The organism is Nostoc paludosum FACHB-159 (assembly GCF_014698835.1).
Taxonomy (GTDB): domain Bacteria; phylum Cyanobacteriota; class Cyanobacteriia; order Cyanobacteriales; family Nostocaceae; genus Nostoc; species Nostoc paludosum.
This window is the reverse complement of record NZ_JACJTU010000018.1, coordinates 115343-157552: the sequence shown is the minus strand read 5'-3', so window position 1 is coordinate 157552 and position 42210 is coordinate 115343. Positions and strand designations below refer to the sequence as shown.

The 42210-nt window shown below is 41.3% G+C and carries 35 protein-coding genes, 1 other RNA gene and 1 pseudogene (1 of these 37 running past the window's edge); 18 read left to right on the top strand and 19 right to left on the bottom strand.

What is annotated here, in order from left to right; all coding sequences use genetic code 11:
* Positions 1 to 495: 495 nt before the first annotated feature.
* Positions 496 to 870, top strand: coding sequence for a hypothetical protein (locus tag H6H03_RS19655; RefSeq protein WP_190956763.1), 375 nt, complete (start codon positions 496 to 498; stop codon positions 868 to 870).
* 269 nt (positions 871 to 1139) lie between these two features.
* Here H6H03_RS19655 and H6H03_RS19650 read toward each other — a convergent pair whose 3' ends face one another.
* Positions 1140 to 1304 (bottom strand): CopG family transcriptional regulator, encoded by a 165-nt coding sequence (locus H6H03_RS19650; protein WP_199338993.1) that lies wholly within the window; start codon positions 1302 to 1304, stop codon positions 1140 to 1142.
* Between the two features lie 351 nt (positions 1305 to 1655).
* A complete protein-coding gene (locus H6H03_RS19645; protein ID WP_190956762.1) occupies positions 1656 to 2609 on the bottom strand; it encodes a phosphatase PAP2 family protein in 954 nt (317 codons plus the stop codon).
* Positions 2610 to 2898: 289 nt separating this feature from the next.
* Here H6H03_RS19645 and cysC point away from each other — a divergent pair, with 289 nt between their 5' ends.
* Both cysC and H6H03_RS19635 read left to right on the top strand, forming a co-directional pair.
* Positions 2899 to 3516, top strand: a complete 618-nt coding sequence (gene cysC / locus H6H03_RS19640; RefSeq protein ID WP_242057921.1) for an adenylyl-sulfate kinase — start codon at positions 2899 to 2901, stop codon at positions 3514 to 3516.
* Between the two features lie 357 nt (positions 3517 to 3873).
* The gene (locus H6H03_RS19635; RefSeq protein WP_190956761.1) at positions 3874 to 5802 is read left to right on the top strand and encodes a GTPase family protein; all 1929 of its coding nucleotides are present in this window, start codon (positions 3874 to 3876) and stop codon (positions 5800 to 5802) included.
* 121 nt (positions 5803 to 5923) lie between these two features.
* Here the strand turns inward: H6H03_RS19635 and H6H03_RS19630 are convergent, their stop codons facing one another.
* From H6H03_RS19630 to purE, 3 genes are all read right to left on the bottom strand, one after another.
* Positions 5924 to 7486, bottom strand: coding sequence for an ammonium transporter (locus tag H6H03_RS19630; protein ID WP_190956760.1), 1563 nt, complete (start codon positions 7484 to 7486; stop codon positions 5924 to 5926).
* Positions 7487 to 8251: 765 nt separating this feature from the next.
* Positions 8252 to 9736, bottom strand: coding sequence for an ammonium transporter (locus H6H03_RS19625; protein WP_190956759.1), 1485 nt, complete (start codon positions 9734 to 9736; stop codon positions 8252 to 8254).
* Between the two features lie 340 nt (positions 9737 to 10076).
* Positions 10077 to 10598: a 5-(carboxyamino)imidazole ribonucleotide mutase gene (gene purE, locus H6H03_RS19620; protein ID WP_190956758.1), complete on the bottom strand. Its 522-nt coding sequence runs from the start codon at positions 10596 to 10598 to the stop codon at positions 10077 to 10079.
* A 226-nt stretch (positions 10599 to 10824) separates the two neighbouring features.
* On the opposite strand from purE, the gene nagA reads away from it, so the two are divergent.
* Positions 10825 to 11994 carry an N-acetylglucosamine-6-phosphate deacetylase gene (gene nagA, locus H6H03_RS19615; protein ID WP_190956757.1) on the top strand — a complete coding sequence of 390 codons (1170 nt, stop codon included), beginning with the start codon at positions 10825 to 10827 and terminating at the stop codon, positions 11992 to 11994.
* Positions 11995 to 12258: 264 nt separating this feature from the next.
* On the opposite strand, the gene H6H03_RS19610 is transcribed toward nagA, so the two are convergent.
* Together H6H03_RS19610 and H6H03_RS19605 are read right to left on the bottom strand one after the other, a co-directional pair.
* Positions 12259 to 13971 (bottom strand): diflavin flavoprotein, encoded by a 1713-nt coding sequence (locus H6H03_RS19610; protein WP_190956773.1) that lies wholly within the window; start codon positions 13969 to 13971, stop codon positions 12259 to 12261.
* A 157-nt stretch (positions 13972 to 14128) separates the two neighbouring features.
* Positions 14129 to 15847, bottom strand: coding sequence for a diflavin flavoprotein (locus H6H03_RS19605; protein ID WP_190956756.1), 1719 nt, complete (start codon positions 15845 to 15847; stop codon positions 14129 to 14131).
* 1274 nt (positions 15848 to 17121) lie between these two features.
* Here H6H03_RS19605 and H6H03_RS19600 point away from each other — a divergent pair.
* From H6H03_RS19600 to H6H03_RS19570, 7 genes are all read left to right on the top strand, one after another.
* Positions 17122 to 17565, top strand: a complete 444-nt coding sequence (locus tag H6H03_RS19600) for a helix-turn-helix domain-containing protein (RefSeq protein WP_190956755.1) — start codon at positions 17122 to 17124, stop codon at positions 17563 to 17565.
* Between the two features lie 170 nt (positions 17566 to 17735).
* Positions 17736 to 18833, top strand: coding sequence for a TIGR03032 family protein (locus tag H6H03_RS19595; protein ID WP_190956754.1), 1098 nt, complete (start codon positions 17736 to 17738; stop codon positions 18831 to 18833).
* Between the two features lie 470 nt (positions 18834 to 19303).
* Positions 19304 to 19843, top strand: a complete 540-nt coding sequence (locus H6H03_RS19590; RefSeq protein WP_190956753.1) for a phage tail protein — start codon at positions 19304 to 19306, stop codon at positions 19841 to 19843.
* A gap of 31 nt (positions 19844 to 19874) precedes the next feature.
* Positions 19875 to 20384: a GNAT family N-acetyltransferase gene (locus tag H6H03_RS19585; protein WP_190956752.1), complete on the top strand. Its 510-nt coding sequence runs from the start codon at positions 19875 to 19877 to the stop codon at positions 20382 to 20384.
* A 22-nt stretch (positions 20385 to 20406) separates the two neighbouring features.
* On the top strand, positions 20407 to 20922 hold the full coding sequence (locus tag H6H03_RS19580; protein WP_190956751.1) for a phage tail protein: 516 nt from the start codon (positions 20407 to 20409) through the stop codon (positions 20920 to 20922).
* A 94-nt stretch (positions 20923 to 21016) separates the two neighbouring features.
* Positions 21017 to 21520 (top strand): phage tail protein, encoded by a 504-nt coding sequence (locus H6H03_RS19575; RefSeq protein WP_190956750.1) that lies wholly within the window; start codon positions 21017 to 21019, stop codon positions 21518 to 21520.
* A gap of 1234 nt (positions 21521 to 22754) precedes the next feature.
* Positions 22755 to 25244: a hypothetical protein gene (locus H6H03_RS19570; protein WP_190956749.1), complete on the top strand. Its 2490-nt coding sequence runs from the start codon at positions 22755 to 22757 to the stop codon at positions 25242 to 25244.
* Between the two features lie 238 nt (positions 25245 to 25482).
* On the opposite strand, the gene ssrA is transcribed toward H6H03_RS19570, so the two are convergent.
* Positions 25483 to 25872, bottom strand: a transfer-messenger RNA (tmRNA) gene (ssrA, locus tag H6H03_RS19565).
* Between the two features lie 93 nt (positions 25873 to 25965).
* On the opposite strand from ssrA, the gene H6H03_RS40410 reads away from it, so the two are divergent.
* The gene (locus H6H03_RS40410; RefSeq protein ID WP_242057925.1) at positions 25966 to 26184 is read left to right on the top strand and encodes a Uma2 family endonuclease; all 219 of its coding nucleotides are present in this window, start codon (positions 25966 to 25968) and stop codon (positions 26182 to 26184) included.
* On the top strand, positions 26109 to 26300 hold the full coding sequence (locus H6H03_RS19555) for a Txe/YoeB family addiction module toxin (protein WP_190956748.1): 192 nt from the start codon (positions 26109 to 26111) through the stop codon (positions 26298 to 26300). The genes H6H03_RS40410 and H6H03_RS19555 overlap by 76 nt, the downstream gene beginning before the upstream one ends.
* Before the next feature lie 91 nt (positions 26301 to 26391).
* Here the strand turns inward: H6H03_RS19555 and H6H03_RS19550 are convergent, their stop codons facing one another.
* From H6H03_RS19550 to H6H03_RS19510, 9 genes are all read right to left on the bottom strand, one after another.
* Positions 26392 to 27339, bottom strand: a complete 948-nt coding sequence (locus H6H03_RS19550; protein ID WP_190956747.1) for a F0F1 ATP synthase subunit gamma — start codon at positions 27337 to 27339, stop codon at positions 26392 to 26394.
* A 139-nt stretch (positions 27340 to 27478) separates the two neighbouring features.
* Positions 27479 to 28999 carry a F0F1 ATP synthase subunit alpha gene (gene atpA, locus H6H03_RS19545; RefSeq protein ID WP_190956746.1) on the bottom strand — a complete coding sequence of 507 codons (1521 nt, stop codon included), beginning with the start codon at positions 28997 to 28999 and terminating at the stop codon, positions 27479 to 27481.
* A 133-nt stretch (positions 29000 to 29132) separates the two neighbouring features.
* Positions 29133 to 29687, bottom strand: coding sequence for an ATP synthase F1 subunit delta (gene atpH, locus H6H03_RS19540; RefSeq protein ID WP_190956745.1), 555 nt, complete (start codon positions 29685 to 29687; stop codon positions 29133 to 29135).
* On the bottom strand, positions 29684 to 30256 hold the full coding sequence (locus tag H6H03_RS19535; protein WP_190956744.1) for a F0F1 ATP synthase subunit B: 573 nt from the start codon (positions 30254 to 30256) through the stop codon (positions 29684 to 29686). Before H6H03_RS19535 ends, atpH begins: the two co-directional genes overlap by 4 nt.
* 238 nt (positions 30257 to 30494) lie before the next feature.
* Positions 30495 to 30926, bottom strand: a complete 432-nt coding sequence (locus H6H03_RS19530; protein WP_190956743.1) for a F0F1 ATP synthase subunit B' — start codon at positions 30924 to 30926, stop codon at positions 30495 to 30497.
* Positions 30927 to 31261: 335 nt separating this feature from the next.
* Positions 31262 to 31507 (bottom strand): ATP synthase F0 subunit C, encoded by a 246-nt coding sequence (gene atpE, locus H6H03_RS19525; protein WP_009457001.1) that lies wholly within the window; start codon positions 31505 to 31507, stop codon positions 31262 to 31264.
* 173 nt (positions 31508 to 31680) lie between these two features.
* A complete protein-coding gene (gene atpB, locus H6H03_RS19520) occupies positions 31681 to 32445 on the bottom strand; it encodes a F0F1 ATP synthase subunit A (RefSeq protein WP_190956742.1) in 765 nt (254 codons plus the stop codon).
* 61 nt (positions 32446 to 32506) lie between these two features.
* Entirely contained in the window at positions 32507 to 32947 is a 441-nt protein-coding gene (locus tag H6H03_RS19515) for an ATP synthase subunit I (RefSeq protein ID WP_190956772.1), read from the bottom strand.
* A 502-nt stretch (positions 32948 to 33449) separates the two neighbouring features.
* Positions 33450 to 34640, bottom strand: a complete 1191-nt coding sequence (locus H6H03_RS19510; RefSeq protein WP_190956771.1) for a class I SAM-dependent methyltransferase — start codon at positions 34638 to 34640, stop codon at positions 33450 to 33452.
* A 259-nt stretch (positions 34641 to 34899) separates the two neighbouring features.
* Here H6H03_RS19510 and H6H03_RS19505 point away from each other — a divergent pair, with 259 nt between their 5' ends.
* The 4 genes from H6H03_RS19505 to H6H03_RS19490 all read left to right on the top strand — a co-directional run bounded on the left by H6H03_RS19505 (position 34900) and on the right by H6H03_RS19490 (position 38943).
* Entirely contained in the window at positions 34900 to 35973 is a 1074-nt protein-coding gene (locus tag H6H03_RS19505) for a restriction endonuclease (protein ID WP_242057920.1), read from the top strand.
* Positions 35974 to 36025: 52 nt separating this feature from the next.
* Entirely contained in the window at positions 36026 to 37594 is a 1569-nt protein-coding gene (locus H6H03_RS19500; protein ID WP_190956741.1) for an LlaJI family restriction endonuclease, read from the top strand.
* Positions 37591 to 38118: a hypothetical protein gene (locus tag H6H03_RS19495; RefSeq protein WP_190956740.1), complete on the top strand. Its 528-nt coding sequence runs from the start codon at positions 37591 to 37593 to the stop codon at positions 38116 to 38118. The genes H6H03_RS19500 and H6H03_RS19495 overlap by 4 nt, the downstream gene beginning before the upstream one ends.
* Positions 38119 to 38208: 90 nt before the next feature.
* Entirely contained in the window at positions 38209 to 38943 is a 735-nt protein-coding gene (locus tag H6H03_RS19490; RefSeq protein ID WP_190956739.1) for a 2-phosphosulfolactate phosphatase, read from the top strand.
* On the opposite strand, the gene H6H03_RS19485 is transcribed toward H6H03_RS19490, so the two are convergent.
* Together H6H03_RS19485 and H6H03_RS19480 are read right to left on the bottom strand one after the other, a co-directional pair.
* The gene (locus H6H03_RS19485) at positions 38944 to 39486 is read right to left on the bottom strand and encodes a hypothetical protein (protein ID WP_190956738.1); all 543 of its coding nucleotides are present in this window, start codon (positions 39484 to 39486) and stop codon (positions 38944 to 38946) included.
* A gap of 79 nt (positions 39487 to 39565) precedes the next feature.
* On the bottom strand, positions 39566 to 40096 hold the full coding sequence (locus H6H03_RS19480) for a hypothetical protein (protein ID WP_190956737.1): 531 nt from the start codon (positions 40094 to 40096) through the stop codon (positions 39566 to 39568).
* Positions 40097 to 40597: 501 nt separating this feature from the next.
* Here H6H03_RS19480 and H6H03_RS19475 point away from each other — a divergent pair.
* A pseudogene (locus tag H6H03_RS19475) lies at positions 40598 to 42210 on the top strand (phycobilisome rod-core linker polypeptide); its annotated part runs 1690 nt beyond the window's last position; the annotation flags it as partial.

Below are 42210 nucleotides of genomic sequence, written 5' to 3'. Positions count from 1 at the left end.
GAATGATTTTTACTTGGGGTCATGCTTTAAGCTGCTGGAATTCTTTTGCAACATACATTTTGGCAGTTTTTGACCCCTCTTCTTTCAATCTTGGTGAGAAATCCGGGGTAAGTATAAACCCATTTACTTCATTGCTCTGAGCAATTAATACTGCCTAACCTATGTGACCAAAGCATATAAGTCCTAAAGAATACACAACCGACCAATTTCGCTCTTTGGGGTAAATTTTGCCTCACTAAAAATTACTGCTTCAGTTAAACGAATATGCACATATCTATTGCAAAATCGGCTATGGTAATCTGATTTGATTTTCCCGTCAGAGAATAGGGAGTTGGTACGCGATTAATTGTGTATCTACAGGTAGGGAATCAGCTTTTTCCAATTGACGGCGAGTTTTTTCACCCAATCAAATTAGGATTCCTATGTGAAGGCTGAATTTTTCTGCAATATTTGTGCAAAGAATCATTGTCGTACTTTGCCACTGGCTAAAGTTTTATGAATAAATCTTGTCTACCTCCAGATGATTTGCCTTCAAATCAAACAATAAGAGTGAGTGAAATATTATTCAGACAACTTGAAGAAGCAACTAAAAAAAGCTTTTTCTTGGCGTGTGACAATATGACACGCATGTTGTTATCTAGTTGTCATTGGTATTTCCAAATCAATAGTGGCATTCTCATATTAATTATGATTTGTCACGATATGCAAAGTTATCGCAACATTATGAAAACTGTTCCCGATTTTGCTGAGAAGTTAAAACAGTTTAGCAACAGAGCTAGAATTACTGTTAGTTCTCCAATTGACAAAGGTATACCTTGGGTACTTAGTATAGATAATATTTTACCTGAAGGAGACTTGCCTACTACGTAATAGATAAACTTTGTGGCGTAGAGGCGGAGCGTCTTGTCGTCAGACATCGCTTTTGATGTACAAATTAGAGCGATACTATTGGCTTGACAGTTCTATCTACCTTTGGCATCGCTGCAACAAATCATGGGATCTCCTCTAAATATCAGGCCGGTTGAAGATTTATAAGTTCTGCAAAACCTCTGTCTAAGCCTCTCTCCTAATAGGGGAGAGGCTTGAAATTTTGAAATTAATCTTTCCTATTGCCTATTGCTTAGCTCAACAAATACGCTCTATTTTTGAGATAATTTTTCCTCACTAGTAGAAAGAGAGCGAATTAACTCTCGAATGACATCGGTTGCTGGTCTGCCTGTAGTTGAGCAGTATTGCTCAAGCTTCTGTGCCTCTTCTGATGCCAGATTGATTGTAAATCGTTTAACAGCCCATTTTTTATTCATGATTCAACAAACTATGTTTTTACAACTACTTTTCTAATATCAGTTTTTTATGCTGTTACTACAATGGTAGAATCCATGAAATTGCATTTAAGAAATAATGAAGATAAATGCTATATTTCTCGATTAACCGTGAAGAAGTAAATTTTACTCTAAAATGTGAAGTTTAGCTAATTAAAATGCAATAATTATAAACATAATGTTAAAGTCGCAATAAAATATACATATAAACAAGGAAAATTACTGATGTGGGTAGAGGGAAATAGCCAAAGTAAGAATAAATTGGGATTAATTTTTCCTTTTAACCTAATTAATAAATGATTAGCGATCGCGGTGAATTCATTAGTAACAAATTTACTCATAAGCAAGATATTTTTGTTCTAATTCTAAGGTAATTATGCAGGCGACTAAGCATAATAAACCTACGGCATAACCAACAAAGACATCTGTCGGCCAATGAACGCCTAGATAAAGCCGACTAAAACCGATGGCAATAATTAAAATAGCAGCCAACGTGAAAATTTGCTTTTGCCTTTGAGGATATTGTTTAGCGAAAATGTAGGCTATGAGACCGTAAACGACTAAAGACAGCATGGCGTGACCACTGGGAAAGCTGGGGTGACCGACATTAATAATCCACTTCCACAGCGTTGGACGCGCCCTACCAAAAAGTACTTTTAGCAATGCCATTAAAACCATTGCACCACTGGTAGCTATACCCAAAGTAGTTGCTTGCCAGCGACGGTTATTAGATAACCAATTAATTTCTACTCCTAAACTAATTAATAGTAAAACCAGTGGTTCACCAAAAAAAGTGATACCAACAATGAGCCGATCGACAAGTGGAGTATGCAGCTTTTGGATTGCTAGCAAAATACTGCGATCGAGACCATATCTGTGCAACAATGCACTACAAAGAGCTAGGGAAAAAATAGCCCCAGATAATTGAATAAGCTGATTGTTTACTGTAAATATAGGTAAAGTTTTAGGCTTTTCATTAATATCAACTTTTGGTACAAGTAGTTTATTGAATTTTTTTGTGTAATCTAAAACAATATTTTGGAGAATTAAGGCGATCGCATTTGGACTCAAATCTTGATTAAAAATTACAAGAACATTTCCTGTCAAATCATTAACCTGGAATTGGGCAATTATTTTCTCCTGTGATAATCTTGATACTATGTATTTTTTGAGACTATCAGAATGCTTCAGTCCACTGACTTTATATCTAGCTCTGCCTTTGACGGCAGTATGTATAGCTTGAATCAAAATATTTCGATCGTAGCGATGACTCGAATCAGCGTTCATTATTCTAACTAATCAGTTTTCGTAAAAGGATATTTTACAGTGATTTTGTGGGAAATAAACCACATTATTTTTATTTGACGCCAAACAAGAAACAAGATTGTGGTCAAAATAGGTGAAAACTACTGTAATTATAAAACAATAGACTTGGTGTTAGAGACAAAAACCTGAAGTTGCGTAGGCTGGTTGAAGAAGCTACACCCAGAGAAGTTGGCTTCAGGTAGGGTAACTGAATATTTTGGGATAGAGCAAGTATTCCGGAAACAGTTGTTAAGGTAGTGGCGATCGCGGCTTGAATTATGTTAAACAGAGGGTTGGCGATCGCACCTCAAACCAAATGGAATATTCCGATTGTAATAATACTTTCCAAAATATGAATAACTTGAAATCACCGGGTTTCACTTGCTGGTTAACTGGATTATCTGGGGCAGGAAAGTCAACTTTAGGAATAGAAATAATTAAAGCACTAGAGCAATTATCAGTTCCGTGTGAATATTTAGATGGTGATATCATCCGCACTAATCTTTCTAAAGGCTTAGGTTTTTCTCGTGAAGATAGAAATACCAATGTTGCTAGAGTTGGTTTTGTTTGTGGACTTTTAAATAAACATGGAATTAATACTGTTGTGGCTTTAATTTCTCCTTATCGAGATAGCCGCGAAGAACTCAAATTTGAAATCCCCAATTTTATCGAAATTTTTGTTGATACTCCTTTGGAAGTTTGTATTACAAGAGATATTAAAGGTTTGTATAAAAAAGCTTTAGCTGGAGAGATTGCTGAATTTACAGGAATTTCTTCTCCATACGAACCGCCTTTAAACCCAGATATAACTCTCAAAACCCATAAAGAAACTGTAGCTCAGTGTGTAGAAAAAGTTTTAAATTATCTTCGGGCACAGGGAAAAATATAATTACAAAGAAGGGCAGAAGGCAGAAGGTTTTAAGACGTTTTGTTATCCAAGCGTGGGACTTGTGACCAAGACGGGCGATCGTAAGAAGGCTTTTTTGTGATGCAGATGTTCTATAATCCTTGCACTGGTTCGATTGTGGGAATTTTTCTTTCCTCCTTCCTTCTGCCGTCTGCCTTCTGCCTTGCCTCAACCAAGCTCGCCAAAAGTTGCCAAGAACCCATAAATTGGTATTATTCATAACTCTCTTGCCAGCTTCAGCAACTATGCCAATAGAGCGATCGCTTTATCTTGCCCAAATTGAAAACGATAAACTTTTTACAAGAGAGACTTTTGCAAAAACTCAAAAGGTATAGGGCAATGGTGCGATTAAAGCTGTGGCAATGGGTTGTGTTGGCAATACCAATGGCTTTCATTATCATTTTCTTGCTGGTATCTGCCGGTTTGCAAATCCATACTTGGGGGATTAATTGGATTTGGGCTGTGTTTACTCTTTTATTTGTTGGCTGGCGTTGGCTGTTAGTCAAATGGACTCAACCCGCCTTACAACAGGTAGAAGCTGTATTAGCCGAATTTCACCAAGAATTAGAATCGGCGGCAGAAGATACGGTAGTCTCAGCAGGAGGTGACACGACTAAGCAAGCCCAAGCAGCCCTGCAAGAGATTTTGCAAGTTGCACAAAGCGATCGCCCGATTTGGGAAGATTGGCAAACTTTTTGGACGCGATGTCAGGATTTAGTTGTAGCGATCGCTCATATTTACAATCCTCAAGTTCAGTATCCGCTACTGAATATTTACGTACCCCAAGCTTACGGCTTGATTCGGGGAACAGTGGATGACGTGGATTTGTGGATGCAAAATTTATCCCCGGTACTCAATCAGGTAACAGTCGGACAAGCATACCAAGCCTATGAAGTCTACCGCAAGTTAGAACCATCTGCCCGGAAATTCTGGAAAGCTTGGAACTGGGCACAGTGGCTATTAAATCCAGTAGCGGCGGTAGCAAAACAAGTTAGCCAAGGTTCAAGTAACCGCGCAACTGAGCAATTATTGGTGAATTTGAGCCAATTATTCCGGGAAGTTGCCCTGAGGAATTTATGCAAGCAAGCGATCGCCCTTTACGGGGGTAGCACGCTACCGATTTCAGTATCTTCAACTACGCCAACCCTACCCAAAGCAAAAACCCAAACACTCAAAGAAATCCTCACTCAAGCGCAACCAGCCGAGGTGGTTGAACAAAAACCCGCCAATATTCTGCTGGTAGGACGCACGGGTTCGGGAAAAAGCAGCTTAATTAACACCCTATTTCAAGCAGATCTCGCAGCCGTTGATGTTTTGCCTAGTACGGATCGCATTCAAAATTACCAATGGCAGTCTCAAACTGGGGAAACCTTGACGCTTTTAGATACACCTGGTTACGAACAAGTCAACCGTACAGATTTCCGAAATTTAGTGCTTGATTATGCGGTCAACGCAGATTTATTGTTGTTAGCGACCCCAGCGCTAGATCCTGCCTTGCAAATGGATGTAGACTTTCTCCAAGACATGAGAGCAGAAATTACAGATTTACCAGCGATCGCAGTTGTGACTCAGGTAGATCGTCTGCGTCCGATCCGCGAATGGCAACCGCCTTATGATTGGGAATGGGGCGATCGTCCCAAGGAAATTGCGATTCGTGAAGCTACTGAATATCGCGCTAAACTACTGGGTGAATATTGCAATTTAGTTTTCCCGATAGTTACGGCTGATAGTAAAACAAATCGAGTTGCTTGGGGAGTGGAAGCGTTATCGTTGGGATTAGTAAATGCCATCGCCCCTGCAAAACAACTCCGTCTCGCCCGGTTTTTGCGTAACCTCGAAGCCCGCACCGTTGCTGCTGCGAAAATCATCGACCAGTACACTTTTCAAATGGCGACAACCAAGGGATTAGCATCACTGCTTAAAAGTCCAGTTCTTCAGTTTATTTCTACCTTATCAACTGGATCTCCAACTTTAGCTTATGTGTTGGCAGAACAAATTCCCGTGGAACAGCTACCAATTGTAATTGGTAAACTCCAAATGGCCTATGAGCTTTTCTCGCTGTTGAATACAGGTAGCTCTAACCTGCTGAATTTTGATTTACTATCTTTGTGGCCGTTGCTGTTAGAAAACTCCGGTTCAGCCGAACAAAATGCCTGGGCATTTGGTCACGCCTTAGTGGAATATTGGACTCAAAATTTGACTGTGGAACAACTTGGCGATCGCTTTAAGAAGTATTTATCTACCTTAAATCAAATTCGTAATTCGTAATTCGTAATTTGTAATGACGCTCGTTCCTCGCTACCCCCACCATAAAAAACTACGAGGTACACATCTATGCCGCACCTCGTAGCAACAATTTAGAATCCTTGGACTTTAGTCAGGGGAAAGTTCAAAATTTTCCAATTGAAGTTTCTCCTTCAGAAAACGCAGTTGCCTCAGCTTCTTTTAAGAATCCGCTGTAAGCTTCCATGCCGTGTTCGCCGATATCCAGGCCTTCTAATTCCTCTTGTTTGGATACTCTGATACCTAAAGTAGCTTTGAGAACTAACCAAAAAATACTACTGAGTAAAACAGTGATGCCACCTACTGAGATAATACCCAGTAATTGAACGCCCAACTGTCCAAAGCCACCACCTGCAAATAAACCTTTTGCTGGGCCAAGTGTTTCACTATACCAGGAGTAAACACCAGGGCCAACAGACCATAGACCGACTGCTAGAGTTCCCCAGATCCCGCAAACTAAGTGAACTGAGGTAGCTCCCACTGGGTCATCAATGCCAAGTTTGTCAAAGAATGTGACAGAGAAAACTACGATTACTCCAGCAATTAAACCGATAATGAAAGCACTACCAATGCTGACGAAGGCACAAGCCGCTGTAATCCCAACTAAGCCAGCCAAAATACCATTGATAATCATTGACAGGTCTGGCTTACCTAAGTAAAGCCAAGCTGTAATTGTGGCAGCAATACCACCAGTAGCAGCAGCCATGTTAGTTGTTAAAGCAATGTGAGTAATTGCACTAGGATCGGCAGCCATTGTTGAGCCGGGGTTAAAACCAAACCAGCCCAACCAAAGAATTAAACAACCCAAGGTGGCAATACTCATGTTGTGGCCGGGTAGGGCAACAACTTGCTTGTCTTGATATTTACCAATGCGGGGCCCCAGAAATGCTGCTCCCATCAAAGCTGCCCAGCCACCGACGGAGTGAACAACTGTAGAACCAGCAAAATCCCAAAAACCTTTATCTGCTAGCCAACCAGTTCCCCAAATCCAATGTCCGGTGATGGGGTAGGCAATACCTACGAGTAAGAGGCTGAAAATGAGGAAGTCAATAAACTTAATTCTTTCAGCAACTGCACCCGAAACAATTGTTGCTGCTGTCCCAGCAAATACTAGCTGGAATAAAAATTTGGCTGCTAGAGGTACGCCAGCCCAACTAATGGCACTGAAAATACCTTTATAAGCATCTCCTGTGGCGGGACTGTTATCTTCTCCTGCTAAGAAAAACCCATTCAAACCAATGAAATCGTTACCATCACCGAACATTAAGCCAAAGCCAATTGCCCAAAAAGCAACGGTGGCTAGAGCAAATACAATCAAGTTTTTGGCAAGAACGTTGACTGCATTTTTCTGGCGACAGAAGCCGGTTTCTAACATACAAAAACCAGCATTCATGAAGAATACTAAAAATGCCGCGATCGCAACCCACAAAGTATCGAGAGCAACTTTGAGTTCTGCTGTGGTTGGACCGGCGGCTGGAGTTTGGGCAACTGCGGCATAACCCCAGCCCAATACAATCAGAAAGGCTAAAGGTAAGCAGGCTTGCCAACTGGGAGTTAGTCGCTTAAGTGCTAAATAAAATCTCTTGACTTTTGAGTTTGATTGTGCAAATTCTCTGTAATTTCTTACAGACATATGCCTTCTTTTTGGGTTCGATTTTTGTTTGTACATGAATTTGAACATCATTCTTCAAAACATCGTTCAAAATAGGAAAAACTCAACAGAAAGTTAAATCCACTAACTTTTGATATTTTTCCTTGAGACCACTTGTTTCCAAACCAGAAAATCAAATAACCTTAGTAGAAGTTTAAAAAAATATTAGTACATTTGTAAATCTTTTTTTAATATCTTTTTCATAAATTCAGATATACTTTATCCAAGAATCAAATCTACTTTACTTAATCTTTATTCTCTGAAAAATATATTTTTACAGGTATAGCAGTGAATAGGTAATAAGCAATAGATGAAAAAGAGGGGGAAACCAGGATTTCTCACCACATCTCTCAAAACCTTGAGCAGGGGAGCAGGGGAGCACGGGAGCAGGGGACAGTTCAATGTGCCTTGTTCTTTTCCCTCTACCCCTTTGCCCCTCTACATTTCAAACTTGTGAGAAATGCGGGGAAAGGGGAAAGGAACCAGCAATTTCAAAACAGGGGTTTCAAGGCATGGAGTCGGCAATTTTTATCGCACTATGTATCTCCTCAATCTTCTTTTTTGTTCTCCATTTTTCAAAACAGGGGCTTTATACCTTGTGGGCAAAAGTTTTTTCTTCTTCCCTTACCCCTTACCCTTTCCCCTTCTTGGTAACAAGTATGAGAGCTTGTTAGTGTCAGTATTTTACGGTTCCTAAACTATGCTTCAACTGCTATAAATAGCTCAAATCAAAAATATGTTAATAGTGGGCAAAATATCTAATTAATTAGCAATAACTATTTTTCACCCATCAGCATCATTACTTGCTCTATCGCTCTCAAAAGTGTTGATTTCAGGAGTTTGAGTGTGATTTTTTTCTGCTTCTACGATGGCGTAAACATCTGGCCATACTGAGACACCGTGTTCGTAAGCATCGATACCGATGCGATCGGCTTCAGGATTTACACGTAAGCGTCCTATTGCTTTGAGACTACCATACATTAAAAAGGCGAAGGCGACGGTAAAAACTGCGATCGCTACTAAGCCTAAAAGTTGTATAGCCAGCAAATCAAAGCCACCACCTAAAAATAAACCTGCCTTTTTGTTCAGTGTCAGTTCTGCTTGACCGAAGAAGCCTACTGAGAGAGTACCCATCATGCCATTGATACCGTGTACGGAAAATGCCCCCACCGGATCGTCAATGTGGAGTGACTCGATCAAATCAACTCCAAGTACAACCAAAACACCAGCCGTTAAGCCAATCAAAACCGCTGCCCAAGGAGCAACGAAAGCGCAAGGTGCTGTAATTGCTACTAATCCAGCCAGAGAACCATTGAGACAATAAACCAAATCCCATTTCCCTGTGCGGGTGTATTGGAAAACGATCGTTGCCAGTGCCGCTGCTCCAGCTGATAATGTAGTATTAATTGTTACTAAGCCCATTAATCCTGGATTCGCCGTGCTAAGAGTTGAGCCAGGGTTGAACCCGTACCAGCCAAACCATAAAATCATTGTTCCCAGAGTTGCTAAGCCCAAATTGTGCGCTGGTGGTAGTGTGCCCCAAGCCGGACGACCAGGACGAGGGCCAAGTAAATAAGCACCTATTAGTGCTGTCCAGCCACCCACAGTGTGAACAACGGAACTACCAGCAAAATCATGATAGTACAGCTTGGTTAACCAGCCATTGGAGTTCCAAGCCCAATGAACTACGAGTGGGTAGCTAATTGCACCCATAATGCCACTGTAAATTAAATCACCAATAAAATCGGTTCTTCCAGCCATTGAACCGGTGGTGATGGTACTGGCAGTAGCAGCAAAAGCAAATTGGAAGAAAAACAGAGTATAGGTATTGATAGCGGCTGTAGAACCAGGTGCGCCCAATGGATAGCTACCATCAGCAGCTGGTAGCTGACTGAGGAAGAAGGTATCTATGCCAAACAAACCGCCAGCACTCGTACCAAAAGCGATACCAAAGCCGATCGCCCACCATGCCAAAATGGTTACAGCGGCATCAATGAAGTTTTCCAATAAGGCATTAACTACACTTCTTTGCCGGAGCAAACCTGCTTCTAACATCGCAAAGCCAGTTTGCATAAAGAATACTAAAAAACCAGATAGTAGTACCCAGGTAGTATCAATCGAAATTTGCAGCTTTGTCGTCGTTTCCGATAAAGATTGCACAGTAGGAGGATCTGCCGCCTGGACAACTGTCGGCGCTAGAACTGCAAATACCATTGAACCGATACCTAGCGCCATTAGGCGATGCCAGGGTCGAATACGGTTATTCATTGCTCACTTTTTGCTGCTGGAAAAGCGATCGCCGATGTTGGTAATAGGCTCAACAACATCTTGCTGCACTTTGGTAAATTTATACGTTTGAGGTATAAATTTGATTGATTGTCTATTTACTTTAACCAAAAAACTGTATTTTTTAATACATTTTTTTGATTATGAGATAACAACATAACTCCTGATACAACAAAATAAAGCAACTATATCCTTTGCGACTGATTATTTTTCGGTATGAAAATCAGATAATTTTGTGTATTATTAATTTTTTATACGAAAATTTAACTATTTGTTACTTTTAAGCTGTGTTTCACGTGAATTAAGATGTAAAATTAACAACTTAGAATTCAGCGCTTTTTAAATATTGCTCATAACCGAGTTTTTCTAGTTGGGCTTGCTTGGCGAGTACTGATTCAGATAGAGTTTGGCGATATTTTTGGACTTTTTCTAGTAATTCTGGTTGTGCTGTTGCGAGTATTTGTACTGCTAAAAGTCCAGCATTTTTGGCATTACCGATCGCCACTGTTGCTACGGGAATACCACCAGGCATCTGTACTATTGAATACAACGAATCCAAGCCTTGTAAGTTACGAGTAGCCACAGGAACACCGATGACAGGAAGGGGAGTTAAAGAGGCTACCATTCCAGGTAGATGAGCAGCACCACCCGCACCAGCAATAATTACTTTAATGCCGCGTTGGTGTGCGAGTTTAGCATATTCCACCATGCGTTCTGGGGTACGATGAGCCGAGACGATCGCCACTTCATTTTCAACGCCAAATTCGTTACAAACTGCGATCGCGTCTTTCATGGTGGGCAAATCAGAATCGCTGCCCATGATAATACCAACTAAAGGAGCCATAGAATTTTAGATTTTGGATTTTCGATTAATGCCCAATTGTTCAATTTAACTGGTAGCGACGTTAGTGCAGCTAAGCTGAGGAACGCCGTTGGTTGGGAAAAAGTTTTTTAAAATTTGGTGGTTGGTCATTACCCACTACCATAATTTTTCGATTTTACACCCAGTCCCCAATCCCTAATCCCCAGTCCCTTTTACAATCAGATTTAGCTATATTCTCGCGAATGTGATGACTCAAGCAACACAAAGTGCCCTACAAATTATCAATGCTAGAGTACCTGGCTACAAAGATTTGCAAATGCTCTTGATTAATCAACAGGGAATAATTGAGCAAATCTTACCAATGAGTGCATTAGGGGCGCACAGTGATACAGCCCTACTAAATGTAGCAGGTGACTGGATTTCTCTAGGCGGCGTTGATTTGCAAATTAACGGTGCATTGGGATTGGCATTTCCTGATTTGAAGGCTGAAAACGCTCATCTCCTTGAGAAAATAACCCAATATTTGTGGGATGTAGGAGTAGATGGATTTTTACCGACGCTTGTAACAACTTCGGTAGAAAATATTCAGCGATCGCTTGCAGTTATAGCTAATTTTACTGAAAAAGACAGCTTAGGGGCGAAGTCATACGCCAAAATTCTTGGAGTACATTTAGAAGGGCCATTTTTGAATTTCCACAAGCGCGGCGCACACCCGGCAGAGTACCTCTTACCCTTAACAATTGATGAGGTAAAGCGGGTTTTAGGAGATTATGCTGATATTGTAAAAATTATCACCTTAGCGCCGGAATTAGATCCTAGTGGTGAAGTTATTCCATATTTGCATTCTTTGGGAATTACCGTCAGTTTAGGACATTCCCAAGCGACGGCGGCAGAAGCGCAACACGCCTTTGAACTAGGCGCAACGATGGTAACCCATGCCTTCAACGCTATGCCAGCACTACATCATCGCCAACCTGGGCTATTAGGGGCAGCAATTACCGATCCGCATGTTATGTGTGGTTTTATTGCTGATGGAGAGCATGTTTCACCTACCATGTTGCAAATCTTACTGCGTGCCAGTGATGGAGAAAAAGGGCTGTTTCTGGTTAGCGATGCCCTTGCACCTCTGGGGTTGCCCGATGGGGTGTATCCTTGGGACAGTCGGCAAATTGAAGTCAAAAATGGTACAGCACGATTACCAGATGGCACATTATCAGGAACGACTTTACCCTTATTGGTAGGAGTGCAGAATTTGGTAAAGTGGGGAATTTGCGACGTGGAAAGTGCGATTTTATTAGCTACCAATGCACCAAGACAAGCAATTGGTTTGCCAGGAATTGCCCCAGATCAAACCGCTAATTTATTACGCTGGCATTGGGATGAACCGACAAAAGAACTATCTTGGCAAAGATTATAGTAGCTTAACCCGCCAGAGGATTGATTCTCTAGCGGGTTAAAAGATATAGCAGTTTCCAGCTAGGCTAGGAGATAACCTGAGAGTAGAACTCTGACACCAAGATACTTTTAAGCCTGTTGCCTGTTCTCTGCTATAACTAATAGACATCTCCGAAAAAGAATGTAGAGACGTAGCACTGCTACGTCTCTACAAGGGTTGTGGTTAACGCATATTTAATTTCTGGAGATGTCTAATAATGACGTGCGCCTGCGTTGCAGACTCACATTAGTAATGAGTACCGGTTTTACGATGGTTGATGGCAGTAACAGCATCAGGCTTGAGCAACTTACCTTCATCTACAGTTGCATACACAACCCAGTGGTCGCCACATTCCATACGTTGGTTGACTGAACATTCCAGATATGCCAAAGCGTCGGTAAGAACGGTACAGCCGTTATCTGCAACTGCTGTGCTAAAGCTGGCAAATCGATCTTCTCCAGGGGCAAAAGATTTACGGAAATGCTTCATGTAATCTTGATGATTGCCTTCAGGTAAAATATTTAAGGCAAATTTACCACCAGGATACATTAAAGATTCGATCGCTCGATCTTTGGCGATCGCTACAGTCAGTCCAGGTGGATTAAATGTAGCTTGCGAAACCCAAGCGCCTAGCATCCCAGTAGATACTTCTCCTTGCTTTGCCGTCAGCACGCAAACGGAACCAACAATTCGACCCACAGCTTGTTCCACCGGAGTCGCACTTTGTTGAGGAACGCGTACCTTTCTAGCCTTTTTCAGTGCTTGGGCAAAGTCTGTACCTACTTCTTCACAGAATTTGAGAGTCACATCATCAGGTTTAAACTTCACCTTCAGCGTTTCAAATCCCAAACGATATCCAGCATCCCGGAGTTTACCTTCAATCAAATCAAATGCTTCGCCACTCCAACCATAGGAACCAAACACCCCAGCCAGTTTGGTGTTGTCACCACTGGATAACACAATACCTAAAGCAGTATGAATGGGAGTTGGTGCATGACCGCCGATGGTAGGAGAACCGATAATAAAACCATCTGACTCTTGTAAGTTGATGCGAATTTCGTCAGGGGTAGCAAATTCGCAGTTAATCGATTTGACTGCGACTCCGCCTTTGGTTAGTCCCAGAGCCATCGCTTGTGCTAAAGTTGCTGTGTTTCCGTAAGCTGAGGCATAAAGTAAAGCAACGGAAATTTCGCGATCGTTTTGAGAACGGCTCCATTCTCCATAAGCTTTGGTCAGTTCAATTAAACCGGTGCGTACCAAAGGCCCATGTCCCACAGCATACATTCTTACCTGCAAATCTGATATTTTCTCCAAAGCTGCTTGCACGTGAGTAGCTTGGGGAGCCATCAGGCAGTTAAAATAGTAACGCTGGTCTTCTTTAAGTGCTTCTGGATTATCATCAAACGCTTCATTACCACAGATATGAGTTGCAAATAACTTATCTGTGTAGAGGATTTGGGTTTGTTGGTCGTATGTACAAAGTCCTTCCGGCCAGCGCGGACTGGGAATGGGAAGGAATTTCAAAACATGACCTTTGCCTAAATCCAGAGTTTCTTTCCCCCGCATCACCAAGACTTGCAAATCCCGGTCTAGGAAAGCAGCACGCAAATTATTAGCACCAGGAAGAGAACAAACAAAAGTTACCTGTGGTGCGAGTTCTAAAATTGCTTTGAGGGTTGCAACTCGGTTGGGATTAAAATGACCTAAGATCACGTAATCCAAACGTGTCAAATCTAAAGTCTGCCGCAACGTCTCTAAATAAATTTCGGTAAAGCTTTCTGGCGGTGGATCGATTAGTGCGGTTTTATCAGCTTCAATTAAATAGCAATTGGAGGTAGTACCTCTTTCAAGTGCGTATTCAATTTCAAACCGCAGACGTGACCAACTACGTGCCCTGAGAGCCTTACTATTTGTGGCAATTGGTAAAACTTGAACGTCGCGTGGCTTGGAATTGATCATAGGTATTAAATTTGGGGAATTGGGCATTGGGAATTGGGCATTGGGAATTGGACATTGGGAATTGGGCATTGAGGAAGATGAGGGGGATAAGGGAGACAGCGAAAATAAGCCATTTCCCATACCCCATGCCCTATGCCCCATGCGCCATCCCCAATTTTTAGTAGTAATTTCCAACTTTGCGGTGACGAACCGCTGTCAATGCATCGACTTTGGAGACGCGACCCTCTTGGACGGTGCAGTATAAAATCCAGTGGTCGCTGCACTCCATACTGCTCTGTACTTCACATTCCATGTATGCAAGAGCATCGGTCAGAATTGGAGAGCCGTTTTTGGCGGTTTGAGTTTTCACTCCGGCAAATCGGTCAGCACCAGGATGCAAGCGCTTGAGGAAGTGCTTTTTGAGTTCTTGATAATTGCCTTCTTCCAATACGTTGAGGACGAAGCGATCGCCTACTTGCATTAAGGAATCAATGGCGCGGTCTTTGGCAACAGCGATTGTGAATCCTAATGGTTGCAAACTCGCTTGTGTCACCCAGGAAGCTAGCATGGCGCTGCTGACATCACCTTTTTTGGTGGTAACTATGTACAGTCCGCTGCTAATCCGACCTAAGGCTTTTTCTAGGTTTACATCAATGGATTTGATTTGCTTGATGTTGCGATCGCGCACCAGCAATTGTCCCAAGTCTGTACCGGCTTCTTCACACAGTTGGAATGTCGATGCAGTGGGAACTTCTTTAATCCGAATGGCGGGGAAGGCTTCTTTTACACCCAGGTCGATAAATTTTCTCCGCAGTGTATCGATGGGTTCATCATCTCCGCCATAACATTCAAATAGCCCAACTACTTGTTTGTTCTTAGCTACAGCTAATAGGGAACTGATGCTAGCTTGGGCGGCGGCGCTGGTGCTAGGTGGCATACCAATAATGATGCCAGAGGCTCTACCCGCTAGCTCTTGGATTTCTTGGCTTTGGGCGGTACTCAGATCTAGGACTTCTACCCCAACTCCTGTTTTCTGGATTCCCTCGGCAATTGCGTGACCAAGGCGTTCAGCGTGTCCGTAATCTGAGACAAAGAACAAGCCAACTGTTGTTTCTGCTTTCGCTTGTCTTTGACTCCAAGTTTCGTAACATCCAGTTAGAACATCTAGATGGTGATATAGTAATGGTCCGTGACCGTTGGCGATAATGTTAATCTTCCCCAATTCACTCATTCTCTTCATGGCATTCAGCAGAGAACGAGCATTAGGGCCCATCAAGCAGTCGTAGTAAAATCTAAAGTCAGCTTCGATCGCTTCTAAATCTTCGTCAAAGGTGCGATTGTCACAAAAGTGCATCCCAAATGCATCACAGGTGTAGATGATTTGGGTTTTACGATCAAAGCTAAAGATTGTGTCTGGCCAGTGTAGATTAGGCGCACTCACGAATTCGATTTCGTGTCCTTTGCCGATATCTATGCGATCGCCACTTTTAACAATCCGTTTTGAGAACGGATCGTGTACTAAGCCTTCCAAAAATTGCAACGCAACTTTGGAAGCTAAAACGGTGGCTCTCGGCGCTAACTGAAGCACATCTTCCACTAAGCCGCTATGGTCTGGCTCTGTGTGACTAACAATTATGTAATCTATTGTCTTGGGGTTAACAAGACTTTTTAAGGTATCTAAATACAGCTGGCGAAACTTCTGGTGAGAAGTATCAATCAAAACTGTTTGTTCGCCCCTAATTAGATATGAATTGTAGGTTGTACCATTTTGCAGTCCGAATTCGATATCGAAGCGATCGCGATCCCAATCAAGAGAGCGAATCGCTGTTGTATTAGGGGCAATTTCTACAGTTTGTATAGTTAGCCGATGTTGAACGTTCTCTGCGATCGCTACCATTATCCGTCTCCGAGCGCAAATTATCAGATTTTTTCTGTTCCCATTATCCCTATATTTTTTTTTGAAAGTTGTAATGAATATTAGTTTTTGCAATTTTTAACTTGTATTAATTATTGCTATTTTTAGGCATTATTTTTAACTCAAAAAATCTACTAAATACTAATTAATATATCAATATATACTTAGTGTCTAATTTTGCTAATTATTAAACTATCTGATAATTACAAAATATCATGTGTATGATATCTTTTTTTATATCAAAGTTGAAAAAATCCCAAAATTATCCAAAATATGAAAAATATCTATGAATACTTATGACATCTCAAAATTAAAAAATAAACCGCTGATTTGGAGCGGAAAATATTAGGCGATCGCACATTTTAATTTCTGATTTATTAGCTAATGTATTAAGCAGCATCCAATTTTAGAAAAAATACCAAAAAAAACAACATTCAACTTACATACTTTACATTAAGTCTGTCTTTAAATTTGGTGTTACTCCAAGGTAAACTTGGTTTGTATGTTCTCGGTTTAAAATAAATCCTCTCCTTTATGAGAACCGGGTAAGAAAAGTAAGAAAAGTATGAAAAGTAAGAAAAGTATGAAAGGTATGAAAATTTGTTAGAGATTTTTGATAATCATCAAATAATAACCAATCAGCAGTATTTTTTCCCAATAGAGATTAAATATTTTGTTTTCTCCACAAAAATATTGATACCTAAAATGTAAATTTTATGTAAACTAGAGGAAACAAGAATCTTTTCGGAGATCGTCAAAGCTAATTGTTTCAGGGTAGTGGAAGAAAAAAAACTTGGCTTCTACATTCATTTTTCTAATCATTCAAGTCTAAAATGGCAGCAAAAGAATTTTTAAAGTTTCGATAAACACCTGTAGCAATATAAAGGATTGAAAAAGATTAATGATAGAGTCTTATATGATTGACATTAAGCATTAATCAAGACAAAGCCAAAAAAATTATTGGTCTCATAGCCGTGAGCTATGCCCTCTGGCTATGCAATAAACATACCTGTAAAGGTGAAGGCTCTATTCTTAAAGATGCCTAATTCTTGATACTGAATTACCATTTTTCAAATGTTTTCAAGCCAAAGTTGCTATGTATAAGCCATCAAAATAGACTACGGTAGCATTAATACTTATTGTTTAGTTTGTAAGCTATTGCTGGAATGTCTGCCGTACTAAATTGAGAGGTTTGATATAGACGTAAAAATGCCAAAAATTGACTGTGTAAAAGGTTATTGTTTATGGGATGCCGATTGAAAGTTTTTCTAAGTGAAGAAGAAAAGGTGACTCTAGAGGAGTTAAGAAAAGCTAAAGATATTCCTCAACGTACCAAGGATCGTGCCCAAGTTTTACTGTTGAATGCTCGTGGTTTAAAAAATGAGCAAATTGCTAAAGGCTTGAACTGGGCGATTTCAACAGTACGCCAAACCCTTCATCGCTGGGAAAAGTTGGGGTTAGTAGGCTTATGGGATGCTCCTGGCCGAGGAGGAAAGCCCCGATATTCGGAATCAGATTTGATTTATTTAGAAAATTGCTTAGCTCAAGAGCCAAAGGCTTATAATTCTCAAGAACTAGCAAAAAAATTGGCATCCGAACGTCAAGTAAATTTAAGTGCAGATCGACTACGACGGGTACTCAAAAAAAGGCGAAAGAAGGTTGGAAATGCACCCACACAACTCCAGAAACAGAATAATTAAAAAGAAGAATTCAGAATTCAGGAATCAGAACAAGAAAGTGGGGAATTTAGCGTCGAGTCAGAACAGCCACTACCCAGGGCTGGGTAGCGATCGCAGATCTTGACTACAACTACACTAACAGTCAAACTGAAGAGGCGATCGCCCACTCTTTGCCCAATCCAATTTCTCCCATGACGCAATCATCTAATACTACCGTCCAGTCTGGTCAAGCGATCGCCTGTTCGATTTCAGATTCCTTTGTGTCTTGGATGAGTCAAGCCAAAGGAGCGATCGCTCTGACAACTTACCAGGCAAATAAGGTTGCTTTAATTGGTTGGAACGGAAACCAGCCAACTCTGCTGATGCGCCAATTTGCCAAACCGATGGGTTTGGCTGTGGGAGAACAATGTCTGGCGCTGGCTACCAAAGAAGAAGTCTACATGTTTGCCAATGCTCCTCAACTTGCTAATTCTTACCTAGAAGACCAACCCGGACGCTACGATACTCTTTATCTGCCACGAGTTGTATATTTTACTGGCGATTTAAATACCCATGATTTAGTATTTGGGCAAGATTCCCTGTGGTTAGTCAATACCCGCTTTTCTTGCCTTGCTGCACTCAGCAATCAATTTAACTTTATTCCCCATTGGCAGCCGAAATTTATTTCTCAGCTCGTACCAGAAGACCGTTGTCACTTGAATGGATTAGCGCTCGTCAATGGTCAACCCAAGTATGTTACTGCTCTGGGTGAGAGTGATGTAGTTGGAGGCTGGCGCGCTCACAAAGCTACAGGTGGCATCTTAATAGATGTGGAAAACAATGAAATTGTGTTACGGGGACTTTCCATGCCCCATTCTCCCTACTGGCATCAAGGCTATCTGTGGTTGCTGAATTCTGGTAGGGGAGAGTTATGGCGTGTAAATCCGCAAACCCTAGAACATGATGTAATTTGCGTCTTACCAGGATTTTTACGGGGATTAACTTGTGTAGGAAGCTATGCGCTAGTGGGGCTTTGCCAGATTCGGGAACGCCACATTTTTGGAAATTTACCCGTGCAACACAGGTTTGAGAAATTGTTGTGTGGGGTGGCGATCGTAGATTTGCAGAATGGGCAAATGATTGGAATGCTAGAGTTCACAGCAGGATGTCAAGAACTGTATGCGGTACAATTTTTACCAGGTGTTTTTCGACCCAATATCTTAAATGCCGAGCGTGCAGAGATTCGTCAGGCATTTACAGCTCCCGATATTGATTACTGGCTAAGACCTAGCGCCGAAATTAAAGATTGATTTCAGTAAGTAAAGTTCTTCGGTTACAGAAGTTGATATAGCTACTTAAAACGTATGATTTTATCCGATGCATTGACAGTATATTTCTGTAATATCGGATGCAAAGATCGTTAAAACCAACGACTGAAATTGCATAGATCCATAGGTAGACAGAATTAAATGTAAAATGCTTACTTCCAGAAATTATATAGGATAAGCCTTTTTGCTTCTGCCCTTTGGCTTCGTCAGCCGTTCATAGGGAGCCACTGCATTGCGGGGGTTCTTCCCGTTGTTCGCCCAAAGCGTTCCCGCTCTTTTGCAAGTGGCGTGGAAACCCCCAAGAGCAAGCCGACTCACCCTCTAGCTTGAAACAGCAGTTCTTGAGCAGGGGAAGCAGGGGGAGAAAGATACTTTCATTCTTGACGATGAAACTTGTTTCATTGGGACTGCCTTGGAGCCTTCTACTTACAACAATTGGAGTACATAAAACGATGACTATACCGTATATAGGTGAAATTCGTATGTTCGGGGGAAATTTTGCACCTACAGGTTGGGCGCTCTGTAATGGGCAGTTACTCGCGATTTCAGAAAACGATCAGCTATTTGCTTTGATTGGTACAACTTATGGCGGAGATGGACAGACAAACTTTGCATTGCCTGATTTACGGGGTCGAGCGCCCATCCATCAAGGGACGGGGACTGGATTATCTCCCCGCATTATTGGGCAGTCAATTGGAGCGGAAGCTGTAACTCTGACCACAGATCAACTGCCACAACATAATCATTCCTTGACAGCCAACACTGATTCTAATCCAGGAGTCATTACTGCCACAGATAAAAGCCCAGCTGATAATGTGCCAGCTACCGGTACTGTTGAGATGTATGCCCGACCAAGCGATCCATTGGTATCTATGAGTCCAAATGCGATCGCCCCCTTTGTCGGTGGTAGCCAACCCCACTACAATATACAACCCTATCTAGCAATCAATTTCATCATTTCACTGCAAGGTCTTTACCCATCTCCAAATTGACCTCCATAGAATAGTTGCTGAGGGCATATAGATGATTGATTTTAGCTTGCTCAACTGCCGTGCCGTCTCTGGTGAAGATGAGAATTTTCTGTTTGAGTTATATGCCAGCACTCGTGCAGAAGAATTAGATGCTTGGGGTTGGAACCAGTCCCAGCGAGAAGCTTTTTTACAAATGCAATTTAAGGCTCAACGCTGGTCTTATCAGAGAAATTTTCCCCAGGCAGAACATCAGATAGTAGAGTACTGCGATCGCCCCATTGGTAGCATTCTAGTAAATAGAAGGCCAACAGAAATTCTTTTAGTGGCGATCGCACTGCTACCGAAATATCGAAATCAGGGAATCGGAACTCGCTTAATTCAAACTCTATTAGATGAAGCCACACAAAACCATCAGCTTGTCAGGCTACAAGTAATTTGGCACAATCGGGCCTTCCATCTATATGAGCGCTTGGGATTCTATAAAACAAGCCATACGACTAGCCATATACAGATGGAATGGCAGTTGTCAAAAGCCTCGTCGTTTACTATTTCACACAAGTAAATATCATCAAGGAGCTTATTATATGAATAATTTCATAGGTGAAATTCGTATGTTTGCTGGTGATTTTGCTCCTCGTGGTTGGGCATTTTGTAATGGACAATTGTTACCCATCCAACAAAATCCAGCCCTATTTTCTCTATTGGGTATTACTTATGGCGGAAATGGCACAACCAATTTTGCACTACCCAACTTACAGGGACAGATTCCTATTCACGCCGGACAGGGGCCGGGACTTAGCTCCTATGTGCTTGGTCAGTCAGGCGGAATAACAGCCTTTTCCTTATTGACGAGCGAGATTCCATCTCACACCCATACCCTACAAGCAACTGGTGGTGGTGCTGATAGAGGCGACCCCACAGAAGCTATGTTCGCCAGTGCCCGCACTGAAGTTTACGGCCCGCAGGTCAGTTCCCCAGCGAAAATGCACCCCGCAGCTTTGACACAAACAGGCGAAAATCAACCACACAACAATTTGCAACCTTATCTAGTTGTGAATTTCATTATTGCTTTGCAAGGTGTTTACCCATCAATAGGCTAAGGTGAGACCGACTATACAATCTTTCAATGGCTGTTTCCTTAAGAATCTTTGATCACTATTGACCAAACAAATTTACATCAAAGGAAGATGACTGATGAGTGAGCCTTTTCTTGGTGAAATCAGAATGACTTCGTTTAATTTTGCCCCTCGAGGTTGGGCACTATGTAATGGGCAGCTGTTGCTCATTGACCAAAATCAAGCTTTGTTTTCTTTATTAGGAAACATCTATGGCGGAGATGGTACGACTAACTTTGGATTACCTGACTTACGGGGACGAGTACCGATGCATTTTTTGGATACTAGTTTTCCCTTAGCTGGGTATGGTGGTGAAGAACAACACACCTTATTAGCTAGTGAAATACCCGCCCATACCCATACGCTGTTTGCCAATCCAAATCCTGCCATTAATACAGAACCAGGAGAGCAATTTTTAGCAATAGCAACAGATAATGCCTATGCTACGAATCCTAATAATTCTGTAATGGCTACTCAATCAGTGGCTAATGGTGGCGGTAGTCAACCCCATGAAAATATGCAGCCATCATTGGTCATCAACTTTATGATTGCTCTACAGGGTGTGTTCCCTTCTGAAAATTAGCACACCAAATTAATTAAACTCTTGTAGCATGGGCATCTTGCCTGTCCTATTTACGTAGGTGGGTACAGATATTTGAACTCATACCAATTCAAAAAATGTTTGCGACAGATACCCTTTCCCAACCCTTCCATTGGCAAGTGGAGGGTTGGGGAGGGGTCTTGTCTATGTGTCGCATTCTTTTTTCAAATTGGTATTAGAATTTGGTTTTGGAAAAGCTTAACGAGGGTAGCATTTGGGTTGTACCTTTATGGCAAAATAAATAGTTATTCACTAACTGCATTTCAACATGCTAATTGAGTCTCAATTAAAAAGTAAATGACTGATTGAAATATTGGCACAAGGCTGAATAAATTAATTGCAATAACATATTTTTAACCTCATAAAAATAATTAATTTCTCATCTTTTTTTAATATAGACGATAAATAAAAAATGATTTTGATTAACAAAATACCTCCTCTAGCATATTTAGAAGCTAATAAAGTCGATAAAATCTCATATTTTTCTAATCAATATAGGGAATAAATTAAAAAATATTTAAATACCGTTTGTTGGATTGTAATTGATAAGGAAGTGTAGTATATTATCATTTAAAATCAATAAACTAGGTATTCAAATCATAGGCTAAACAAATCTAAAAATCCCTTGATTAGGAGGTTAAATTCAGGCATAAAACCCAAGAAACCCTTTAGTTTCCATTTGCCAAACCCAAGCTCAAAATAGGTCAAAGCAAGCTAAACGTAGCCTTTCACTCTAGAATGTCTTGCAAATATCAAATATTTTCTGGTTTCCGAACAGCAATACATCTTAAATAAATGAAACAAATAAAGTGCTTGCTTTATGTTTATCAAAGCTTGAAAGCCTCACTGATTTTTTGAAGCTAAAGTTAGTATCTATGGTTAGAGGTTGTTTGAAAAGTCTCAATTAATACCAGCCTGAGCGATTAGAAATCGCGGCTATACAGACAAAACCTTTGATTTTTCATGCTTTTCGCGCAGGCAGACGAAAGCCTGTGGAGTAGCGAATTATATTCGCACAAAACTTTTCAAACATCTTCTTATAATGGTCGCTAATTAAAACTATTTATTATTAGTAAAGTGCAGCAAAAATCAAGCTAATATTCAAATTTCATAAAAAGTTGAACTCATCAGGTTTTGAAGTTTTGACTTTTTATTTGCGACTTCTTTGCATGAGTACTAATGCATTTAATACACCCTTACCTGGAAGAATAATTCTATGGCACTTGTTCCTTTTTCCAATCAAATTTTAGTTAATAATGCCAACACAACGACACAGCAGACTCCTGCGATCGCCATTGATAGCGATGGTGACTATGTGGTGATTTGGGAGAGTGTTGCACAAGACGATCCAGCACAGACAATTAGAACTGGGTTATTCGGTCAACGCTTCACGTTTTCTGGGGCAAAAGTTGGTAGTGAGTTTCAGGTGAACACTGTTACCAACGACAACCAAGGACAACCCGCTGTCGTCTACGATCCACTGAGTGGGTTTACCGTTGTCTGGGATAGCTTTGGGCAAGATGGCGCCAGTTATGGTGTCTATTCCAAGCGTTATAACAGTGCAGGTGTAGCTCAAACCGGAGATACTCTAGTCAACACAACTACCACAGGGGCGCAGCGAGATCCAGTAATTGCCAGAGATGGAGATGGTAATTATGTTGTGGTATGGAGAGGCAATGGAGCTGGTGGCGATTCTAGCGGCATTTATTTTCAACGGTTTAATGCCGCTGGTACTGCATTGGGTGGTGAGACATTAGTCAATACAGCCAGTACAGATTTAGAAACCCAGCCTGCTGTGGCGATGAATCCTAGCGGAGCATTTGTAGTTGCTTATACCGTCAGCACTGGTTTGGATTCTGAAGTTTTTGTCCGCCTCTACAACAGTTCTGGAGTAGTAGTTAGTAATCCCATCCAAGTTAACGTCACTACAACCTCAGCGCAGAATTCGCCAGTTGTAGCGATCGATAATAATGGGAATTTCGTAGTGGTTTGGGAAAGTAGCCAGACTTCAGGAACAGGTATTGACCTCTACGGACGCAGATTTAGTAGCACAGGTGCCCCTTTGAGTGGTGAGTTTTTGATTAGTACGGTGACAGCTGGCAACCAATCAAATGCAGCGATCGCTTTAGATGCCAATGGTAACTTTACAGTAGCTTGGCAGTCTGTTGGTCAAGATGGTAGTGGCAGCGGAATCTATGCTCGTCAGTTCAGTAGTACAGGTGCTGCTCTGGGTGCAGAATTCCTAGTCAATCAAACAACCACAGGCGAACAGGTTGAACCTGCGATCGCCATGCAAAGTAATGGCGACTTTGCGATCGCCTGGCGCGATCAGTCCTCTGGTAACGGTGATATCTACACTCGTAGTTATATCTTTAACGATCCACCAACAGGTCTGACTCTAACTCCGAATAATATCAACGAGAATGTTCCGGGAAATACCACGGTTGGCAACTTCAGCACCACAGACCCCGACAGTGGCAATACTTTCACCTATACCCTAGTTGCCGGAACAGGTTCCACCGATAACGCTGCTTTTAGCATCGTCGGCAACCAGTTGCAAATCAATAATTCACCTGATTTTGAAACTAAGAATTCTTACAGCGTTAGAGTACGTACCACCGACCAGGGAGGACTAAGTTTTGAAAGTCCCTTCACTATCACCATCAACAATGTCAACGAAACACCAACAGCCTTAGCCTTAAGTGCTACCAGCATCGACGAAAATGTGGCTGCTAACTCTGTAGTCGGCAACTTCAGCACCACAGACCCCGACACTGGCAACACCTTTACCTACACCTTAGTTACCGGAACTGGTTCCACCGATAATGCTGCTTTCAGCATCGTCGGCAACCAGTTGCAAATCAATAATTCACCTGATTTTGAAACCAAGAATTCTTACAGCGTTAGAGTACGTACCACCGACCAGGGAGGACTAAGTTTTGAAAAATCCTTCACTATAACTGTCAACGATCTTGCTGAAAACGCCGCACCAACAGCCTTAGCCTTAAGTGCTACCAGCATCGACGAAAATGTGGCTGCTAACTCTGTAGTGGGCAACTTCAGCACCACAGACCCCGACACTGGCAACACCTTTACCTACACCTTAGTTACCGGAACTGGTTCCACCGATAATGCTGCTTTCAGCATCGTCGGCAACCAGTTGCAAATTAATAATTCACCTGATTTTGAAACCAAGAGTTCTTACAGCGTCCGAGTACGCACCACTGACCAGGGAGGACTAAGTTTTGAAAAATCCTTCACTATAACTGTCAACGATCTTGCTGAACAAAACATCATTAATGGTACGGCTAATTCGGATATCTTACGAGGAACCGCTAAAGACGATATCATCACAGGTTTCGGGAAAGCAGATGTTATTATAACGGGTGCTGGTCGGGACTCAATTGTATACACTAGCCTTAATGATCGCATTGACCTCATCAGCGACTTTTCAATTGGCAATGACAAAATTGTGTTGACAAGCTTATTAGATAGCATAGTTCCTGGTGGTTATAACGGAACCAATGCGATCAGTGATGGTTATGTGCGAGTGCGATCGCTTTTGGGTAGCGCTAATCTCGTCTTTAGCCTTGATATTGACGCAGATGGACTAGGGAATAGTAAAACCTTCCAAACCTTGGCTACGATTACAGGTTCCGGTTTAACACAATCTGGATTGAGTAATCCCAGTAATTTCGTGTTTTAGGACATGTTTTCAAACTATATCCAAACAAGGATAGAAGCTAGAATCAGTATGGTGAGGTTAATTATAGCGATTTTCGTTTGAATTAGGCATACGGTAGGGTAGCACAGCTAGCTGTACTACCCTACGAATTATTTGTACTGCACGCAATTGCAAAGCACTATATGTACTTCCATTGATACAGGAAAAAACAAAATCCACCTTGATATCAAATTATCAGGTGGACTTGTTAATTGTTTTTTAGTGGATCCGAGCAGAGTCGAACTGCTGTCCAAATTGGGTATTGACCCCCCGCTCATTCACAGGTTTAGCCTATCTGACCCTCAAGGCGGGAATCGTTCATTATCCCGAACGTAGGATGCTTTGGTTTAATCTTAGCCAGCAAGCCAACCAGAGAACGCTTGCTAGAGCATCCGTTGGGGTTTGTCCCTAGCCCTTAACGGAGTCGGACTAAAGACGCTCGAACCTGTAAGAGGTGTTTTAGGCTGCTACTAGAGCTTCCCGACGAGCAAATTTTACGATGTTATTCGCATTTACTTTTGTTTTGAGCCTTTGATTTCCGAGAGATGACTCGCTCTCGACCTGAATCACAGAGCAGCGTTCGCCAACCTGTCGAAACCGTGACGGACCCATGCGCTATACATATATTATAGTTTTCTGTTAAGCAAATGTGTCACAAGATGACAAAGAAATATTTAATTATCATTAACCAAGCTTAAATGTCATGAGTCAAACTACAAGCAAAGTTCGCTGGACAATTCAAGATGTTGCAGCATTGCCTGATAACGAATGGATTCGTTATGAGATTCTCGATGGAGAATTGTTTGCAGTGCGATCGCCCCACCATAAACATCAACACGCGATCGGATGTATCTTTTTAACAAGCTCATTGAGGAAACAATCCGACTACCGTTTGAGGGAATTGGAAAGCCAGAAGCCCTGAGGGAGAACCTAGCTGGGTTTTGGTCGCGGCGAATTGATGATACAAATCGCTTAGTTTATGCGGCGGATGATGAATATTTAACGATTATTGCTTGTAGATACCACTATTATGATTGACAAATCATTCTCAAAAGCAAAAATAGCTAATCGCTAGCTTTAAATCTACCAGCAATTAGCTATTTGTAATGGCTAAACAAGTGGTTATTCCCTAAGTTAGGGCTTCGGCACCACCCACAACTTCAAGCAGTTCTTGGGTAATTGCCGCTTGTCGCGCTTTGTTGTAAGACAGGGTGAGGGTGTTAATTAATTCACCAGCATTCTCACTGGCATTACTCATGGCTGTCATCCTAGCTGCTAGTTCACTAGCTGCTGATTCTTGCAGCGCCCGCAATAGCTGGTTACTCAGATATAGAGGCAACAATGAATCGAGAATCTGTAGCGGATCTTGCTCGAAAATCATGTCAGGAGCTAATGCCCGCACTTGCTGAGTCACTTTCTCCCGTTCGACTTCAAATTTACCGCCACGCGTTGTCAAGCGGAAAATTTCGTCATCGCCTGCTTCTAGACCTTGCGGATCTAAAGGTAGCAGAGTTTGTATCACAGGACGGGAGCTAACCAAGGAAAGGAATCTAGTATAGACTAATTCAACGCGGTCTACTTCTTCCGAAAGGAACAAGGAAAGTAGTTGGTCGGCAATTTGAGTGGCCTCCGCTGCGGTGGGAATTTGCTCTAAGCCGCTGTAGGTGGCATCAATCGGTTGATTGCGGCGTTGAAAGTACTGTGTAGCTTTACGTCCGACAATCACAAATTGATAGTCTACACCTTCTGCCTTGAGTTCCTTGGCGCGGTTTTCTGCACGACGGATAACGTTGGTATTGTAACCACCGCATAGACCCCGATCGCCAGATACAACCAAAAGCGCTACGGACTTAACTTCGCGTTTTCTCAGCAGTGGCAAGTTTGCTTCTTCAAACCGCAGACGGGCTTGCAAACCATACAATACCTGTGCTAAGCGATCGGCAAAGGGGCGAGTTGCTAGTACTTGTTCTTGTGCCCGACGCACCCTCGCCGCTGCAACTAGGCGCATGGCTTCTGTAATTTTTTTGGTGTTTTTGACCGACTGAATGCGATCGCGTATTGCTTTAAGATTAGCCATGTTCCGATTTTAGATTTTAGATTTTAGATTTTAGATTTGGAATTTCGGATTTTAGATTTAATCCAAAATCCAAAATCCGTCTTGAAAAGCTTCTCTCGGAGGAGATCTCCGCCCAAACTTTTCGCAAAATCCAAAATTGTTACGCTGTTGCTTTGAAGGTCTTTTTGTATTCGGTGAGTGCTTCCTTCAAGGCAGCTTCTTCTGTGTCACCTAATGCTTTGGAGGCTTGTACTCCTTGTACGTACTGGGTTTTACCAGTTTTTAAGTACTCCCGTAGACCTTGGGTAAAGACAGTGACTTTATCTACTGGTATATCGTCTAAGTAACCGTTAATACCGGCATAGAGGATTGCTACTTGCTCGTATACCGACAGAGGAGCGTTTTGGGGTTGCTTGAGCAATTCCCGCAAGCGTTGACCCCGTGCTAATTGGTCTTGGGTGGCTTTATCTAAGTCAGAAGCAAATTGCGCGAAGGCTTGCAGGTCGTCAAATTGCGCTAGTTCCAGTTTAATCTTACCGGCAACTTTTTTCATTGCCTTGGTTTGAGCCGCAGAACCTACGCGGGATACAGAAATACCAGGGTTTACAGCGGGGCGGATACCAGCATTGAACAAGTCAGAAGACAGGAAGATCTGACCGTCGGTAATGGAAATTACGTTGGTAGGAATGTATGCTGAAACGTCACCAGCTTGGGTTTCGATGATTGGTAGGGCGGTCATGCTGCCTTTACCTAATTCATCGCTGAGCTTAGCTGCTCGTTCTAACAAGCGGGAGTGAATGTAAAATACATCACCAGGGTAAGCTTCCCGTCCGGGTGGACGACGCAGCAACAGGGACATTTGCCGATAAGCTTGGGCTTGCTTGGAGAGGTCATCATAAACTACCAAGGTTGCTTTGCCTTTGTACATGAAGTACTCAGCGATGGTTGCGCCTGTGTAGGGAGCCAAGAATTGCAGGGTTGCTGGGTCACTAGCGTTGGCGGCCACGACCACGGTGTAATCCATTGCGCCCTTTTCTTGCAATGTTTGTACCACGTTAGCGACGGTGGAAGCTTTTTGACCGATGGCAATGTAGACACAGATTACATCTTCTTCTTTTTGGTTGATGATTGTGTCAATAGCGATCGCAGTTTTACCGGTTTGGCGGTCACCGATAATCAATTCCCGCTGACCGCGACCGATGGGAATCATGGAGTCGATAGCTGTGATACCCGTTTGCATGGGTTCGTGTACAGACCGACGGGCAATGATACCGGGTGCTGGAGATTCAATCAAACGGCTTTCTGAGGTTTTGATGTCTCCTTTCCCGTCAATAGGACGACCCAAAGCATCTACAACTCGTCCAATTAAGGCTTCTCCTACGGGTACCTGGGCAATTCTACCAGTAGCAGTTACAGAGCTACCTTCTTGAATTTCCAGACCTTCGCCCATGAGTACCGCGCCGACGTTGTCTTCTTCTAAGTTTTGGGCGATACCAACTGTACCATCTTCAAATTCCAAAAGTTCCCCAGCCATAGCCTTTTCCAGACCATAGATCCGGGCAATACCGTCACCAACTTGTAGGACGGTACCGACGTTAGCAACTTTGACTTCTTGGTCGTATTGCTCGATTTGTTGTTGGATAATGCTGCTGATTTCGTCTGGTCTAATTGATATGCTCATGTGTCTATCTTGTTTGCTTTCGAGACTGAATTCAGTGCTGAGCGATGAGGGACTAACTTTGCCAATTTTAGATTTTTAATTTTGGATTCAGGAAAAAATCTCAAATCTCAAATCTAAAATCCAAAATTCATTTCTAGCCACTAGTTAAGCGCAATGAAAGGCGGCGCAGCTGACCCCGGATACTGGCGTCAATTACTTGGGAGCCGACTTTAATAATCACACCACCAATTAATTCGCCGTCTACTTTGGTTTCCAGTTCGACTTGACGAGCATTAGTGATGGCAATCACTTTTTCTCTAATTGCTTGCTGTTGAGCTTCTGTGAGGGGAACGGCTGAAGTTACTTCCGCTAATACGGTTTGGTTCAGCTGCCGCAACAGCGCCAGATATTGCTTTAAAATCGGTTCCAAGAAGGCAATGCGCCGCTTATCTACCAGTACCAGCAAGAAATTGCGTAAGTAGGGATTAGCGCCTTCACCGACTACTTGTCTGATGAGAGATTTTTTGTTCTCAGGCTGAATAAATGGGTTGCCCAAGAAGTTTTGTAGCTCTTTGTTTGTTGAGAGCAGACCTACGAGAGTACGCGCATCTTCTCCGAACTCTTCTGTCAAATTTTTCGATTGCGCTATTGACAAAAGTGCCTGTGCATACGGTTGGGCTACTTCGACTGTCGCTACTTGACTTGTCATACTGTGCCTCCCAATTGTGCGATGCTGCGGTCAATTAAACTTTGTTGAGCATCGTCAGCAATTCCGCCTTTGAGTTGCGACTCGACTCTTTGTAATGCTAGTGTAGCTACCCTCTGTCGCAGTTGGGCGATCGCCCGATCTTGTTCGGTGTTTAAGTCCGCTGCTGCTGTTTGTTTCAAGCGTTCTACGTCTTGTGCCGCCTTCGCCAATAAAGCTTCTTTCGCTTTTTGGGCGTTTTCTTCAGCAGCTTTGCGGATGCGTTGTGCCTCTGCTTGAGCTTCGGTTAACTGCTTTTGTGCTTGGGATAGGGCAACCTTGGCCTCTTTTAAGCGCCCTTCTGCTTCCTGAATGGCGGTGGCAATATTGGATTGTCGCTCGTTCAGGATATTGCTTAAAACTTTACGTCCGAAGTAGAATAATATGCCAACCAGAATCGCTAGATTGATTAGATTGGTTTCTAATATGTCTAAATTTAGACCGAAACCACCTTCTGCTGCGCCTTCTGCCAATTCAGAGCCAACAGCGTTCGCTTCTGCGGCAAGTAATAAGAATGTGCCCATGATACCCATCTACAAGTGCGCTGCTTGCTGTACGTTCGTGTTTTCCCGTAAGGGAAACTAGGTTAATAAATCCCGTAAGGGAATTAGCTAAATAAATCCCGTAAGGGAATTAGGTAAATAAATCCTGAAGGGAAATCAAGTATCTTTCATTCCGAAGGAAAAAAGTGCCTTTTTTTGACACTTAATTTAGCGCTCTGGAACTAGTGTCCAGCTGCGCCTATGCTGACACAGGATTAATCCTGTAAGCTTATCTAACTACGGGTTGTCCCAATAGTTTTTCTAGAATTTGTCTGCTTAGACCATCAACTTGTTGCTCTAAGGTACGCAAAGCTTCCTGCTTTTGTTGTTCTATTTCAATAGCAGCTTGTTCTCGTTGAGACTGAGCTTCTTTTTGCGCCTCAGCGATTTTTTCGGCAGTAATTTTCTTAGCTTCTACTTGAGCTGCTTCTACAATAGCTTGCGATTGTCTGCGAGCATCTGCGAGCTGCTGCTCATATTCTGCGGCTAACCGCTCAGCTTTCGATAAGCTCTCCTTTGCTTCAAGGGTATTCGTTCGGATATAGTTATCGCGATCGTCTAATACCTTAGTGAGTGGCTTATAGAAAATTACATTCAACAAAGCTGCCAATAACAGGAACTGCAATGCCATGAAGGGCAAGGTAGCATCGAAATCAAACATTTCTCTCCTCTTTGGCTGGAGTAGCAGTTTTCATGGCTAGCAAAATCATCCAACCTTTGATATTTTAGAGACCGATAGCCAACAAGGGTCAAGGGGTTTTGGATTTTAGATTTGCGCTTTTAGATTAACACCAACCCAAGGACAATTTGCTCTGGGTATTTTAGATTAGTGATTTGGGATTTCTTCTATCTCCAATCTTCGGTATATTGCCCAAAACTGTTAATAATCCAAAATCCAAAATCTAAAATCTAAAATTGCTTGACTAAACGCCCAAAATCTTTAGAAGGTAGAGGCGTGATAATTCACGTCTCCACAATCTCAGAAATTTCTAGGTTTTATGCGAATGGGTTAGCAAATAGCAACACCAAAGCAATAACTAGACCGTAGATTGTCAAGGATTCCATGAAAGCCAGGGTTAACAGTAGAGTACCCCGAATTTTTCCTTCTGCTTCAGGTTGACGAGCGATACCTTCTACTGCTTGACCAGCAGCGTTTCCTTGACCAATACCAGGGCCAATTGCAGCTAAACCGATGGCCAAAGCAGCAGCTAGAACTGAAGCAGCAGAAATTAAAGGATCGATACCAGTGCCGGCGGCTGCAAGAACGTAAGAAGCAGAAATTAATGAACCCATGTTGATTTACCTTACCTTGAGTACAAAACGAACAATTTTTGTGTTGAGATTTGAGATTGGAGATTTGGAATTACATCCAAAATTAAGCATCCAAAATCTAACATTACATCAACTGAGGGACTCTAATGTGCCTCCTCATGCTCTTCTCCACCATGTCCCTCCATTGCCTCATGAATGTAGGCTCCGGCTAGGGTAGCAAAAACTAGGGCTTGAATGGCGCTAGTAAACAAACCCAGAGCCATTACAGGCAGAGGTATGAATAGAGGAACTAGCAGAACCAGCACCGCTACTACCAATTCGTCCGCCAATATGTTGCCGAATAGACGGAAGCTTAGGGAGAGGGGCTTGGTAAAATCTTCGAGAATTGCGATCGGCAATAAAACAGGTGTTGGCTCTATGTATTTCTTGAAGTAGCCCAAACCCCGCTTGCTAAAACCCGCGTAAAAGTACGCCAATGAGGTCAGCAATGCCAATGCAACAGTCGTATTGATGTCATTGGTGGGAGCTGCCAATTCACCCGAAGGTAGCTTGATGAGCTTCCAGGGAATTAGCGCACCTGACCAGTTCGATACGAAAATAAACAAGAACAAAGTACCAATAAATGGCACCCAAGGGCGGTACTCTTTCTCACCAAGTTGGTTTTTTGCCAAATCTCGAATAAATTCCAGGGCATATTCCATCAAGTTTTGGATACCCTTGGGAATTCTTTGAGCATTGCGAGTAGCAGCTAGTGAAGCCACTACTAAAATGCTAATCACAAACCACGAGGTCAGAAAAACTTGCCCATGAATTTTAAGATTGCCCAACTGCCAGTAGAAATGATGACCTACTTCTAATTCGGCTAGGGGAAAAGAATTAAAGGCGTTTAAGACACTAAGCATTTGCATTCTTCAAGCATTTTCCCCAACGAGCGAGGATTGGGAGTATTGTCTTTAGTGAGCCTGATTTTTAAGAATCAGGAATGAACGCAGTTTGCACCATGTAGACGAGGAGCGTCCCTTTGTAGGTTAAAAATCCCAAAAATATGGGCAAAATCTTTAGCTCATGCCATTGAGTTGCCAATACAAACACCCCAATAAACACAGCAAAACGAGTTTTGCTCAAACGGGCTTTCTCACTACCGAGTTGCTCAACATCTTTAGCCAGCATTTTTAAGTAAACCACACCTGTACACGCTCCAATCAAATAATTGAGAGCAATGTTTAAGGAATAAAAAATCCACACAGAGATAAAAATAATCCCCGTCATGACAAGTGTGATTACCAATAACTTCTGGTAAAGTTGATAGAACTCTCCCATAGTGTTATCTGATTCTGCGTTTTCAGAATCAGTTTTAGCATCTTGTCGTGTCGTCGGAGTGGGTGCAATTGGTTCTTCTGACAAGCTCACAGGACTCGAAAGTAGTACAGCTAAATAGGATGACTGCACATTCAGTCAGCTGAATCATATCACGATCCGGTAACAATACTTTAGAAAAAAACAATTAACTTCTTACCAGTGTGAAAAACTAAACAAAGTGACGCTCTGTTGTATTAATAGAGCGTTTGATGAGCTATTATCAGAAAATCTGGCAATAATTAAGAATTAATGCCTAAATAATTCCCAATTTTTGCAAACTTTGGCTTTTTTAGTGAACGATCGCCCTCCAAGGTTTTTGTCTAATCAGCATCTTGGTGTTGAAACTAAGTCGGTGTTGAGGAGTACAGACGCCGACTGCAAAGCAGAATTTGTAGAGTAGCGCCTTGTAGTTAGACATTTCACCATTGCTGAATTCCAAAAAATTCCAAGTTTTTCGGATGTGTAACACCCAGTTTTTGGGGCACTTTTCTAATCTACAACAGATTAGCGAAAAGTCGTGATGGGCGATCGCCCATCACGAAAAGTATAAATTTCAATGGGATGAAGCTGGTGTTAATAAAATCAGCTGTTGTTGGATAAGTTTTCTAACGTCATCTAATTCCAATTCCACACCTGCCAAAATCTCTGCCACTGTAGAATTAGCATCACACCTTTGCATAAATTCAAACTCTGGAACTGACAATTTTACAATCTGATAATCGTAATTAAAGAAAGATTGGCTGGGAAATCCCTCAATACAAGGATTCAGTTCGGGAATTGCTGCCAATAGGGCGTTATCGTCTGACCAGTCGGCTTTAACCAGGGGAGGACGACCGAGGAAAAACTCGTAATGGCTAACTTCTGGATCTAGTAATTCTATCAGCCGATAACGTTGGCGATCGCTCAATCCTTGTGCCCGTTCTATCAAGTCTGGCGCTTTACCCAAAAGTCTTTCTAAATGCCAAAAACTCGGATTCGAGAAACCAATAAACTCCAATCCCGAAGCGTCGATTAATTCAAACAGCGTCTCAATGTTGTAGTCAATTTCCTGGGGATGAACATACATATCAGCAAAGTGTTCGTCCTTGTGGTTTTCTAATGACCAACGCTGTTTTTCATACTTGACAATTCGATTATTTTCTGGTAACGAATTAAATATATTTCGTCCGACTTGAACACCATCGCGATAGTCACCTTTTTTGTCACCTTGAAGAAGTGCGATCGCTTTTTGCATGAGTTGAATTTCCCAGCGTCCCAATTCCCCGTAGACAAAGATGTGCATTAAGCCACCTGGGGCTAATTTTTTCGCCAAGGCTTGAATACCACCAATTGGGTCGGCAGTATGGTGCAAAACGCCAACGCAGTTAATTAAATCAAACTCACCCGGTAACTGTTCCGCATCAAACAAGCTGAGGTGACGAAACTCAACGCGGTCAGCTCCAGAACGCTGACAACGCTCTTTTGCTACATCCAAAGCACCGCTACTGAGGTCAATTCCCACAACAGTAGCCTGAGGATTGAGGTGAACCAAGTACTCCGTACTTACTCCGGTACCGCAACCAGCATCCAAAATGCGGACATCTTGCTTTTGGGGTTTTTGACCCGTGCAAAAGTTATACGCGGCTAGCCAATTCCAGCGCCAATTATACCCTGGAGGTGGTTCGTCCAACAAAGCTTCTGGCGGAAAGGGGTAGGTATTGTAGAGTTTGGCAACAGCAGCACTAACAGTTTGGGAATCGGACATGATGAGGAATAACGCAGCAGTTTTGAGTTTAGCGAATATTTGATAGCCGCAGGCAAGAAGTTTTAAGTAGTCAGACAGAATCAATTACACGATGTCATCGCGAATAGAGCGAGGCGAAACGAAGCAATCCCAGCCTTTGCGATTGCTTCTCTTAGCTCGCAAGTGACTGTAAATATTTTTGTCCATATACTTACCATCCGTTTTCAGGAAGTTGAGTTAAACTGGTTTGTTGTATAAATTTTACATTTGACATTAACAAATGTTTGCTCATCAAATCTCACCAATAATGAATAAACACATGCAGAGAATCTTCTTCGGTAGCCCTGGAACCGGCAAAAGCCACAGAATTGTTTACGAAATTATTCCTAATTACTTAGGTATACTTGAATCCACTAATCCTGAAAACATTATCAAAACAGTTTTCCACCCAGAATATACCTACGGAGATTTTATGGGTAAATTAGTACCGATAACTAGAAAAGAAAGGGTAGAGTATAAATACTATGAAGGGCACTTTTTAAAAGCACTATCCAGAGCTTATAAAAATATAGTTGATGCCCATGACAAAAATGGAGTTCAAATTTCTGAACCCAAAAATGTGGCTTTAGTTATAGATGAAATTAACCGGGGTAATTCATCTGGCATCTTTGGAACAGTTTTTCAATTATTAGATAGAGATGAAAACGGCTGGTCAAGTTATGGAATTAATATAACAGAACTTGAATTTAGAAGTCTTTTAGAGTTAATGAAAGTTGAACTATACGAAAAGGATGGAAAAATAGAAAAATATGAATTGCATCCTTTTAATGCTGTCACACTCAAAAATTTTGAAGAAAAAATCAAATTTCTAAGAATTGATTTAGAAAGTAGGACTATTAGGATTCCTCCAAACTTGTCTATCCTTGCTACTATGAACACTTCTGATAACTCCATTTATTTCATGGACAGTGCCTTTAAGCGTCGTTGGGATTGGGAGTTTGTAAACTGGGATAATAGCAAGCCTGCTAAAGCTACATATGGAAAAGAAGGAGAGTTAGACGAACATGAATGGATAAAATTAATTACAAATCTTAACAACTTTATCAAAAGTTATCATACTTTAATTAGGGGAATTGAAGACAAGCAAATTGGGTATTACTTCATCAAACAGCCTGTAACTGCTGAACAAATACAAAATAAACTAATGTTCTTCTTGTGGGATAGCGTTTTTCATCGTGATAAAGAACCACTCATAAAGCTTCTAAATGTTACAAAAAACAATCTCGTAACTTTTGGAGATTTTATTAAACTACATAATATTCTCATTACTAATATCATGAACCTTAGTAAATAATTGTAGTTTGAAAGTCTAAAATTGAAATATTAAATTTTATCTTGTACACATAATGTTTGACTTTTCTCGCCTAAATTTAGTCAGAAATTCTAACGAGTTTTTTATTGGTATTCGCAAGTCTCAATTTGGAGATAATTTTGATTTTTGTCTTCCAAATGGTTTTGATAATTTTCCAGTCGGTGACTTCGATGCAGTACGAAATTTGTTTTTTAAAATGTATCGCACCTTTCGCAAATTTGAACGAGAAAATTTAAACACTAATCGATTCAATATAAATAAACCTGATTTTCAGCAAGATCAAGATCAGACTACTCTTTCATCTGGTGGGGTAAAAATACAAACAGAGGAAGGAGATAGTTGTATACTATACAGTAAGATTAAAATGATTGAGCGAGTTCTGGAAGCCTACGATGACTTAGCAATAAACTCAATTCAAAAGAAAGTTAGACATAGTGAAGAAATCGACTATTCTAAAATTGACAAATATTTAGATCGTGCTATTTATCTAAATGACGATGTAATCTATGTTGAATGGATGGATTTACCACGTTCGATGGTACGCTATGAAAGCACTGACCTTGTAAATCTGTATTGCTATATTCTAGATGAGATTATAGAACAGTTAAATAGTGATGTACCAGATAACATTAAAGTACGTACTCAAGATATACACTTTCTTGCCCAACATTTTAAGGAGGATTATTTAACTAGCAACCAATCTATTTTTGGCGAGGATACCTTTGAAGAGACTATTAGCGTTCTTAAAGAAGCGCTAGATAATATAGATAAAAATACTTATTATAAGGATGGTGACTATTGGGGACTTTACGAAGCTATTGAAACATTCCTCTATGGGGAGTTAAATCCCGATCAAGGTGATGGTGAATTCTGGGGAGTGCATGGTTTTTCCCTTATTTGGGAAGATATGTGCAATACATATTTTTTTAAAGAACACCGTGACAAAATTTGTTATGCAGATACGGATATACCTCTGAAAGGATATGAGAACTTAGAAAGAGAAGGAGAAGAGAAAAATCGAGTCGGAAACCGCAAAGCCAATACCGGAAATCTATATGGTAATCAATGGGTTTACTCCAAAACCTCAAACATATCCAAAAATTTAGGTAAAGTTGTAGAAAAGCTTGAATGGGATGAACTGCTTTGCATCGAATTTGATTTAAATGAGCGAACATTTGTCTACTCGCACCCTAGATATAATCAGCTTGAAAAACGAGATAGAAGTTCAGCTTTACGCCGTTTTCTACGTCCTGATTTAATTCTAGAAAGCAATAATATAACAGGAGATAATAATGTAGATGAAAATAAAATTAAAATAATTGATTACAAAGATGTACCGCTAGAATTTTATAGAAATAAAAAACTCGATCCAAAATCAGCCAAGAAATATAAAGATGATTTAGTTAAGCAACTTACATATGAATATGCTCTACAACAAACACATAATATTTCTGCAAACTTATTTTTTATTCCTTATTACTATGATGGAAGGCCATCTCATCTTTTGGGAGAATTGGAAGAAGATATAAATATAAAAGGTATAAAAATATTTAGGGCGAATTTTTCTTTTATACAAAATATTTACTTAGAAAATAATTTATGAACTCTGACTTAAATATAATTAAAAATTGCTCAGAAAATACAGCTATTAAAAGTATTTATGTACCTTTTATATCATTTCCTAAAGAAGAGCAAAAAATAGCTATAGAAAATTACATATCTCAGCAAGTAGATGATTTTTTTAAAAAAATCTCTCCATGTATTAATAAAGCTCAATTATCTTATTCACAAATGATTACAGACAAAGATTTTAATAAAATTGAAATAAGCTATTTTTATGAGAATTTTTTCAATGATTTGGAACGCGAACCTGATAATAAATTAAAATTAAAAATTAAATGGAGCATCACTTTTGATGAAAGATGCACTCCCATTAAGCTAGCATATCTTTCTCCCGATTATCGTGGTCATGAACCTAAACCTAAATCACTGTCTTATAACGATATCAAAGGCCGTCAACATCGCAAATACGGTACTATAGAAATTAATGGGTTTCCAATATTTTATTATATTTACTTTACACTTCAAGAAATATTAGATGTTGTTAAAGAAATACGCACATTTTGAAATTACGTCTAAATAAGGCTTTATTAAAGAATTGATTGAGAAATGGAGAATAGATTTATCTTACAAAGAACTAAAGAATACAGAAATTAAATGATTTACGACCAATCAGAGTTTAATTTACGCTGCGAGTGGGGCGCACAAGGAGTTTTTCAACTTGCTTCTATCAGCGATGTAGTGGTAATAGTTGATGTTCTCTCTTTTTCTACTTGTGTAGAAATTGCCACGAACAATGGTGCGATTATTTTTCCCTACGCATATAAAGACGAATCAGTTATAGATTATGCAAAGTCACTACAAGCAGAATTGGCGAGTCATAGACAACGTTGGACAACAACTGGATATTCTCTTTCTCCAAAGTCACTAGAAGAGATTCCACTCGGAACTAGGTTAGTTTTGCCTTCACCTAATGGTTCTTTTCTGACATTACATACTGGAAAGACACCAACTTTGGCTGGCTGTTTGCGAAATTGCCAAGCTGTAGCCCAGTATGCTCAAAAGTATGGTGATAAAATTGCTGTGATTCCTGCTGGTGAGAGATGGAAAGATGATGGTAGCCTCCGACCTGCATTTGAAGATTTGATTGGTGCTGGGGCAATTCTTAGCTATTTACGTGGCAGTTTATCCCCAGAAGCCGAAGCAGCTATAGCAGCATTTAAAGCTTTCCAGCAGGATTTAGTAGGATATTTGAAAAAATGCAGTTCTGGTAAAGAGTTGATAGAAAAAGGTTTTGAACCAGATGTTGAACTGGCGGCTGCTTTTAATGTTAGTGATTGCGTACCTTTATTGACTGATAATGCTTATATAAATTCCAGGTTACAGAGTTAATTAAACGTCACATTCATTAGTTTGACAATATTTTGCACTATCTATGTTTTGTTGCAAGTTATTCAAGAGAATGATTTGAAATCCTGAGATACTAGGCGCATCAGCTGTAGCCTCAAAATCAGAAGCGGTGTAAGCAAACTTTTGCCCGCGATAAAAGTGTTCGTGACTAATTTTAGTGACGTAGCGAGAATTCTTGAAGTCATTAGCAATATTAGAACCATAAATGTCTTGAAGCAATTTCACTGCTTTGACATTTTTCTTGGTGAATTGGAGCTTGGAGTCACCATTTACAGATATACTCTCTTGAGTAACTATCTTTTGAGGAACAGTCACATAAAAACTCAAGTTACCCTTAGTACCGTAATAACTTAGAGTTTCGTGACCATATTTTAGGGTTGGTAGCTGAGGTTTCGTTTTTAGCCAGTTCAAGACAGTGTTAATATTTTGTCCTGGTAAGGCATTAGCGGGAGCAACGGTAAATGTTATTGCTAAGGTTGACAAAGCAGCAAAGTGCAACAAGTTAAATTTATTACTTTTGTTCATAAATATTTTTTTACTACGACAGTTTTAATCTAAAGATATAAATCCATATGAGACGTTGCATTGCAACGTCTCTACACGGTCAAAGGTCACATTGATTGGTTTGACAATATTTTGCATTGTCGATAAATTCTTGTAAGTTGCTCGCAGGAATTATCTGCAATGACGACCCACCTTGCACCTCAGCAGTGATGTAAGCAAATTTTTGCCCGCGATAATAGAGGTCGCGACCAACTTTGATAACGTAGCGAGACTTCTGGAAGTCATTCGCAATCTGAGAATTATAAATATTTTGTAACAATTTAACTGCATTGGCATTTTTTGTGGTGAATTTGAGGCGATCGCTACCACTAACAGTGATTCCTTCTTTGGTTACTGTCCCATTTTCAGCAGTAACATCGGCGTAAAAGTACAGTTTTCCCTTTGTACCGTCATAACCGTGGGCTTCGCTGTTGTATCTCAATGTGGGTAGTTGAGGTCTCGTTTTTGCCCACTTGACAACGGTGTTGATATTTTGACCTGGAAGCGCGTTTGCAGGAGTGACAGCGAGTATAAGTGCTATGGCAGACGTAGTAATACTGAACAAACAGTTAAATTTAAAACTTTTAGACATAAGTATTATATCAACGAAGAATCCTGATAGCTAAAGCTGAATTATTAGAAATTGCAGACTTATTTCCAGAACGGCGTTATTTATGAATATTCAGTTAACAGTAGCAAAAACAACTTAGCACTGACTAATAACCACTGTCCACTGATGTTACTCTAAGCTAGATACTAAACTGTTACACATTTAGGGCTGCTTATTCGTGATTAGCCATAGGGCAAAGGACAAATAGTTGTTTCACTTAGTTACAAAACTTAATTTTGTCTCAGACAAACAAGAGGATCTATTTGGGATTTGATGCATTAAAGCTACATATTCTACATACTTCTTAATAAACCCGACTTGAGAACCCAAAACGTTTTAATCTAAAAGCTAACTGGGTTAATTTACTGGCAGTTTTGCAGGCAGTACTCTTAGGCTCATAAGCATAGACGCACCAATGTGTCAAGCCTCAAAGCGACCCAGACTTAACACATAAATGATTATGATGGGAGTTTTACAAATCCGATGAGTGTTAAGGCAAGTGGTGGAAGCTCAGTTGCGCGTCCGCAACTATATCAAACCCTAGCTGTAGCTACAATTACCCAAGCGGAGCAGCAAGACCGCTTTTTGGGTACTGGTGAACTAAATGAACTGGCAAGCTATTTTGCATCTGGTGCAAAGCGTCTAGAAATTGCCCAGACGCTCACGGAAAATTCTGAGATCATCGTATCTCGAGCTGCCAACCGGATTTTTGTCGGTGGTTCGCCAATGGCTTTTTTAGAAAAGCCCAGAGAACCTGAACTAGTAACTGCTGGTGCTGCTAGTGGTGATGTTCAACAAGGGATGCAACTGGGAACAATAACCTACGTTGAAAGTCGTGGTGGATTCCTAGAAAATTTACGCTCAATCTTTAACTCATCCCCCAGCGGCCCAACACCTCCAGGTTTTAGACCAATTAACATTGCTCGTTATGGCCCGAGCAACATGGCCAAGAGCTTGCGGGATTTATCCTGGTTCTTACGCTATGCTACTTATGCGATCGTTGCTGGCGACCCCAACATCATCGCAGTCAATACACGCGGTTTACGGGAAATAATTGAAAATGCCTGCTCTGGTGAAGCGACAATAGTGGCTTTGCAAGAAATTAAAGCCGGGTCACTTTCCTTTTTCCGTAAAGATCCTGAGGCTACAGAAATTGTGTCTCAGTACATGGATGTTTTGCTTACAGAATTCAAAGGAGCCACACCTTCTAATAAACTGCGCCAACGTCCTTCTAGCGACCAACAAGGCTTGCAACTGCCACAAATTTATTTTAATGCGGCAGAACGGCGTCCCAAGTTTGTGATGAAACCTGGGTTGTCAGCTACCGAAAAAAATGAGGTAGTCAAAGCAGCCTATCGGCAAATCTTTGAGCGCGACATTACCCGTGCTTACAGCTTGTCTATTTCTGACTTAGAATCCAAAGTGAAAAATGGCGACATCTCCATGAAGGAGTTTGTTCGCCGTTTAGCTAAATCTCCTCTTTACCAAAAACAGTTTTACCAGCCTTTTATTAACAGCCGAGTCATCGAACTAGCTTTCCGTCACATTTTGGGACGGGGACCAAGTAGCCGCGAAGAAGTACAAAAATATTTCTCGATTATTTCTAACGGTGGCCTAGCTGCCTTAGTGGATGCCTTAGTAGATTCTGCGGAATACGGCGATTATTTTGGTGAAGAGACAGTACCCTACCTCCGGGGTCTGGGTCAAGAAGCCCAAGAATGTCGCAACTGGGGGCCGCAACAAGATCTGTTTAACTACAGTGCGCCTTTCCGCAAGATACCTCAGTTCATTACTACATTCGCGGCTTACGAGCAACCGCTACCAGATCAACATCCTTACGGTTCTGGTAACGACCCCTTAGAAATTCAGTTTGGGGCGATTTTCCCGAAAGAAACCCGTAACCCCAGCACCAGTCCGGCTCCTTTTGGCAAGGATACCAAGCGCATCCTGATTCACCAAGGGCCAGGGATTAATAACCAAAATAGCAATCCTTTGGCACGGGGTGAAGCTCCTGGTAGCCTTGGACCCAAGGTGTTCAAGTTAGATCAATTGCCTGGAACTATTGGTAAAAAGGCTCCTAAAGGTTCTAGCATCAG

What these genes read in the sequence shown, in the direction of transcription:
- H6H03_RS19655 (WP_190956763.1), top strand. Translation starts at nt 496, where the DNA reads ATGAATAAATCTTGTCTACCTCCAGATGATTTGCCTTCAAATCAAACA.
- H6H03_RS19650 (WP_199338993.1), bottom strand. Translation starts at nt 1,304, where the DNA reads ATGAATAAAAAATGGGCTGTTAAACGATTTACAATCAATCTGGCATCA.
- H6H03_RS19645 (WP_190956762.1), bottom strand. Translation starts at nt 2,609, where the DNA reads ATGAACGCTGATTCGAGTCATCGCTACGATCGAAATATTTTGATTCAA.
- H6H03_RS19635 (WP_190956761.1), top strand. Translation starts at nt 3,874, where the DNA reads ATGGTGCGATTAAAGCTGTGGCAATGGGTTGTGTTGGCAATACCAATG.
- H6H03_RS19630 (WP_190956760.1), bottom strand. Translation starts at nt 7,486, where the DNA reads ATGTACAAACAAAAATCGAACCCAAAAAGAAGGCATATGTCTGTAAGA.
- H6H03_RS19625 (WP_190956759.1), bottom strand. Translation starts at nt 9,736, where the DNA reads ATGAATAACCGTATTCGACCCTGGCATCGCCTAATGGCGCTAGGTATC.
- purE (WP_190956758.1), bottom strand. Translation starts at nt 10,598, where the DNA reads ATGGCTCCTTTAGTTGGTATTATCATGGGCAGCGATTCTGATTTGCCC.
- nagA (WP_190956757.1), top strand. Translation starts at nt 10,825, where the DNA reads ATGACTCAAGCAACACAAAGTGCCCTACAAATTATCAATGCTAGAGTA.
- H6H03_RS19610 (WP_190956773.1), bottom strand. Translation starts at nt 13,971, where the DNA reads ATGATCAATTCCAAGCCACGCGACGTTCAAGTTTTACCAATTGCCACA.
- H6H03_RS19605 (WP_190956756.1), bottom strand. Translation starts at nt 15,847, where the DNA reads ATGGTAGCGATCGCAGAGAACGTTCAACATCGGCTAACTATACAAACT.
- H6H03_RS19595 (WP_190956754.1), top strand. Translation starts at nt 17,736, where the DNA reads ATGACGCAATCATCTAATACTACCGTCCAGTCTGGTCAAGCGATCGCC.
- H6H03_RS19590 (WP_190956753.1), top strand. Translation starts at nt 19,304, where the DNA reads ATGACTATACCGTATATAGGTGAAATTCGTATGTTCGGGGGAAATTTT.
- H6H03_RS19585 (WP_190956752.1), top strand. Translation starts at nt 19,875, where the DNA reads ATGATTGATTTTAGCTTGCTCAACTGCCGTGCCGTCTCTGGTGAAGAT.
- H6H03_RS19580 (WP_190956751.1), top strand. Translation starts at nt 20,407, where the DNA reads ATGAATAATTTCATAGGTGAAATTCGTATGTTTGCTGGTGATTTTGCT.
- H6H03_RS19575 (WP_190956750.1), top strand. Translation starts at nt 21,017, where the DNA reads ATGAGTGAGCCTTTTCTTGGTGAAATCAGAATGACTTCGTTTAATTTT.
- H6H03_RS19570 (WP_190956749.1), top strand. Translation starts at nt 22,755, where the DNA reads ATGGCACTTGTTCCTTTTTCCAATCAAATTTTAGTTAATAATGCCAAC.
- H6H03_RS40410 (WP_242057925.1), top strand. Translation starts at nt 25,966, where the DNA reads ATGAGTCAAACTACAAGCAAAGTTCGCTGGACAATTCAAGATGTTGCA.
- H6H03_RS19555 (WP_190956748.1), top strand. Translation starts at nt 26,109, where the DNA reads ATGTATCTTTTTAACAAGCTCATTGAGGAAACAATCCGACTACCGTTT.
- H6H03_RS19550 (WP_190956747.1), bottom strand. Translation starts at nt 27,339, where the DNA reads ATGGCTAATCTTAAAGCAATACGCGATCGCATTCAGTCGGTCAAAAAC.
- atpA (WP_190956746.1), bottom strand. Translation starts at nt 28,999, where the DNA reads ATGAGCATATCAATTAGACCAGACGAAATCAGCAGCATTATCCAACAA.
- atpH (WP_190956745.1), bottom strand. Translation starts at nt 29,687, where the DNA reads ATGACAAGTCAAGTAGCGACAGTCGAAGTAGCCCAACCGTATGCACAG.
- H6H03_RS19535 (WP_190956744.1), bottom strand. Translation starts at nt 30,256, where the DNA reads ATGGGTATCATGGGCACATTCTTATTACTTGCCGCAGAAGCGAACGCT.
- H6H03_RS19530 (WP_190956743.1), bottom strand. Translation starts at nt 30,926, where the DNA reads ATGTTTGATTTCGATGCTACCTTGCCCTTCATGGCATTGCAGTTCCTG.
- atpB (WP_190956742.1), bottom strand. Translation starts at nt 32,445, where the DNA reads ATGCAAATGCTTAGTGTCTTAAACGCCTTTAATTCTTTTCCCCTAGCC.
- H6H03_RS19510 (WP_190956771.1), bottom strand. Translation starts at nt 34,640, where the DNA reads ATGTCCGATTCCCAAACTGTTAGTGCTGCTGTTGCCAAACTCTACAAT.
- H6H03_RS19505 (WP_242057920.1), top strand. Translation starts at nt 34,900, where the DNA reads ATGTTTGCTCATCAAATCTCACCAATAATGAATAAACACATGCAGAGA.
- H6H03_RS19500 (WP_190956741.1), top strand. Translation starts at nt 36,026, where the DNA reads ATGTTTGACTTTTCTCGCCTAAATTTAGTCAGAAATTCTAACGAGTTT.
- H6H03_RS19495 (WP_190956740.1), top strand. Translation starts at nt 37,591, where the DNA reads ATGAACTCTGACTTAAATATAATTAAAAATTGCTCAGAAAATACAGCT.
- H6H03_RS19490 (WP_190956739.1), top strand. Translation starts at nt 38,209, where the DNA reads ATGATTTACGACCAATCAGAGTTTAATTTACGCTGCGAGTGGGGCGCA.
- H6H03_RS19485 (WP_190956738.1), bottom strand. Translation starts at nt 39,486, where the DNA reads ATGAACAAAAGTAATAAATTTAACTTGTTGCACTTTGCTGCTTTGTCA.
- H6H03_RS19480 (WP_190956737.1), bottom strand. Translation starts at nt 40,096, where the DNA reads ATGTCTAAAAGTTTTAAATTTAACTGTTTGTTCAGTATTACTACGTCT.